This window comes from Paenibacillus sp. LHD-38 (genome assembly GCF_031157315.1).
Taxonomy (GTDB): domain Bacteria; phylum Bacillota; class Bacilli; order Paenibacillales; family Paenibacillaceae; genus Pristimantibacillus.
In genome coordinates this window covers 1-52,357 of sequence record NZ_JAVIFU010000047.1, presented here as the reverse complement: position 1 = coordinate 52,357, position 52,357 = coordinate 1, and the positions used below count along the sequence as shown (strand labels likewise).

Below are 52,357 nucleotides of genomic sequence, written 5' to 3'. Positions count from 1 at the left end.
TAACCAACGTCATATTACGTAAAAAATTTAATCGCAATACTGAAAGCTACCTCAGCGAGTTAGAGAAAAGATGGGATCTACTTAATTGTTAGTTGATTATGCTGTCGTAGAAAAAAAAGCGTGGGAAGAACTCGAACGGCTTGGTTTGATTTACACCGTGACCGGCAAAGGATGTTTTATAGCCGAACTCTCGGCCGACGAGATGCTTCAAAAACGCAATGAAATGATCTTGAAGCAGATGGTTATTGACACTTCGTATTACAAATCCTTTGGCCTCACGATTGAAGAAGTTTTTGAGCTTTTGAAGGAAGTTTATTGAAAATGTAGATATGAACAGAAAACCACGTCCATAGGACGTGGTTGATTTTGTTTTATTGAAGGAGCCTAGAGGGATACATCTCGTATTAACTCGCTTATCCATCATGGTATGTCCGAAACTTTGATCAAATGGCTGACGAAGATAACTCGACGAGGACTCTTAGCGGTAGATTCAGTCGCAATTTACCCAAAAAGATGGGGTAGTTCGTCTGCATATAAAATTACTACTGCAGTAGCTATCAAGAGATTTAATAAGGCCGGTATCACTTTTCCAATCGGATGTTTGACTCTGAAATGCGAGAAGCACGCCAATAGCATCATAATGCCTATCAATATTCCGGTCCATGCGGCAATCTCCGGATACCAGTAGCCGATAATAAGTCCTATGCATCCAACAATTTGAACGTAGCCCGTAATAACGCGGAACCATTGAGGAAGCTTAATCGAATCAAACAGTTCGACCTGATGCTTGGCTCCTGCAATCTTGCTTCCGCCAAAAAAGGCCATGGAGAAAAGCAGCCAACTTTGAAGAACGATGGTTAGTATATGCATTTGAACCCTCTTCCTTATTAATTTATTATTATCCGACACCGATCAGTGTCCTATTTCATAATATAACACCATTACGTGTCCTGTAAAGCAATTATTTTAATGTATTGGGTGGAAACCTTCTCAATTGGCCAATTTGAATTCTTAATAAGCGACATGCCAACCTGTTATAAAATTTGACGCTCCATCCTGCGGCCAGACCAAGCAATAATGCGGTCTGTTGGATTTTCACGACGAGCAGTACTCAAAGTATCATTCAGCATTCAAAAGCGAACCTTTTACACCTCCATAACAAAAAAATCCGCAACCATGATGGTTTCGGATTGTTCTTATGGAGCCTATGGGATATAGCTCGTACTAACTCGCTTATCCATCATGGGATGTCCGAATCTTTGATCAAATGGCTGTTGAAGCCTACTCGACGATGACCTTTAGCGGTAGATTCAGACACCGTGCTCCTACATTAGAAGCGCTCCTTTGAAGCATATTCGTCCACTCCGTCCGCGCGGACTGAACCCCGGGGTTCGCCTCCTTCGAGCTTCCACCAATAAAACAGAAAACCACGTCCAGAGGACGTGGTTGATTTTGTTTTTTTGGTGGAGCCTAGGGGGATCGAACCCCTGACCTCTTGCATGCCATGCAAGCGCTCTCCCAGCTGAGCTAAGGCCCCAAATGACGACAAGATTGATCTTAGCATACGGTCCTAAGATCTGTCAATCTTTATCTATCATACTGTTAAGCGGATGCTTGGAGAGCAGGTTGTTGAGCTCCTTCATGAACATATCGATATCTTTGAATTGGCGATACACGGATGCGAAGCGGACATAGGCTACCTCGTCTACCGGATACAGCTCATTCATCACGATGGAACCGATATCGCTGCTATCGACCTCGGCATGTGCCGTCGTGCGAAGCTCCTTCTCCACCTCGGATACGATAACCTCCAGTCGCTCTACGGGCACTGGACGCTTCTCGCAGGCCCGAATAAGACCGCGTAATATTTTGTCGCGGCTGAATTCCTCGCGGCTGCCGTCCTTCTTGATGACGATTAGAGGCGTTTCTTCAATCATTTCAAAGGTCGTGAAGCGGCGGCTGCACTTTTCACATTCACGGCGTCGGCGAATTGATTTGTTTTCGTTGGCCGGTCTAGAGTCTAATACTTTCGTACCGGCATAGTCGCAATATGGGCATTTCATGATGCGGTTAGCCTCCTTTCTTTGTCGAAAAGCCTTTGAAAATCAGCTCTTCAAAAATAATTTTAATTTCCATGTAATTCCTGTAATGAAGTTTTGATTTTTGCACATAATACTTTTACCAACCGCAAGGAGGTGAACATACATGAGCGCATCCCGCAGCAGTAACCAACTGGTAGTGCCACAAGCGACAGCTGCCCTTGATCAAATGAAATTTGAAGTTGCTCAAGAGCTAGGCATCGCGATTCCGCAAGACGGATACTACGGCAACATGGCTACAAAAGACGCAGGCTCCATCGGGGGATACATTACCCGTCGCCTAGTGCAAATTGCCGAGCAATCCCTTGCTGGTCAATACAAATAATGATTCATTAAAAGTTGTATGAATAACGGAAGCTTTGGCTGGGCCTGTCCATGAAGAGACAGGCCTCCAAGGCTTCATTGTATTTTCGCATTCGCAATTGCTTGTCCATCAGAAAGTCGGATATAAATCTTTATACTTATTATAATAGTAAATGACCCGCTGTACATAGTGTCTAGTCTCACCGAACGGTATTTCCTTGACCGATTCGATCGTTCCATCCCACACGCCGGTTTCCAGCCATTTCCGAACATTGCCTGGACCTGCATTGTACGCAGCTACGGCGGCAACCTTATTCTGATCAAACTGTTGGTTCAAAGATTGTAAATACCAGGAGCCAACCTCAATGCTAACATCTGCCCGGTGCCGAAGCGTATCCTCCGTTACATCCTTAAAGCCCGCTTTTTGAACGACCCAATCCGCCGTATCAGGCATAATTTGCATTAAGCCCAAAGCACCCTTCTTCGAATCCTGGCCTGTCCGATAATTGGTTTCGCTGCGAATAATCGCCGCAACCAAATGGGGCTCAACTCCGTAATTTGATGCGCTTGCCCGAATATCATCCTTAAACTTAACGGGGTACATCCAAGTGCCAAGCCAATCGGATTTAAGGAACAGAATCGTCATTAATCCGAGCAGCAGCAACAGCAATACTCTTTTCTTCAGCAGCACTCTCATGGCAAGCACTGACTTTTCCAAAATTCGTCCAGCTGCCGCTTCGTCTCCGCAAGCGAACCGCTGTTATCAATTACCCAATCCGCCTTACTGCGCTTTTGCTCGATATCCATTTGCAGCGAGACTCTTCGACTGGCTTCTTCCTCTGAAACTTGGTTTCTTTCCATTAATCGAACCTTCTGTATCTCCGCAGGCACGTATACGACCATTATGCCGTCGAAGAGATGCTCCTGCTTGGTCTCGTACAAAAGCGGGATGTCCGCTACGATTAACCGTTCGGGGAACTGCTCCGCATAGGTATGTATTTTTGCCTGCATACGCTCCCGAATAGCCGGATGCGTAATCGCTTCGAGCTTAGCCAGCGAGTCTTTGTCCCGAAATACAATTTCACCTAGTGCCTTCCGGTTAAGCGAACCATCCGCCTCAAGTACGGCTTGTCCGAACGTAGAGGCTATTGCCTCTAGTGCCGGTTCACCTGGAAGCACAACCTCTCTTGCGACTTGATCGGCATCGACCAGCAGCGCACCGCGTTCCACGAGCAAGCTCGCGATATTGCTTTTACCGCTGGCAATACCGCCGGTTAATCCGATTTTCATCCATTTCACCTCAAATTATAACAACTTCATGATTCCCATCATGATTAATAATATGCCTGGCAGTAAAGATAATGTTTGCATGCCTCTCCAAGAAGAGAAACGAAAACCAAAACGGATACCGCCGACTAAGAAAATCGCACTCGCAGCCGCGATCATTAAAGCCGTTAGCAGCGAAGGCAAACCGATCAACGCAGCACCGAGTCCTGCTCCGAAAGCATCGAGAGATAATGCAACGCCGAGCATAACCGCTTCCGATGCAGAGATGGTCCCCGATTTGTCGACATCCGCTGCTTGCGGCGTTCGCAAAATTTGAATGACCAGCCCTAGGCGTTTCAACTCCACCATAACGACAAGCGCTGCGCTTGCGATTTCTCCGGCATGCGTTCTCGCACTGCCATCAGCAGCTCCAACGACGCTCTCTCGGCCGGATGATTCGGCAGCCCCGTTTGCCTCATCATTGCGTTTTCCTCGCCTAAGCTGCAGAAGCGCCCAACCGCCGATCAGCATCAGCACGCATGCGCCAATGAGGCGCGCAACGAATTCGGATAGAAAGCCGGTCAGCCAGCCTCCTACCTGCATGGACAGATAAATAATCAGACCGGAGCAGCAAGCAATGATAAGAACCGACAGCAACGGGATGCGGATTCTCCGCAAGCCATAGGTAACACCAACACCAAATCCATCTAAACTAACGGCAAAAGCAAGAACTAACAGCGAAGCAACATGCGCGAACAATCGTTAAGTCCCTCCCCGCACGGCGGTTATCCGGCTCACGTTAACGCTGTGAGTAGACATCCGCCTATTGTTCGTAACACACCTATCATATGCGGGGAGTATTTGTCTGTGCATGTCGATTAAGAAATGCTATTGCTCCGTTCCTTTCACTGATCAGGATAATGGCTGGCATTTATTGCAAATATGCGTGCCCCTGCCTCCAACGACAAATTTAAAAATCGGTTTGGAGCAGGTCGGACAAGGCTCGTCCTTCTTGCCGTAAACGAGCAGCTGATGCTGAAACATCCCCATCTCGCCTTGCCCGTTTACATAAGATTTAATCGATGAACCGCCCGCCTCAACGGCATTCGCAAGCGTAGAACGAATGGCTTCGTAAAGCCGCTTCCACTCTGCCGGCTTTAATGTATTAGGCGTGCGTTCGGGATGAATGCGAGCTTGAAACAATGCTTCATCCACATAAATGTTACCCAAACCGACGATATGCTCTTGATTGAGCAGCAGCGGCTTGATCTTCGTCGCACGTTTCTCCAGCTTGCTGCGCAGCGCTTCAAGAGTAAAGGACGGCTCAAGCGGTTCTATGCCCAGCTTGTTAAGCGGGGGGAGCTCCAGCTCCTGCCCGGCTTGGAACAAATGCATCGTGCCGAACTGGCGCACATCTTTATAACGAAGATCCGTTCCATCCTCGAAATGAAAGATCACATGCGTATGCAGTTCGATAGGTTCATCCGACGCAAATACGCCATAACGTCCTTCCATTCGCAAATGCGACACTAAAACCAGACCATCCAATAGGATCCGCAAAAATTTGCCGCGACGTTCAACGGTTTGAATCGTGTGTCCAACCAAGGCATCCGCAAATTGCTCTGGCTCTGCGGGACGCTGTATAATACGCGGGAGTCTTACGGTTACAGATTTAATCCGTTTTCCCGCTACAAGTTCAATTAATGTTCGTCTTACGGTTTCTACCTCTGGCAATTCAGGCATTTCTCCTCACCTCAACAACCATTATACCCGAAACTGCGCGCCAATGGGCTACTTTGCTTCATACCAATTGTCACCGAAGCTCATGTCCGCCTTAAGCGGAACATCGAGCTCGAGCGCTCCAGCCATAACCTCCGGCACAAGCGTCTTCATAAGCTCAAGCTCATCCTCCGGCACCTCGAATACGAGCTCATCGTGCACCTGAAGCAGCATGCGGCTCTTCAGCTTGCGCTCGCGCAGCGTAGCATCCATATGCACCATCGCCAATTTAATAATATCGGCTGCTGTGCCTTGAATCGGCGTATTCATGGCTGTCCGCTCTGCAAAGGAGCGCAGGTTAAAGTTCGAGGCGTTGATGTCATTCAAGTAGCGTCTCCGCTCCAGCAGTGTCGCCACATAACCATCACGCTTTGCCTGCAGGACAATGTCGCTCATATATTGACGGACACCTTTAAACACTTCCTTATAATCCTCGATGAATTTGCCAGCCTCTTTACGTGTGATGCCAAGGTTTTGCGATAGACCGAAATCGCTGATTCCATATACGATACCAAAGTTGACCGCCTTAGCTGAGCGCCGCATATTGGGATCGACTTGATCAGCAGGTACGCCGAATACGTCCATCGCGGTCTTCGTATGAATATCCATGTCCTTAATAAAAGCTTCCTTCATGTTCGAATCGTCTGCGATATGCGCAAGCACCCGAAGTTCGATCTGCGAATAGTCGGCTGCTACAATGGACCAGCCGGGCTCAGACGGAACGAATGCCTTGCGGATTTGGCGTCCTTCTTCCAAGCGGATCGGAATATTCTGCAGGTTCGGGAACTGACTGCTTAGACGACCCGTAGCTGCAATCGTCTGGCGGTAATAAGTATGGATCTTGCCCGTTTCCTTGCGTACCTCCTTCAGCAGCCCTTCTACATAAGTGGACTGCAGCTTGGAGAGCTGGCGGTAATGCAGGATTAGCGGGATAATGTCATGATAAGGAGCGAGCTCCTCGAGCACCTCTGCATCCGTTGAATAGCCTGTTTTCGTCTTTTTCTTGGCGGGCAATCCAAGCTTCTCGAACAAAACCTCGCCAAGTTGCTTTGGAGAACCAATATTGAATTCCATGCCGGCGAGTTTGTACACATTGCTAATAATGGTCGTAAGCTGTCCCTCCAGATTACGGCCAAGCGCCTCCAACTCCTCGGATTTCACCTTAATGCCCTGAAACTCCATACCGGCGAGGATACGTGACAAAGGGTGCTCCATGTCAAAATAAAGCTTGCTCATCCCCGTATTGCTTAGCTCATCGGTTAACAGCGGCACCAGCTTCCGAACTGCTTCCGCCTTCATAGACAAATGCCGGTACAACGTATCCGAATCTGGCACTTTGAACTTCGCGCCCTTCCCGTATACAGCTTCATCCGGCGGCAGCATAGACAGCCCTTGCTTCTCGTTGATGCCGCTCAGCGTCTGGCTCGCTTCAGTTGGATCAAGCAGGTAGGCGGCGAGCTGAACGTCGAATGCTGAACCCTCGAAGCTAATTCCGCTCCACTTAAGCGCAAGCTCCACCTTGTGCAGATCAAAGCCGTACTTCGGCTTGTCCGCTTGCTCCAGCCACTCACGAAGCTTCGCGGCGAAAGGCTGCTTAAGCACATGGAAGGGAAGGGCAAAAACCTCCTCCTCCGTGGCAATCGCAAGGCCTACCAGCTCCGCGTGATGCGGATTTTCGCCTATGGCTTCGATATACAAGCCGTTTTTGTCCGATTTCCCGAGCAGCCCGACCAGCTTAGCCAGCATCTCCGCATCATTATCAGTCTCGATAATTCGAATATTCAGATCAGCTGCCGCCGCCTGCGCTTCCTCTTCCATATCCCCTGCTTCCGCACCTAGCTGCAGCCGTTCGATCAATGATTTGAATTCGAGCTTGCGGAATGCATCCGCTAGCTTCGAGCCGTCATAGCCCGCATAGCGAATCTCTTCCATGCTCTTTTCAAAAGGCACCTCACGGAATATGGTCGCCAGCTTCTTGCTCATCGCGGCATCATCTTTATGATTCTCAATGTTTTCCTTCAGCTTGCCTTTGAGCTTGTCCAAATTGTCCAAGACGCCTTCAACCGAGCCATGCTCGTGCAGCAGCTTAAGCGCCGTCTTCTCGCCGACGCCGGGCACGCCTGGGATATTGTCGGAGACATCGCCCATGAGACCCTTTAAATCGATAATTTGCATTGGCACAAGGCCATATTTCTCTTGAATAGCTTCGGGCGTGTACAGATCAACCTCGCTGACACCTTTGCGCGTAACCGCAATAGTCACCTTATCGGATGCAAGCTGGAGCATATCCTTGTCCCCGGTAACGACGAACGTCTCCACGCCCTGATCGTCTGCCGCTTTCGTAAGCGTTCCGATAATATCATCCGCTTCAAAGCCTGACAGTTCGAACTGGGAAATATTGAAAGCGTTCAGCAGCTCCTTAAGCACCGGGAATTGCTCTGACAGCTCAGGCGGCGTCTTTTGTCTTCCGCCTTTGTATTCCGCATAACCTTCATGTCGGAACGTTATTTTGCCGGCATCAAAGGCAACCAGCACATGTGTCGGCTTCTCTTGCTCAAGCAGCTTGAGCAGCATCGTCGTAAAACCGAATATCGCGTTCGTATGGTTGCCGGACGAATTCGTAAGCGGCGGGATTGCGAAAAACGCGCGGTAAATTATACTATTTCCATCAATGAGCATCCATTTTTCCATAAGGAATCAACACCTTCTTTATGTAGCATTCATACCTCCCAGTATACCACAAAATGGGCTTTTCCCAAGCATCGCTGCCATAGGAAAGCCCATTACGTTCTTTTAATGCTTAGGCAAATGGAAAGCTTCAGGCTTGCCTAAGAGATATCCTTGAGCATACTGGGCGCCCATCTCACGCACCTTCGAGAGCTCCTCTTCTAGCTCAATGCCTTCGGCGATAATCGAGATGTCCATTTTGGCGGCAAGCTGGATCAACGTATACAAAATATGCTCCTTCATCTCATCGAGATGGATGTTCTGGATGATGGAACGGTCCACCTTCAAATAATCAGGTCGCAGCTCAACTACGGATTGCAAGGAGGAGTACCCTGCTCCAACATCATCGATCGCGATCTGGTAGCCTTGGCTGCGATAATGCTCGAGCGTTTTTTTTACCGTGCCAAAATCCGCAATTGCGCTTCGTTCCGTAATCTCGAAGACGACATGATGCGGAGACAAGTGATGCTGCTCCAGCAGGCTTAGCGTTTGTCCCGGCGAAAAGCTTGGGTCTTCCATAATTTGCGCCATTACGTTTATAAACAGCTTCTGGTTTGGCAAAAGCGGGATACAGCCGTCGATTGCTTTCTCCCTTGCCAAGCGATCCAGCGAGTATGTCAATCCCTGCTGCTCGGCAAAGAGAAACAGCTCCATTGGCCCCCCGAACCAAGTCGTATCCTCCGTTCGCGTTAGCGCTTCGTAACCAAACACCTCTACCGAACGCTGCAGCGAAACGATTGGCTGGTACACGGGCTTGATAAGCCGTTCGCCGATCACGTGGTCGATTGCCCGCCGCTTTAAGCTGCGCACCATTGCGTCTGCCGATTGGCCGTGCAAAATCGCTTTTTTCATTACCTCGTACCAAACCAAGCCGTCTGCGGCAAGCGAATCATTTGAGGAAACGGCAACCCCTGCATGAAGCTTCCTATCCACGTTAAGCCGCTCCCCGCAGTCGAGCCCTTCAATAAAGCGCCGCTCCCAATCATGAGTATGCTTATGGGCAAGCTCAAGCAGCCACCCCTCAAGCAGCGGCTGGCGTCCTGCCGGCAATCGCAAATGAATGAATAAATCCTCCTTCATCCATTGTAAACCCTCATAAAGCAAGGAGCTGCCAAATGCAGCTTTTGCCTCGCGCTCCGCAAAAACGCGCCATTGCTCCTGCAGCGAGCAATCGCGGCTCCTCTGATCGCCAGTCGGAAGCTGCCACGACAAATATATAATGCCAAGATGGCCTGCGCTCTCGTTCTTCACGCCTTTTAGCCGCCATATCTCACTAAGTTGTCTCAATTTTACTTTCGTTCCTCTCCATGATGCATTCCTGATATTTGATCCATGACACATACGCTGCCTTTAAGTGCTTTCGCTTGCTTTTTCAGCTTAGCCGCCAGCCTTGGGATCTCCTCCGTCGTAAGCGGCACCTTCCCATCCCACAGCATGAGCGACAAGGAGAGCGTTACGCCCTCATGATCAATTAGGTTGCCATGCCGATCCTCGACAGTGGTGATCTCGGCACCCCCGTAGAAGGGTTTAATGCCATGTTCGAATTTTGTGATCAATGAATTGCATAAGCTTTCAGCAATAGAAGCCTTCGTCACCGCTATAAAATCATCCCCGCCGATATGACCGATAAAGTCAACGCTGCCGCCGAACTGATCAAGCTCTCTCCGTAGTAATTCTCCGAGGTAGCGAATCAAATTATCGCCCATGCCAAAGCCAAAGCAATCGTTATACCATTTAAAATAGTCGAGATCCGCATAGATGACGGCAAGCGGCTCGGCTTGGCCGATTCGCCGTCGCAGCTCGAGCTGGATTTCCTCGTTCCCCGGCAACCCCGTAAGCGGATTAGCCGTGCGCGCTGCCTCCGTTCGGAGCGTCGTTATGCACTCCAGAATGGATCTAATCGAAGCCGCACCCGCCATCTGCCCATCCTTCGTAATGAGAACTACATCGTAAAGCTGCGAAAAATCCCGCGCCATCGCCAGCTGCGATACATGCTCGACAGTCAGCTGTTCATCCACGATGAGCGGCTGATTGTTCATGATTCGCTCGACCGGCCTGTTCCAATAAAGCGGAAGCCCGAATTGGCCGGCCAGCATCTGATGCAGCTTCTCCTTCATTAGGATTCCGATCGGTTTTCCTTGGTCGACAATGACAGCGCCTTGCGCCTTTGCATTCGTATCAAACAAGTAAGCGACCTCCGATACTCTTGCCCTTGCAGGAAATATCGGAAACGGAACTGCGAGCGTGCCAATTCTTACGGATTTGCTGTGAACCCCCGATAAATCTTGGTTATGCGAGGACTCACTTGTTGCCGCGAACTGACCGAAGTTCACCTTGTCCAATCGGCTAACCGGGCTGGATTCCTTATGCTCCCTGCCAAGCGAGATATGATATGCGCTCTGCTCCATCGCATCCAGCAGCATCCTGTATACAACCGATTCCGAGGAACGGCCGGTAGCTGGAGGAAACGCGGCAGATATCCCCATGCTAACCTCAGCTTCGCATTCTGCCGCGTTTTCCTTCCCGCCAGCTGCCCAAGCTTTCCGTAACCTGCCGTGCAACCGCTCCAACGCTTGTTCAATGACCTTGACGATCGGATCATCCTCTTGCCGACGTTCAAACAAAAAGAAGTAGTCCCATTCAAGCCGCTGACGCCAAAAGAGTCTTTGCTCTCCGCTCTCCCAAAGATGCAATGCAGCTTCTGACAAGGCATGACCTAATCGGAAGCGAACATAGATAACACCGATGCCGCCCTCATCCCAGCGCTCTTTGATGCTGCGGAGCATATCTCGATTGAATAAACCAATCCCGACTCCATTCATGATATTCCCCTCGTTCGACTAGCTTCTATTTCTAGTCCTTTGACACTTACTTTAGCACTCAATTGTGAATGGAGATGCATAAAAGGATTAAATCCCGGTAAAATTCGACATTTTTTTCACTACCCATGTCCAGATAGGCTTAAATGGCAAAGGACGTTCGGAAGAAGCACATCACGCTGTGAGATTTAACAAAAAAACCGTCCAAGCGCTTTGGCTTCGACGGTCTTAAGTATCGTTTACCTCATTTTATACGTTCAAATCCGGTCTATTCCCTGTCACGAGATAAACGACGCTCTCGCCGATGTTCGTTGCGTGATCACCGAACCGCTCCAAGTAGCGTCCGACAAAGCTCAGCAATGACGATTGCGTGATGTTGCGGGGATTTTCCATCATAAGTGAATAGAGCTCACGGGTTATTTGTCCGTAAAGGGCATCAACCTGATCGTCGTCCTTCGCCATTTTGTACGCCAAATCCACGTTCTCCTGAATGAAGGATTGAATGGATTCATACGTCATCAATTGAACGATTTCTGCCATGCGCGGCAAATCGATCAACGGCTTAATCAGCTCCTGTCCTTCTAGGCGCAGGACAACCTTAGCGATATCAACAGCAAGATCGCCCATCCGCTCCAAATCGCTCGCAATTTTGAATGCGGACAAAATTCGGCGCAAATCCTTGGCTACCGGCTGCTGCGTAGCAATAAGCTTCGAGCCGATTTCCGTAATTTTCTCTTCCATTTGGTTCAGCGTCGGGTCCTTCTCGATGACCTTCTTGGCGCGGGCAACGTCAACGGACTTTAGCGCCTCCATCGATTCTACCAACGCATTCTCTACGAATGTACCCATGTCGATCAACAGGTTATGAAGATGCTCAAGTCCTTGGTCAAATTCTTTACGTGCAACCATCACAACGGCATTCCTCCTACAATATAAGTTACTACTATGGCTGACTCCTGCTTAACCGAAGCGACCGCTAATGTAATCCTCCGTACGTTGATCTGTGGGATTGGAGAACAGCTTCTCTGTATCCGAGTATTCCACGACTTCCCCATTTAAGAAAAACACGGTTTGGTTCGATACGCGGGCTGCCTGATGCATGTTATGAGTAACCATCACGATCGTATATTTATCCTTCAGTTCTTGGGCAAGCTCTTCAATCTTAAGCGTGGAAATCGGATCTAGGGCAGATGTGGCCTCATCCATGAGCAAAATATTGGGATTCACGGCAAGCGCGCGGGCAATGCACAAACGCTGCTGCTGTCCGCCGGAGAGTCCGAAGGCCGAGCGTTTCAAATGATCCTTTACTTCGTCCCAGAGCACAGCGGATTTCAAGCTCGTTTCTACGATCTCGTCAAGCTCCCGTTTGCTTGTAATCCCATGCAAGCGGGGACCGTATGCGACATTATCATAAATCGATTTCGGGAAAGGGTTCGGCTGCTGGAACACCATGCCTACCTTTTTGCGAAGCGTCTCTACGTCCACTTCATTGGAATAAATCTCGGTTCCGCCGATAGCGATACCGCCCTCGATACGAGTGCCAGGAATCATGTCATTCATGCGGTTCAGTGTACGAAGCAGCGTTGATTTGCCGCAGCCGGAAGGTCCAATGAAAGCCGTGATCGCTTTCTCTGGAATCGTCAGCGTTACATCCTTCAAAGCGTGGAAAGCGCCGTAAAACAAATTCAGCTTGTTAATATTAATAAGTGCTTCCATATCGTTTTCCTCCTAAAATGTATGCTCATGCCAGCAACGCTATTAAACGTTTTTCTGATATTTATTGCGAAGCAATATGGCCGAGAAATTCATCAACAGCAGCAGCGCTAGCAAAACGATAATACCGCTGGCCGCAAGCTCCTTGAACTCAAGCTGAGGCTTAGACAACCAGTTGTACACTTGAATCGGAATAACTGTAAACGAATCCATGAGACCGTCTGGCAAAAATGCGACATAAGTCAGCGCTCCGATCATAACGAGGGGCGCCGTCTCGCCGATTGCCCGCGACATGGCAAGAATAACGCCAGTCAGGACGCCTGGAAGCGCAGAGGGCATAACCGAACGGGATACGGTTTGCCATTTGGTCGCGCCGAGCGCAAATGAAGCATCGCGGCGCGACTTCGGAACGGCGCGGATCGCTTCCTGCGCCGAAACGATAATAATAGGCAGCACGAGCAGCGTCATCGTTAGCGCGCCGGCAATGAGACTGCGGTCAAGCGCGAGAAGACGGACGAACAGGGTCAAGCCCAGAATCCCGTACACGATGGACGGAACGCCCGCAAGCGTACTGATATTAAGCTGAATCATCCGGGTGATACGGCCCTTCTTCGCATATTCTTCGAGATAAATGGCCGCTCCCACTCCGAAAATAAACGAAATTGGCGCCATAATAAGCAGCATATAGATCGTACCGACAAGCGCGGATTTCATCCCCGAGCCATCGGCCTTGCGGGATGGAAAGTTCGTGAATAAATCAGGCTGAAGCCTCGAAATACCGTCGATCAAAATATCTATGATCAGGGCGCATAACGCGAGCACGCCGATGGAGGTAGCCACGACGAACAGCATATGAAGCATCCAGTCCGTTTTGCGCCGACCCGCGATTTGCTTGCGATTCGCATCTTGAAATATGTTCATCTTAGTACTCCTCTCTGAATTTTCTTGCGATATACTGGGCAAGAATATTGAGCAGGAACGTAATGACGAACAGCGTCATGCCGACCGCGAAGATCGATCCGTACTCAACCGTTCCGTGCGGCGTATCTCCAAGGCTGACCTGAACGATATAAGCGGTCATCGTCTGGATACTGTCAAGCGGATTAGCGGTCATATTAGGCGTAGAGCCCGCTGCCACTGTAACGATCATCGTTTCGCCGATCGCCCGTGAGAAAGCGAGAACCGCTGAAGCCACGATACCGGAGAAAGCGGCTGGCACAACGATTTTCAAAGCAACCTCGAATCTTGTAGCTCCAAGGGCATATGCGCCATCGCGCAGACTGCGCGGAACCGATGACATCGCATCCTCACTTAGCGAGCTAACCATCGGAATGATCATAATACCGACTACGATACCTGCGCTTAACGCGTTGAAAATGCCAGCGCTGTTGAATAGACTCTGGATAAGAGGCGTTACCAAGCTTAATGCGAAGTAACCGTATACGATTGTCGGTACACCTGCAAGCACTTCTAAAATGGGCTTAACGATTTTGCGAACCCGCTTCGGCGCATACTCCGATAAGTAAATGGCACTCGCAAGTCCTAGCGGAATAGCAACTAAACAGGCGATAAACGTAATCATAAGCGTGCCTGACAGGAGCGGCAGAACGCCGAAGCTTTTTGGCGCGATTAACGGTGACCATTTGGTCCCAAACAAGAAATCTAAAATCGGTATTTTCTGAAAAAACTGATAGGTTTCCGAGATGAGTGTGACGACAATACCTATCGTTGTTAGAACGGATACGGATGCGCATAGAAACAATAGGATTGGCATCACTTTATTCATGATGCTTACGCGTTTATTTTTGAAATCATAGATTTCTTTGTTTAATGTTTGAGCCTCACTGACCGTTTCCAGTCCTTGCCCTTGCCTTTGCATTGCGGCGTCCTCCTTCTTGCCTTTACAATTCGTTTACATATGTGCCGAGAAAAATGTGATGTCCCTCGAGACACCACATTTTTCACTCAGCCTGTTTGCTGTTTATTGGATTTTTGCTGCTTCTGTAGCGTATTGCTCATCTGGAAGCGCAACATAACCAACTTCGCCTGCATATGTTCCAATGTTGTTGATGTAGTATTTCACGAACTCATTTACTTCTGGACGCTCAAGCTCTTTATTGTTTACATAGATATAAAGCGGACGGGACAATGGAGCGTAGCTTCCGTCTTTAATCGTGTCATAAGTCGGCGTGATTGCGCCGCTGCCGCCGTCAATTGGCACAACTTTCAATTTGTCTTGGTTTTCTTCAAAGTATGCAAAGCCGAAGTAGCCGAGACCGTATTTGCTGCCGGATACGCCTTGAACGAGCGCGTTGTCATCTTCGGAGAAGCTGATTGCTTTATCGTTGCGAATGCCTGCTTTATCTAGAATTGCTTCGTTGAAATAGTCATATGTTCCGGAATCAGCGCCTGGCGAGAACATCACGATTGGTTCAGCTGGGAATGTATCACGAACATCTTTCCAAGTTGTAACCGTGCTTCCTGTTAGGAAAATTTTGTTCAACTCTTCAACCGTCAAGTGATCGATGAAATCATTGTCTTTGCTAACAACTACGGACAAACCGTCAAATGCTACCGAAAGCTCAGTGTACTCGATGCCTGCATCCTTACAAGCTGTTGCTTCTTCGTCTTTGATTGGACGGGAAGCGTCTGCGATTGCGATCTCGCCTGCGCAAAATTGCTTGAAGCCGCCGCCTGTGCCGGATACGCCGACTGGTACGCGTACATCTGCATGCTCTTTATTAAATTCTTCAGCGATTGCTTCTGTTAGAGGGAAAACTGTGCTTGAACCGTCAATTTTAATTTCGCCTGACAATTTAACCGCTTCTTCTGTTGGAGCGTTTGTTGCGTTATTCGAAGTGCCTGTATTTTCTGAACCTGTATTTCCACCGTTTGTATTATTTCCACATGCAGCCGCAAATGCGAGCAGCACCACCATCGACAACATCAAGATCCCCTTAAAGCCCTTTTTCTTCAACAACACTACCACTCCTCTTATTTTTCTCTTAGGGTCAGCCCCTGTGCCTCTTATAATACTAGCCGTTTGTAAACCTCGTATTCTGTTTTTGTAAACTCCATGTTAAAAATACGATTGCTGCAATTTTTCCATTTCGCCGGCTACATGAACGGATTGCTGATGCGCCTGCTCCGTCAATGATCCAATAAGCTGCGCACTGTTCCGGTTATCCGCCGCTGCCCGGAACAAACGATTAAATGCGTCTACCGCTTCATTGACATGGGCTTCGCTTGCAATGGTCTCCGTACGGCCGGTTTGCGCTAGAGTCGCCGTTTGTGAAATAGCTTCTACGATGGTTCTCGTCAAAGTTGTGATTTCATTCGCGAATTTCTTCGTTTGTCCCGCGAGCTTCATCACTTCGCCGGCTACTACCGCAAAGCCGAGCCCATGCTCGCCTGCACGCGCTGCTTCTATAGAAGCATTAAGCGCAAGCAAATTGCTTTGCTCCGCAAGCTCTTTGATTAACAAGGACACTTTGCTGATGGAACCCGCTTCCGACTGCAGCTCGTTCATGCGTTTTTCTTGCAGCTGCGAGTTTGCGGCAATCGCATCAAATGCTTTCGTGACCTTATCCAGCTCGTTTTTGCCGCTTAGGGTTAAATCGACCATCTCCACAGACAAGGACTCGCCCTGCGCTGTGGACTCGCGAACGCTGCTAACTGCCTGTTCAATCTCCTTCACTCGCTGCTCTGCGGAGCGAATCGTGCTCATTTGGGCAGCAACCGCTTCCTGCTGCAGCATGCTGGACAGCTTAAGCAAGTCGGATACGGTCAAAACGCCTGCCAATCTGTTGTTAGCCGTGACGATGACGCAATCATATAGGACGCTGTCATGACGGCTTAAGGCGCTGTCGATCAACTGCTGCGGCTCATCCTCATAGTCTACCAGCAAAGGCAATGCATCCATCAGCTTCGTAATCGGCTTATCATCATACAAGTCGGCGCTAAAGCGGTGTCCCAGCTTCAAGAAGAAACGATTTCGCATCATTAATCCGATGGGAGTCCCTTGTTCGTCAGTCACAATGATACATTCGCTTTCCGGGTGCTTTTTGAACACCGCAATCGTCTCCCGGCAGGTCCGCTCTGCTCCAATTGTCGGTGCTTGACGCAAAAAATGCCTCAAGGCTGCAGACTCGGACACGGCTGGCTTTGACTTTGCGGTAAGCTGTTGAACCGTTTGATCAATGACTTGTCCAGCAGCCGGCTTTCCTACTTTTGTTTGCTGCGGATCTTTTCCGTTAAGTGGTGCTTTCGGATCAATATTCTCATTTTTTTCGTTTACCGAGGGTATTAGTTTATCCAGAACAGTCGATGTCACTCCTCATCACCTTCCTTCTATTTCCTTATTCACCCACTATAGGTCGGAAGCATCAACAGGAATAAGCAGAAATGTTATCGGAATGTTAAATTCGACAATATTTTTTTATATTCGGTAAAATGATTCTTTTGGGAAACGCAAGCGTAAATGGCTGTCGCCGTCCTCTGTGGCAAAAGCAGTCGTTTCGCGGAGATATATAAGCACATTTATATGTGAAAACATATAAATTCTTATATATCAAAAAAAGCTGTGCGCAGCGTACAAGATCTTGTACGTTACACACAGCTTTTTATAATGGATAATGATTATTCGGAAGCCCTTTTCAAAATTCGGCAGCTGTAAGCGCCAAGATCGACGCTCTTCCCAGCCGCTTCCCCCGTTAACAAATCGGTATAGGCACGGCCATCAAGGGCAACCGAAGCCTCGTTCGCGCTAAAATTAGACACGAATACATAATCGCTTATGCCATCGGTACGCAGTTGTGCAGTTACACCCTGCGGCAGCTCCGTATTCAGCACGCGCTTGATGCCCTCTTGCTCGACAATCCGCGCCAGCAGATCGTTTGTAAAGGCTGCTTCATTGCGGGAAGCAATATAGTAAGCCTTGCCCGCCCCCAGACGGTTAACCGTCAATGCCGGACGTCCAGCGTAAAAGTCTTCGCCGTATACGGCAAGCGTTTCTGCTCCCTCCAGATGGATGAGGTCGCATAATTCGCGCGCCGTGTACTCGCCGCTCAGGCCAAGCGCGTTGCCGTCATTCAAAACGATACGGTTGGAATCATGATCATGCAGAGAATCGATTTCCTCGGACCAAATGCCTAGTGTCTTCCGCAGAGGTCCCGGGAAACCATTTAGGAAGCATAAGTCATTCTCATCAACGATGCCTGTCCAGTAGGTAGCAACGAAAGTACCGCCATTTTCGACGAAACGCTCGATCCGCTCGCCAACGCCTGGTCGAACCATATAGAGCATTGGAGCTACCAGCACTTTATAAGAATCGAATGGGCATTCCGAATCGATAATATCAACCGGTACCCCTAAGTCCCAGAAAGGACGGTAATGGCGCTTCGCCGTTTCTTCATAATGCAGACCTCCATTGCGAGGGCCCTGCGAATCCTTCACTGCCCAGCGGTTCTCCCAATCGTAAATGAGCGCAACCTCCGGCTTCACCGTCGTTCCGACAACCTCTGTCAGCTTCTCCAATGTCTCACCCAGCCCGGCAACATCACGGAATACGCGCGTGTGCTCGTGCCCAACATGGTCAACTACCGCTCCGTGAAGCTTTTCGCTTGAGCCTCTGCTCTTGCGCCACTGGAAATATTGAACGGTGTCCGAACCATGCGCGACGGCTTGAAGCGAGGACAGCATATGCATGCCTGGGCGCTTCACCTTGCTGACCGGCTGCCAGTTCGTCATGCTCGGCGTGCTCTCCATCAGCATGAACGGCTTACCTCCGCCCAAAGAACGGAATACATCATGGTTGAATCCGATCCAAGCCGCCTGCTCGCTGTCATCCCCGCCGTTGTCATGCCATGTCGGGTAAGCATCCCATGAAATCATGTCGAGAAGCTCTGTAAACTTCCAATAGTTAAGCGGCTCAAAATCAAGCATGAAATTTGTCGTAATCGGCAGCTCGCTGTTTGCAGCGCGCAGCGGTTCGATCTCGTTACGGCAGAAATCAACCGTTTGATCCGTTACGAATCTTCTCCAGTCCACATTTTGACCATGAACGGCCTTCTCGCCGCGTTCCGTCGGAGACTCAACTTGGCTCCAATCCGTATACGTATGGCTCCAGAATGTCGTCCACCAAGCATCGTTAAGCGCTTCGAGGGAACCGTATTTATTTTTTAGCCAGCCGCGGAATGCATCTTCGCAATACGAGCAGTGGCATTCGCCGCCGTATTCATTCGAAATATGCCAGCCAATGACAGCCGGGTGATCGGAATAACGCTCAGCCAGCTTCGTGTTCATAATGGTTACCTTCTCGCGGTAAACAGGCGAGCTAAAGCAGTGGTTATGGCGTGCGCCATGCAAATTGCGGATGCCGTTCGGTGCTACGCGCAGCACTTCCGGATATTTTTGAGACATCCATACCGGACGCGCACCGCTTGGGGTAGCGAGCAGCGCATAGATGCCGTTAGCAGCAAACTTATCAAGCAGCGTATCCAGCCAATCAAATGTAAATACGCCTTCCTCAGGTTCAATAGCCATCCAAGCAAAAATACCAACCGACATGACATTGCAGTGCGCAAGCTTCATGAGCCGGATGTCTTCTTCCAGCACCTCGGGGTATTTTTGCCATTGATCCGGATTATAATCTGCACCATGCAGCATTTGCGGAATTTTTGAACTAATCGGCGGAAATTTCAAACTCATCTCAGCGACCTCCAGTTTCATCTTGATTGCAGCCATTATTGGATATACTGTTTGGATATACTATAATGATATTCATATTATAACTCGTTCAAATGAGTAACAAAATAACAGTATATTCGCATCACTTTAAAAATATGAAACTGGAGGCGGCGATTATCGATACGATGGTTTTTCCGATTTTGACCGAGTCGGACACGACGCTCCCCGTCTATCTCACGAGTATCGGGCATTGGAGCAATCAAGAGCCGATCGACCGCCCGAACGGGTATCCTCATTTTCAATGGCTCCAGGTCATTGACGGCTCGGGCGAGCTGCATGTCGGCGATCAGAGGATGACGGTGCGGGCCGGCCAAGGGTTCTGCTTGTTTCCGAACGAGCAGCATCAATATTTTTCAATCCAAGAGCCGTGGGATGTGATTTGGATGAGCTTTCGCGGGGACTTATCCGACAAGCTGTTCAGGCAGGCCGGAATCACGCAATCCGGTGTCTATTCTACCGCTGATCATGATATGATTGTTACCCATATGAAAAACATTTACGCCATGACGCAATCCGGCCGTGCTTTTCTGGGGCTCGAATGCTCGAAGCAGGTTTACATGTTTTTGCTCGATTTGATGAAGGTTATTCTTGTGAGCTCGCATTCCGTGGAGCAGAACTACTTAAAGCTGCAGCCCGTCCTGCAATATATTGAAGCGCATTATAATGAGCTCATTACGATAAAGGATATGGCAGGCTGCATCGACGTAACGCCGCAGTATTTATGCCTGCTGTTCAAGAAAGCGCTAAAAATGCGGCCAATGGAATATGTCAACCGGGAACGCGTCAATCGGAGCAAGGAGCTTATGTTCCGTGAGAGTGAAATTAAGATGCATGAAATCGCCAGCCGCGTCGGCTTCGACTCCCCAAGCTACTTCAGCTCCGTCTTCAGGCGGCTTGAAGGACTAAGCCCCGAGCAATTCAAGAAAATACATGGCATGCGATAGCGCTTCGCTGCTTGGCGTGCGCGGAATGGATAGAACGCATTGCAAAAGCCTATTACTTTTAGAGCTATAAGCACACCCGTGCGCTTTTCCTGCGAATTTCCATGCTTCGAGACCCTTTAGGAGGTTTAATAATAATATGACCGATAAAAAACTTGTTTTCAATGAAATTGATCAATACGCAGAGGCGTTTCGCGACATATCGCGGTCCGTAGGCAGCCGGCCGGAGCTTGGCCATGAAGAGTTTTTTGCATCGGAGCTGTTATGTACGGAGTTATCCAAATACGGCTTCGAGGTGGAGCGCGGTATCCTGGACATCGAAACGTCTTTTATCGCCGTATTCGATACCCATAAACCAGGACCAACAGTAGGCTTCCTATGCGAATACGACGCGCTGCCGGTAATCGGGCATGCCTGCGGTCATCATCTGATTTGCTCCATGAGCGTCGCAGCGGCTGTCGGACTCAAAGCCGCGCTGCTAGCTGGCGGGCTTGGCGGTAAAATCCGCATTTACGGCACACCTGCCGAAGAAACTCGCGGTGCTAAAGTACCGATGGCGGCAGCAGGTTTATTCGATGACTGCGACTTTGCGCTAATGGCCCATCCGTACCATACCTTCGAGCAATCTGGCGAATCGCTGGCGCTGGATGCGATCCAATTTGAATACACCGGCCTATCAGCCCATGCAGCGGCAAGTCCCTATGAAGGCATAAACGCGCTCGACGCGGTGCTTCAGCTGTTTAACAGTATCAATGCGCTTCGTCAGCAGACACGCAGCGATGCGCGTATTCACGGCATTATCGACAACGGCGGCAAAGCGCCGAACATCATTCCAGACTATGCTTCAGCCAAATTTTACGTCCGCTCGGCTTCCCGCACTTACACGGATGAGCTAACCGCAAAGGTGCTGCGCTGCGCGGAAGGCGCTGCTCTGCAAACCGGATGCACGCTGACGACTAATCAATTTGAGTTCTCCTATGACGAGCTGCTCACTAATGAAGCGCTGTCCGAGCAGTTTAACGCAAATCTCATTGAAGCCGGCATCCGTCCGGAACAAATCGAGATCGGCAAGGATCACGGATCCTTGGATCTCGGCAACGTTTCGGTCCGCTGTCCGGCAATCCATCCCTTCGTCAAAGTTGTTCAAGATCGGCTGCTGCTTCATACGGAAGCGTTCCGCGATGCTGCCATGACCGATTATGCGCTTGACGGGATGTTATTCGGCGCCAAAATGCTTGCCGCTACCGCGTTCGACGTATTTGCTGATCCGGCTCTGCTTGCGCGGATTCGCTTGGAATTCGAGCAGCAAATGAGAAGCGGAAAGTAACTACACTTCGCTTGGACAAGGAGGCAGGCCAAATTGAATAGGAGCATTATAAACAGTCATGAAATCACTCAAATCTGCTTATTGGCCGGCAAAATCATTTTGCAAAACGGGGGCGAAACCTACCGTGTCGAGGACACGATGGTTCGCATTGCGGCAGCTTACGGCATTGAGAACTCGCATAGCTTCGTAACGCCGACAGGCATTATTTTTGCCATCGACGGTTCCTCCCAAATGACGAAGCTCATTCGGATATCCGAGCGGTCAACGAATTTGCTTAAAGTATCCCTTGTCAACGATATCTCTAGAAGAATAAGCACAGGAAAGCTTGCAGCAGGCGATGCGCATCGCCTGCTGCAAGAAATCGATACGAATGCCTTTGTGTATCCTACCTGGTTAAAAATTATTGCAGCGGCCATCGCCAGCGGATGCTTTCTCATCATGTTTCAAGGCAGCTGGCGCGACTTTCTGCCTGTCATGCTGATTGGCGGCATCGGTTTCGGGTTTCTGATGCAGCTGCACCTTATCGTGCCGATTAAGTTTTTCGCCGAGTTCATCTCTGCCTTGCTGATCGGCTCCTTGTCCGTGCTGTTTGTACATAAGGGCTTTGGTTTTGACTTAGATAAAATCATCATCGGTTCGGTTATGCCCTTGGTTCCCGGCCTGCATATTACCGCGGCAGTCCGCGACTTAATGGCCGGCCATCTCGTATCGGGCCTTTCAAAAGGGGCAGAGGCCTTTCTCACCGCATTCGCTATCGGAGCTGGCATAGCCGCCGTGCTTTCCTTTTACTAATTCGTTAATTCGCTATCTGGAGGTGCATCATCTTGATGATGCTTGAACAGCTCATAACAAGCTTCATAGCTACGGCAGCCTTCGGTCTCATCTTCAACGTGCCGAAGCGGACGCTGCTGCACTGCGGCGCTGTCGGCATGATTGGCTGGCTGATCTATGTGACTTGTATTCAGCTCGATTTAGACTCGATTCCGGCAACCCTGATTGCTGCCTTTATCGTGACGGTGATAAGCCAGCTGTTCTCCAAGCTTTACAAAACACCTATTATTGTATTTAGCGTGTCGGGAATTATCCCATTAGTTCCAGGTGGTCTCGCTTACGATGCGATGCGGAATGTTGTCGAAGACAATTATGACATCGCGGTACAGCTTGCCGTGAAGGCATTTATGATTTCGGGGGCTATCGCAATTGGACTTGTATTCTCGGAAGTCATCAATCAGATCATTCGCAAAACCGAACGTTAGAAAGCACTTGCTTAGATTAGCTGCGAGAGGAGAATTCATGATGCTTACCATCATAAAGCCTGACGGCCGGATCGATGACGAGAAGATATGGCGGAGAGTGAAGCTGTATCAGGGAATGAATGGAAGCTGTGTCGAGAGGATCTATGTCACGGCTGCCGAAGTTCTCGTGTTTAAGCCGCTGACAAATAATGATCAGCTGGGTAAGGAGATTTGGGTAAATGAACATATCCTACCTGCTCTTCCTCCAATATATCCGCGAATGATATCTCATTCCCTTCCTTATTCTCGCTATGGATGCTCAGGCTGATCGCTGAAGATATCCGTGCCAATAAAGGGATATGGCCTCTTCACCAATTAAAGCAGCAGCTTTCCGAAACGACTGAAAACCTCATGCAATGCGCGGAATATCTATGAGCAAGACCGCTTATTACGCTTGAATGGCATACCTGGCCCGCATAACCTCAGCCATAGACCGTATTTGCTCTTGGGATGGCATCGCCATCTTTGCCTCGGCGTCAATTATGCCCGCTTCCGTTTGCAGCGACCTGATAATCCGTTTTACGGATTCGACGAAAACTTCTCCCGCATCAGGGCCGAGTCCCGTCAACTGCTCCAAGCTGGCGGTGCTATCTGCATCGACGATGGGATAATCTTTCGAATCCGCACCGACTACTGCTTGATCATAGAATTTCCGCACAAAACGAGCCCTTTCCTGACCGGATCCCTCTGTAATAATGAAAGCTTGTACAATGAAAGCATGCGTTTGCCGACGCTGCGCAATGCCGCAAAACTTATACCCGTTGATACTCAAATCAAAATCGCCAGGGCAATACGCTCCTCGTATTTCTCCTTTGTCGACTTGACAGCCCGTTTCCTGCAAGGCATGGCGAATCAGCCCGTACATCCGTTCAAAATCATCATGGAAATGAAACGATTCCACCGATGGCTTCGGCATAATCAATGAAATATTGATCACTCCCAAATCAAGCGGAACCGCCGCGCCTCCAGAGTTGCGGACGGCAGTCGCCCACCCCGCTGATTGAAGTTCTTGTTCTGCACTAGCAGCTTCAGGCAATCGACTATCCCGCAAGCCCATCACAAAGCCGCGTGGATGGCGCCATATATGACAAATTGACGGTCCGCCTTTCCCCGTGCTCCGGCATAGCAGCTCATCCAGCGCAAAGGAATATAATACATCCGCTTCAGACAGCTCATCCCGACGATCCAGCACCAGAACATTTTCAAGCCCCAAATCCTTAAGTAATTCCTGTCCCATTAGTCTTCGTCCAGCCCTCTCCTGCTTTTCGTTCCCCATCATTGCTATGTAATCTATTCTAACGATAAATGCGCCTTCATGCATCTTCTCTGGCGTTAACAGACAAAATACATTTTATTATGTTTTCCCCTTATTGCTAATGACGAACGCTTTCAATACAATAAGGATATTGTCATGCAGCGCCAAGGGGGAAGCAATACAGTGGAAGCCATAAACGAAAAAGTCGCATACGAAAACCCATTGCTGTCGCTGCGGATTTTTCAGACGATGCGCGATCTTGATGGATTTACAAACTGGCATTATCATAAACAGCTTGAGCTGCTGCTCATTCTTGAAGGCGATCTGGACGTTTATATCGATGAGGAAAGCTTTCATCTGACGACGGGAGATGTCATGCTCATAGGAGCCTCCGAGCTGCACCGCGACCGCAGCCATAGCCTGCTCGATTACATCGTGCTCCAATTTGATTTGGAGCCGTTTTTTGACCAGAGCACGATTCCTTATATGCGTTATTTCTCGGAAACCCAAATGCCGCTAAGCAAAGCGAATTACATTTTCCAAGAAAACAGTAACGTCAAGCAGCAAACCGCTTCCTGCATCCAGCAAATGTTGAATGAAGCTACCCGCAAGGAAACCGGCTACGAGCTGGCGGTCAGCGTGCTCATTAAGCAAATATTGCTGCTGCTGCTTCGTCATGATACCCGGAAGGTGCTTATTGAACAGGATAATTTCGACCGTATCCGGCTTAAGCCGGTGCTGGATTACATCGAAAATCATCTAACTGATCGCATCCAGGTCGAAGAGGTTTGCAAAATCGCCAATATGAGCTACTACTATTTCGTCAAATATTTCAAAAAGACGATTGGTCTTTCTTTTACGGAATATGTGAATTATCGCAAGGTGAAGTGGGCTGAGCGGATATTATTGACAAAGGATTTGAGCATTTCAGAGGTTGGCGAACGGATTGGCATGCCGAATATGGCCCATTTTTATAAAATGTTTAAAAAATACAATGACTGCTCGCCGAAGCAATTCCAGCGTAAAATGCTCGTATGGAATCGGCAGTAGCCTCCGAAATCAGAAAAAGCTCGTCCACCCTACAATTTCGGGGTAACGAGCTTTTTTGGCATAACGAGCTTATAGCCCACGCCGCGGATTGATTCAATTTGAACCGATTGCTGACCCAGCTCCAGCTTCTTCCGCAAAGAACTCACATGAACATCTACCGTACGCTGACCGCCGATATAATCGAAGCCCCATACGACATTCATCAGATCATCCCGCGTAATAACCATGCCTGGGCGCTGTACAAGATAAAGTAAAACCTCAAATTCCTTTGGTCTAAGCGGAATTGTATCTCCGTTTAAAATAACCTCGTATTTCTCTGGATAAATCGATAAATCACCAGCCGTTATAACCTTTTCCGTCGTTTCAATCGGCTTGCTGTCATCGAGCTGTGTCCGGCGAAGCACTGCAGATACGCGCGCGAGGAGCTCAGCTACGCCAAATGGCTTCGTGATATAGTCGTCGGCGCCATGCTTCAGACCTTGTACAACCTCTTCCTCTGCATTCCGGGCGGTTAAAATAATGACCGGCGTTCTAACGCCGTTTTGGCGAAGACGGTTCAAAATTTCAAAGCCGTTCATGCCGGGAAGCATGATGTCTAGGATGACCAAATCGAAATTACGCTGCAAAGCGGTTTGCAAGCCTTCTCCGCCATGATCGATAACGGTCGTTTCATAGCCCTCTTGGGTCAAATTGTACGACAGAAGCCTTGCTAATGTCGGTTCATCTTCAATGACGAGCACTTTATGCGACATGTTACCTCCAACCTCGCGAATGGCGGCGCCAAAAAGCTAGCGCCGCATCCGCATATTTAAGACGTTTAATGCTAGTTTATCATGGTTTCATGAAGAATAGGTAAATCTTTTTTTCTATTGCAGGACTGGCAGCTCAATGGTGAACGTCGAGCCAACTCCTGCCGAGCTTGTAACCGAGATCGTTCCTTTATGCAGCTCGACGAGATGCTTTACAATTGACAAGCCAAGCCCCGTACCGCCTGAGCTGCGCGAACGCGCCTTGTCCACGCGGTAAAACCGTTCGAAAATACGCGGCAGATCCTTTTTCGGAATGCCGATTCCCGAATCAGTAATTTGGATACGAATGTAATCATCGCCGAGGCCTTCAATTTTTAAGGATACTCGGCCGCCTTCAGGCGTATAATTAATGCCGTTTGAGAGCAAATTCATAATGATTTGCCGCAGCCGATCCTCATCCGCTTCCACATATAAGCCTGGCTCGATATTCATGCTGAGCTCGATTCTTTTGCGGGCAGCCTCCGATTCCAAGAGCTTAATCGACTTCTCTGCAAAGGTATCTACTTCTACAGGAGAAAATACAAGCGGAACGCGGCGCGATTCGATTTTGGACAACTCCAAGATATCGCCGATCAGCCGGTTGAGCCGGTCACTCTCATCATATATGATTTGCAAAAAAGAACGCGCCGTTTCTTCATCATTAACCGCACCGCCAAGCAGCGTCTCCGCAAAACCCTTTACTGCGGTTATCGGAGTTTTCAGCTCATGGGAGACGTTCGCGACAAATTCGCTGCGCATACGCTCCAGTCGTCGGATAGCCGATACGTCCTGCAGTACAAGGAGCACGCCTGAGAAATCATTGCCATCCGGATGAATCGGAACCAGATTAAGCTCAAGCAGACGTTCTTCCGGAAAATAAAACGTAATTTCCTCTCGCAGATGCGCTCTGCTCTTCAGGCCCTCTTGTATCATTTGCGACAGTTCATATTGCTGCTTTGCTTCAGCAAAATGACGTCCGACAAGCTCGCGTGCGGAAAATCCAAGCACTTCCTCTGCGCGCCTGTTCATCAATACGATTTTCCCGTTGCGATCAATCATCACAATTCCGTTTATCATATTATCGAGAACGCTCTCGAGCTGATTCTCATTTTGCTGGATACGTGTCATTTGAACCTGCAGGCTGTCTGCCATTGCATTAATAGCATTACCCAGCTCCCCAATTTCATCCTGCTTCGTAACCTTTACCCTTGCCCGGTAATCCATATTTTTGATCCGCTTGGCAACCTTCGTAATTTGCTCGAGCGGCCGTGTCAAACTTAGCGCAAGACGATAACTGATTAAGGCGGCAATAAGGAATAGCACCAGCAATCCGGCGAAAAGAAGCGCCGTCAATTTACGTATGCTTTCTTCCACCTCCTCCAAACTCATCGCCAAACGAATGACATCCGGAGCTTGATTTGGCACGATCGTTACAGGGATCGCCACGTACATCATATTTTGCTTGATCGTTTCGCTTGCCCGAATCGCTCTTCCCGTTCCTGATTTGAGCGCTTCCTTTACTTCCACTCGATCAAGATGATTGTCCATTTCCTTCGGATCTCCGTCAGAGTCGCCAAGCACCACGCCGTCATTGCGAATAAAAGTAACCCGTGCGCCTGTATAATGCTTAAGCTCCTTCGCCTCATCCGTATAATAACCGTACAGTACTGGGAGCGCTCCTGACTTCCATTCCATTTTTGCTGAAATAATCTGCATCTCGCGAACCATGTTGTCTTCAAGCGCATTAATATGGTTATCTTTAAAAGTTTTGACCATGAATAGCCCTGCTGCAATGACCGATAATGCGATCATCGCGATCATAATGAGCGTCAGCCTGGTGCGAAAGCTGTTCATCCGGTTCACTCCCTACGTTTTTACAAGCACAGGCCGCTTTCGTCGTACATCCCCTGACCTAACATACAACGTTTATCGTACATGCGCCGCCGTACTTTCGCCAGTCTTGTTTTTGTTAAGTTTTTGTAAAACATAATGATGTACCGTAGCGAGCGGCTGCTGAATGAGAATCGATAATACGACGGGCACAGCAGCAAGCGGACTGAAATAACCGAGCGCAAGTACGATGCCGAGCGAAATGTTGCGCATCCCCGTCGCATACGACACCGTCACCTGCTGCTCGTAATTCCGCAGCCCGGCAGTACCGATATAACCAAAAGCATAACAAATGCCGACAAGCACGATTACAACCGGAACGAGCAGCGCCATATCCTGCTTCAGCTTGTCCAGATGCGGCGCGATTGCCGAGGCATTCAACGAGACAACGGCAACAAAACAAAACTTGGAGAGCGGTGACGTGTAGGGTGCCACCGCATTTTGAATACGGCCGCGGCTCATCTGATTTAGCGCGACGCCGATAATTGTAGGAAGCACGATAATGACGAGCAAATCCATAATGATAGGACCTGCCTTTACCTCTACGGCCGAGTCAAAGAAGAAATGAATGCCGGCAGGTACAACTAACGGGCTTAGCGCGGAATCCAGCACCACCATCGCCAGCATGAGCGGGACGCTGCCGCCGGACATCCCTACCCAAAGCACGGTCGAGACGCCAATCGGAATAATGGTAAATAGTACGAGTCCCACTACATAGGGAGAATTTGCTCCAAAAGCAAGCGTGCCAAGACCATAGGCAACCAGAGGTGAGAGCACATGGGCAATCAGGAAGGTTAGCGCCATGATCCCCGGGCGCTTCATCACCACTCGCAATTGGCTCAAGCCGCAGCCAATAGCCATCGTCAGCGTGACATACGCAAACAAATAGGGCACGGATTTAATGAAGGGTTGAAGCTGCGAAGCAAATATAAAACCAAGTACTAAGGAGCCTGGGATAATAATAAACATCCACTTCTCAAAATATCGATTAAAGGCTAAACCGAATTCACGCATCATCATTCCCTCATTTACCTCATCTAGTCGTTTCTATACATAAGCTTTATAATAACATAGACAATCCTGCACATGAACGGAATCTCTTGAACTTCGATTAGCTAAGGAGCCGATTTATGAAAAACGGAAAATTCACCAACACGATTATTCGCATGCAATACGTGCCGAGATGGAGTGAGCACGCTCCGCGTTTTGAAGACAATGCTTCTGCTCACAGCTTTAGATGCGCCGCTTTGTCCATTATGATAGGCATTATCGAGGAAAAGGTATTCAACGAGCCGATCGACAAGCTTAAGCTTCTCGGCAGATGCCTCTGGGGAGATCTTAAAAATACGGGTACCGGCTCAATTAAGCATGTCACCAAAAAGGAATCGCTCGTCATGAATCATATTCAGGATTTTGAGATGGAGCTGAGTAAGGAAATTGTTTCCTATCTATCAAAATCGCTGCAAGCACAGGCATTCGATTATATCGTCAATGCACAGGATAATACGCATATCGGCCGTTTGGTCGATGCTATCGATACGTTTGATGCTTACCTCTTTTGTCACCGGGAATCGCGCCATGATACAAATCCCTTCTTTCATGCCAAGCATAAGGAGCTGGAGCTAGCATTGCAAGCTACAGAGCTGCGCTCCATTCTCTGGCTTCTGGAGGAGTACAATAAGCAAGCCGGCTTATTTGAATTTATCCAGTACATCGTAAGTCTTGATACCGTAAAAAGATGGAACGGCAGCTATAACCTCGTGCCCGACAATGATGCGACGCATTCCTTCCGCGTTGCTTCGCTTGCTTTGTTTAACGGACTGCTCGAAATCGAGCGCTTTGGCAATAAAAGCATCGATCTTTATACGCTTTTAGCGAAGGCTACGCTCCATGACTTGCCCTTATCTATATAAAACTGTACTTAAATAATTTGTACAAATAATTGGTGATGAAAGAGCCCGAATGACTTATTATTGTTGCATATATCAACAACCCTAGCAAAAACGATACTGCACATTAAGCAATTGTTCATAGTTATAGGAATAATACGGATCATACTTGAACCGTTTTTTATTTTTTGCACAGTATTGTGTACGGTAGAATTCAGATTAGTCACCGTTTTTATGGAAGGAGTACCGAAGTGAAGTGTGAGAGTTTTCTAACCTTGCCAAACAAATAATCGTCCCAAAGCACAACACATAGATTACATAACACTGATAATGGGGGACTATGTATTACCTCATCGTCGTTACTTATTTTAGGACTAAGAAGTTTCAGGGCAAAATGCCAAAGTCAGGCTATCGCTTAGTGAAGAGGGATAAGGGATAATACTGAAGCCATCGAGAAATACGGAAATGATATGGATCGGCTACATTAAGATGAACAGAAAAAATAAGGGCTAGTAGAATAAAAAGATCAGATAAGTAGCGGATCTACTATGTCCAAAAAAGACGTACATTTACGACCGAATTCAAAAAGCAGATGGTTCAGTTATATGAGAACGGAAAATCGAGAGCGAGTCTTGTTCGTAAATATGATCTGACTGCATCTGCATTGGATTGTTGATTCACACAAAATCAGAGAACAGGATCTTTTCAAGAAAAAGATAATCTTACAGCAGAGGAAAACGATCTCTTAGCCATACTTAAAGAAATCCAACAACTGTGGATGGAGAATTACATTTTATAGCAAGCCGAGCTGATCCTGGGACGAAAGAAAATGTGATTTGAAATAACGCACACAAGTACTCGGTATCAGCAATGTGCAAAGTCCTGCAACTATTACGCAGCATCTATTATTACAAGCCAGAACCTCCAGAGAATGAAGAAGTGCAGAAACTGGAGAATGTGGTTGAGGAAATTTTCATAGCCAATCGAAACAACTATGGAACGCGTAAAATCAAGGTAGAACTGAGAAATAAATCGTTGAAGGCTTCACGTCCTAAGATCGGCCAAATCAAAAACAAACATGGCCTAGTTTTCGAATTACGTAGTAGCGCAATATAAACCGTTTAACAGCGATTCTAACGAGTCTAATGCCAAGAATGAACTACACGCATGTTTGCTCAGGATGAGCCATTCGCCGTTGTCGTGAGTGATCTGAGGTATGTATGAGTAGTTAGTAAATGGCACAACGTATGCTTATTTGTTGATCTTTTCAATCGTGAAATGATTGGCTTTAGCAGCGGCCCCATGGAAGACAGTAGCGTTGGTTTAAAAGGCTATTGCAAGTTTCTCTGTGCGACTTGATTGGCTCAATTATAGTACATACTTGGAAGGTATTTACTATAAAAAACGAACACTCAATTCATAAATTGAGTGTTCGTCAGTCGACTAATCTTTTTAATTAGAGTCAGGAATCAATATCGAATGTAAATCTGTCGCAAGTGACTTTGATCCGCTAACACCTTTAATATATCTCAATGGTCCACTGGATGACCAGTCAACAACGGAAAGTCTCTGGATACGTTTAATAACATTCTGAAGATCAACCTTTTTACGTGTTTCGTGAATATATTTAAGTAAGAGACTTTTACCTGCCATCGATAAAGCATCCAAGCAAACGATGTGTGTTAGCCTGTATTCATTGTAATCATTCCATTCCTCAAAGAGACTTTCCCTTATGCCATTGTAATAAGTAATAGCTATGTTGAATTTATCTTCTTTAGCGAAAGGAGTAATTTTAGGATCTGAAAAGAGATGTTGTAGAGTACGATATAAGTTTTGAAGTGTTACATGCCTACCTTTTGTTCGTTTACCAATTATACTGCCAATTTGATAAAATGGACTTTCTTTACGAACCATTAGTTCTGTAGCTACCCAACTGAGATCATCGGAGTCTCTTCGTAGATATTTGTTCAGCGAAGATCCGATTCCTTTAGCCTTTGTATTAATTGTATCAAATAATTTTATCTCTTCATCTTCATCAAGATAGTGAAATGCTAAAAAGGGAACTGAAAGGTCAGTATTAGTTTCACTAAGGTATTGATCCAGTCCCTTCATTCGGTGTTGTCCATCCATTAAGGATGCTTTACCCTTGCATAATAAACGTCCGAAATTTGGACGTTGTCGATCATATGGGGCGAATTCCCAATTCGATGCAGCATTTAATAAGATTGGTGTAAATAATGCTTCATCCCCAAGAGATAAATATTGGGCAAAATCATTAGAGCGTTTAATATTTACAGGTCTTTGATATCCTTTTCCACTAGGTAAGTCAAATGGTTTAATATACATAAGTTGCCTGCCAATATGAACGGAAACAGCGCTTTGATAAACCATTTTCCCTCGTAATTTTCCTGTAAGAACATTTTCAATAACAATTTGATTAACCAATTTATCCATGATGTCTTTCCTCCCTAAGAGTGTTTTAACTCAATAATTCAATAATAGTTCTTAAAACATCTATTTTCAAACGGAAATATATGCTATAAATACGTTTAAGTTTTTTTGCATCTTGCCTACTCTTTAAGAGAGGTGATTATTATGCAAAACTTGATGACTGTAGTCGGTAAACGTATTCGTATTCTTCGAAAAAATAGAGGCTTAACACAGGTACAACTTGGGGAGTTGGTGGAAATCCCTCAATCGTATATAGGGGCGATCGAAAGAGGAGAAAAGAATGTTTCAATTGAAACATTAGAAAGAATAGTAATTGCGTTAGAAATTAGTCCCGAAGAGCTTTTCATTTCTATAAAAAACGATCACAACTTATTTAAGGAGAGACTGCTCGACAAAGTTCAACTTAAACTTCAAGAAAGAGACAGCGATGAAGTTGAAATTATCCATAATTTAATTGTAGATGTATTAAAAGCATTTGATCGCAAAAAATAAGTTGTTGTAGTTGATGCGTACAATTGCAAGCCTTTATAAAAGTGTAAAAGGGTGGATTAGAAATTACTGTTGTAGTTATAGGAGATGAGAAGTTGAGCCTTGAAAACACATTACTTACATATCAAAAAATGATGGAATTACAGTTAGAAGACATACGAGAAAAATACAATCACAAAGGTAATAAAAGAAGTAATGTCGAAAATATTATCCGTGATTTTTTAAAGGAATATCTTCCTCCCTCCAATCGAATCGGGCAGGGAGAGATAGTTGACACTGATGGAAAAGTATCAAATCAAACCGATATTATAATTACGAACGAATATCATCCATTCATAAATGAAAATTTACATGCTCCCGCAAGATTTTTTATTGAGGGAGTTTCTTGTGTTGGAGAAGTAAAAAGTATTCTCAATAGTGCAGACTTAATTGAAATACTCAAAAATTGCAAAAAGTTTAAAGAACTAAAAATTACGTTTGACGGTGGAACTGAAATAAGAATGCCGCAGAATTCAGATGTGGACAGATATGTAAAAAGAAGACCTTATTTTCTCTTTGCTTTTGAATCGCAGTTGACGTTAGAAACCATAAAAAATAAGATTGATGAATACAACCAAGAAAACAATATAAGGTATACAGAACAAATTGATGGCATTTTCTTATTAGACCGTGGCTATATAATTAATGTTGCTGATGGAGAAGGTAGCATAGTTTATAGAAATGAAGATGGTTCGATAATGGAAGGTTTTGTACCTGTATCTAAGGATATTAATGAAAAAATCTTAGTGGGATTCTTATCCTGGATACATATAGTTACCCCGCGAATAATGATGTATCAGTCTTTTTTAACGAAGTACTTATAACATTAATGCAAGCAACGATAAATGGCGACCAATATGGTCGCCATTTATCGTTGTAATATTCAGTATCATAGTTTCACTACGTATTTGTACATTAGAACAGAGAATTTTAGAAAAACGCTGAAGTTGTTCAATATTCTACCAATTTACCGATCAAATCCGTTTATTGGACATTCTTCGTTATTCCATGACGCTCTACTACCTGTGTTAACTCGGTAATTATTATCGATGAAATATCTAATGTCGATGTATCTAAACTTTCCAACCACTTAAGACATTCTGAAACATCTAATCCGTCCGCTACAATGAATTCAGATAGCGCGATAGAAGATGTCCGTGAAAGTCCCAAGCTCATTAACGATATTTGTGTCGCTTGGGATGCACCGAATTCAAGCCAAATATTCATTTTTGGAATCTCTTCAATCAAATCTTGTCTATTATTTTCTTCGAAATATACCTTTAATACATCTGTATAACAAGAAGAAAATTTAACGAACTTAAATCTCGCAAATTCTTCAATATGCTGCATCGAATCGCGAATAACTCTTGGCAATGATCTATTACGAGTACGCCAATATGCCCAGTTCTTCCCGATAATAAAAGACAAACTTTTGCCTCGCATCCAATACAAAACGAGGATGGCATGATAATAATCCAACAGAGCAGTATCACCCGATAAATAAGTCCCTATTCGGTTGATCACTCGCACGTAATTGTCTAGTGCATCTACATTTTCGGGAAATGCAGGAATTAACGTCTCTGGATCGCCTTCGAATCTTCTGAAATATTCCAAAAGATCCTGCTGTGCGAGTGGACTAATACCAGCATTTTGAAAGATAATTTCATCTGGTAATTCGATTTTGTCAACAACGCCCTTAAATAATTCGTCTATTCTATCTGAAAAACCTGATTCCATTTGCAATAAGCCTTTATGCCCCTCAACCGTTCCGTAGCGCAAATAATCGCTGAAGAAGTATACAAATGTATGCTCCAAATCGAGGTTATTGCGTGCAATGTCTCTAGGTGTTCCTAATTCAATGAATTCGATTAAATCACTAGCCTTGTTCACAATAATACTATCAAGCGTTGGTCGTATCGGAAACTTAATTTTTTCTCTTGGCGGTTCCACTGTCCAAAGAATCGGATCAATACATATCACATTTCCTTGGAATTCCTTACCTTGCCTCCCAGCCCTACCTGCGAGGTTCCAAAAATCAATTTCTCCCATTGGTGTTCTATTGCCCTTTTTAGGTTTCCGAACGAAAATCGACTTAGCTGGGAGGTTCACACCTTCGATTAATGTCGAGGTACAAACAAGGAATTTAATTATACCCGCTTTAAAGAGCCGTTCGATTTCATTCTTCACCAATAATGGCATATTACCATAGTGAAACGCTACGCCTCTTCCTAATACGGTTGCTAATGTGTAGTTTGGGTGAATTGCTTTTTTCACGAGTTCAATTAGGTCTGTAAGCTGAATCAGGTCAGACATTGTATCTCCAAACCCGATATTGTTAGATGTTGCTTGCAGATCATATAGAAGAAGTGCGGTTTTTTCTGCTTCAGCTGGACCATTGACATAAACCAAATTACCACCTGATTTATCAGAAAGTGCATGTACTACAAATGGCAACCTTTTGCCTTCGCTTGTAGGTCGAAATGGCAACTCAAAGGTGCCTAGCGATAGAGTAGCACTCCCCAGACATAAGTCCATGTTCCACTTTGTTCGTGAGGCTTCTGATGCCCAAATCAAATTTTGATTTACAGCAATATGTTCGGATAAGATTGGTCGTTTTTCCGCTTTTGTCGGAGCTTGTCCCAACAGAATTTCTGGATTGGATGTCATTGGGCTTGAGAATATGACTTTAACATTCTCAGAACGACGAACGGTCTCATCAATGACTTGTTGCAGTAAAACGCCCCGAGCACCATCACCGATTTTTTGAGCTTCATCTACGACCAGCAAATTAACGATAAGACTTGGTTCTTCATTTAACAACCATAAATACCGTTCTTGAGTTAGAACAAAAATAAAGGATAGTCCCGTATTTTCCTTCCGAACTAAGGGAACCGAAGTAATGAATACATTTTCGATCTCATGTTCTAAAATCGATTGCGCGACATCATTCTCAACCTGCTGTATAAGTGATCGTGTGGGTACAATATAGACAACGATTTTTTTCATTTCATTTTTAAGAAAATCATTTAAAATTTCCAATAGAATAAAAGACTTTCCCGAAGAAGTCGGTGCAGACACGCTCAACCAATCGGTTTCTCTTGAACCATTATATACATCAGCTTGGAACCGATTAACAGAAATTAAACTTTCCATGTCTTTTCCAATAACTGAATACTGAATGCCTCTGTTTATACGCTCTAGCTGGAACATGGTTGGAAACTTATCGGCATAATCATTAGAAAGATATCCTCTTTCAATAGCCAACTTAAGGGACGGCGAGTTTGTTAGCCTGTCCAACACAACGGCCGCTCCCGCCTTTTGTTCTTCGCTTGTGGTTTCTGATGACAAGCAGACATGGGCAATACGGAAAGCAGTGTCGAGGCATACGCTTTCTTCCGAAAGTGCAAATGCGCTCGCACATGTTATGAGATAATTCCAGTCATGCTCTTCTGTTTTGTTACTAGTAATTAAATTAATAAATTGGTTTGATACGGATTCAATTACTACGGGAAGGTACTTTCGCTGAAAACCTTCGATCTTAATCAGTTTAGATGCAAAACTTGTGTTATCCATTTTTTACTTCTCCTAAGAAAAACTCTCTATATTCACTTACAGAAGGAAAGGGAACTAAAAAAATCTCCATATGAAAGTTATGCAACGGAGCTCTATCTTTTAATTTTGTCCCAATTTGTGATTGCCAGTTAGAGATGGCTGCTGCAATTTCTATCGAAACTTGTTCATGACTCTTGCTGTTAGCTTCAATCGGGTAAGTGGTATCATTAAATCCGATCAAACAAACCGCCCTATATTGTAATTTGTTGAACATAGGATCATCAGGATTTAAGAAGCGTAACAGAGCTTCCTCCAACTCTGGATCACCAAGATCAATGAAACTATTGATCAATTGTAGATCTCGCATTTGACTGCCATCAGAACCCCCGTCGTCGCATAAAAACGGTCTGATACTATCCAAGCATGACGTAACTGCGCTGGTAATAGACTCGTACAGTTTAGCTTCCCCCCAATATAGAGCAAGCTTATTATTTGTTTTATCGAACGTCATATGTATAGCATCCGATCCATTGTAATGAAGTTGAGAACTCGTTTTTAATGACATTTTACAAAGGATTTGTGGTAATCCAAGTTGACTTTGGGCAAGCATATATAACAGCATTTCGCCTCCTTCACCTGTTTTTTTCAAGGTTGTAAAGAGACTCTTTGCTTTTGCCTGTAATTCGTAGAATTTTGCGGGTGAGTTATGCTTTATCATATACTCATATGCTTTAGCTATCTCGCTTCTTGGTATCGCATACTCTGTTACCCTTGATGCCACTGCTTTAGCTAAATCCTTTACTCGTGGTCTGTCGTTACCATCGTGAGAAATAATGTAGCAATATACTTTTGCTTTTGTATCAACCACATCAATTTCTGCGTCAATTTTAGTGAGATAAGCTTGGAGTTCTTCCCCATTGCCTCGTAGAAGAGAATCCAGTTTTTCTTCCATTTTGTCTAACAATTCTTTGCTTTCTGCCGACAATTACCTAACCCCCGAGCGTATGCTTTCACATTTTAACCCGCAGCTCTGAAGATAATAAAGAAAGTCCCAGGTTTCCCCCAGGACTTTTTACCGATGCTTTCGGATTTGAAAATAGCATATCATTTAACCTAAATTTTGTATATATTTTTATAAATTATTGTAGCTACAATCACTTTCGCTAACGTTAACCGTTAGCGTAATGATTCGTACTTCTATCTATGATACGGTTCACCGTGGAATAGCTTACAACATGATAACTTGTCTTACTGAATTCGTATTTCAAATAATCATGAATCAGTTTTGAAACATTTCAAAAATAAAATTCGAATTAAAGACACTATATTTTTACATGAAAGTTTCGACTTTCATTGAGCATAGTTTTTGACATTGTAAAGGTGACGGAAGCGGGGATGTATAGAATGGTGTACAAGCCCATAAGCCGTTAGAATGGATTCTAGGCTGTCTGGTGGCGTTTGGAAGGGAGGGGAGTGGTTTATATCATTTAAATAGTTCTTGGGGTGAGAATTGCCGTATGCACATCCGTCGCTCGACTATGGATTGATTTTGGACGATACGTATTTCCGCTATTGCCAATATTTTCTTTATGTATTATATTGATTTTATCCTACTAAGAAAGCGAGTGATTATGGTGAGAACAATTCAATTCGTTGGCGAAACAGTTATTTTAGAGGTGCGGAAGGGATAATCATTTAAGCTTATCTCCTTCCGTGCAAAAAACCAAAACCACGGAGGGTTAATATTATATGTCTTTTAGTTATTACGGCGAACTTTGCACAGAGGTTTATGACCTGACCAAGCAAATCGGGCAGTCCTTTAGTGGTGATATTGAATACTATCAAGAGAGACTTAAACATTGCAACGGACGAGTTCTAGAAGCAATGGTCGGTTCTGGACGTGTCATCATTCCACTTCTTAAATCGGGTCTTATTGTCGATGGAGTAGACTACTCTTCTGAGATGTTGGATTCATGCCGACAACGTTGTGAAATTCATGGCTTAAAAACCAAGTTGTATCAAGCTGACTTAAAGGAACTTGCATTGCCCAGCAAATATGAAGCAATCATTATTCCTGGCGGTTCATTTTTGTTAATAGAACAACGGTCTGAAGCGAAAGAAGTCTTAAAACGACTTTACGATCATCTTGAAATAGGTGGGCGTCTTATGCTAGACCTACATTTACCTAGCAATAATTACAACAGTTCTGATAATGGACACTGGGGCGGTTCATCGACATTCCACTTACCGAATGGTGACATTATCACTATGGAAGGAAAGTGTGTCGAAGCTGATTTATTCTTTAACCAATACAGAGTAGACTATATAAAGTATGAAAAGTGGCGTAACGGAAAACTAATCCAAACTGAATTACAACGTTTTGCAAAGCGGTGGTACGGAGTGGAAGAATTTAAGTTCATTCTAGAAAGTATCGGTTTTACCGATGTAACTGTATCTGCTGATTTTGAGTTTGGGAAGATACCCACCGATGGAAAGCAACAATTCGTTTATGAAGCTACAAGATCATAATTAAGTAACATACCAACGCTAAAGAAGCCACTCCATTGTTTGGAGTGGCTTTGTCTTATATAATGATGTATATTTTGTGGTCAAACTTTACTTTGTGCTTAGATACATTGCGGAGATCCGTATCGTAAATTAAAAAGGAAGTTTGCGTTAAACTGCCAGTTAGTTGAGAAGCAGCCCTAATACAGTTGAACTAACGTACACGTTAATTCAATACTCAGTCTGCAAATATTTCATGGATATTTCCTTCGGGATCAGCAAAGAATGCTGTTGTTTGCCCCCAAGGCATACTCGTTGGTTCTTTAAAAGCAGTCGCTCCCTTTGCGATTAACTCGTCATAAGTCCTTTTAACTTCTTCAGGTGATGCGCAAGGGAAAGCCAGTTCAAAAGATTGTCCTTTGGTAACCTCTTTGAAAGAACTATTCCCTCCTGTAATATCAGCCATAATTTGTCGAGAACAAATAGCAAAGCGTGCTCCATCGTTTTCGAACTCAACATAATTTGGAGATTCGCTTTTGATTTTGAAACCAAGCACATCAGAGTATAATTCGGTCATCTTTGGCACGTCGGTCGTAAGGATCGTAATCAATGAAATCTGTGCTTTCATTTTTTGATCACCCCTAATCAGTATTTAGATTTAATCATGTCGTGATGATGCAATGCTCTCAAAGCATCCATTGTCCAGATGCTTTTCCATACCAACTCCCCTTCTGCATTCTGAGTATTCCAGTTGAGAACGAAATTGCCCTCATCAGATTGGGTTATGATTTCATTTTCCAAGCTTCGAATGACGTGTTCCTTTATCGTTTCGTAGAGTGGATCTTTAGGGGAATGAGCGAAAAAGAACGGTTTTGCGCTGTATATTGTCGCCCATTTCGCTTGATCTGTCTCGATAATCTCAAAAATATCAGATTTGAGCCAGCCTAAGATTTCTGACTTGAATGGTTCAGTGATTCGCACGGCCAAACGAAGGATGCAGAGCGCTTCCAAAAAAGAAAATTGGTCATATGGCTTTTTAGGTTCTCTAATCGATAACAATGCGACTTCAGTAACTGATTCCAGGAAATCGTTTGGAACCAATTCCCGATATTCGTGGAGGTACCCGACCATTTCGGCGCCAGGGTTGTTATTCCATTCACTGGACGTTTCGTTATGCCTCTGATGCCAGCAATTCAGAGAACGGTCATTAGAACTGATAATGTATTTAATCCCTCTCTGGACGATTTCATAATCAGTTTTCGCCCCTACCTCACTTAAATATTGAAACGCCATACTGGTATCCATGGCGTTTGTATGTTGGGGGTGACCCTCACCCATATTTCTAAATCCGCCATCTTCGCCCTGGTAACAGACCATGATGTTAAGAAGACCTTGAGGAGAACTCCTCTCGAAATGAAACCGAAATAACTCTTGCTCCAAATCCCTTCCATAGTTCATTAAATAATTTTTCGCAAGTTCAAAATTAACATTAGACAGTTTCAGCGTAAGATCACTCCCACGAGTAAATTTTCCTTATTTTAACTTATACAAAAGATGGAAAAATCCTTTGCAATGAATCTATTCTGCCCGTTAGCTTAACAAAGAAAGAGAGCAACTGCCGCAGCAAACTCTCCTTGTTTGTTCAACTATCGTTACCCGTTAGCGTATTGCAGCGCCCCTTCGTTAGTCCACTTTAATTTTAAATGCAAAGTTGGCGCTTCCGATCGGCTTCCACCAAGCGTTCAAGTTGTACACGTAGACTCCCTTTTCGGACGGCACGACAAACACTTTCAATTGTTTCAGGTTTTCCTCCGAGACCACGTTTCCTTCGGTGTCGAGCCTTTGAAGCACCAAAGTTCCAGGTACGACGTCGAAAGCGACTGATATTTCCGCTCCTGAAATGACCGCGGTCGGCTCTTGGTTCTTCATGAGATCAAGGGCTCCCGCCGTGTCGTAAATCGCGTCGGTCACGCGCGAACCCAGTACCGTCGGGATTTCTTTTCCGCCGACCGTTACTTTCGGCGTCGGAATTTCGCGTTCCGCAGTGATCCTGTCCTCACCACCGTTTTTAAAGAAGGCAAACGCGCCGACGATGACGACCGTGACCGCCAAAACTATGAAAAACCACTTTTTCATTTCTTTATCCTCCTGCTGACTCACACTTATTTACTGCCGTATAAATAGACGTGTTATGAGAGGAAAAGTTATATCGACGAGTGATTTAATTTCTGGAACTAAACTGCCGTTAGCTTAATAAAGAAACGGAGCAGCTGCCGTAGCAAACTATTCCTTGTTTGTTCAACTATCGTGTCCCGTTAGCGTAACCGTTCATTTAAATCGCGGGCGGCCAATTTTTGTAGACCGTACTAAGACAGAAAAACGGCGATTCATGGTCGCCGTTTTTGCTACGTACTATTTCCGTGCATCATGCCCAATGATTTTTTTAGTATCAGCATCAATATATATCCCAATCGATCCTAGCAACAGATCTTGGGTGGTTTCAAAAATGACTTTGTATACGTGCTTAGAATTGATACCACTAATTTTAAGAGGGATTTGTTCTAGGGTCGATTCCTCCACCAAGGCATGTTGCCAATCTGTTATGACTGTTTTGCGAGCCACTTCAGAGACGCTATCCCAAGCAATTTGACGCATCTCGTCTTCATTTACAGAAAAGCCACTTTGGGCATCGACCGCCTGTGTTGAACTATTATTTTCATTGTTTTGGCTCATGCCGCATCCAGAGAGTAAGGCAGCGGTTAATGAAGTGATTACAATGACATGTTTTATCCAGTAAAAGTTTTTCATGATGGCCTCCTAAATAAGTAAAATCATTATTTCTGGTTTAGTTCATTCCACAATTTCTTAAAAACTTGTCCATCCATTTTGAAATAAACTTCACTTCCTAACCCATAGTGAACGTACCCATTTTGCATAACGATCACGCGCACCCTGGAACCATCTTTCAGGCTAAGAGCCAACTCTCTCAGGCCACCGTTTTTGTAAGTAGCATCTAACTCCCCTTCGATATCTTTCCTTAAAAACGGCGTGGCATGGTTCAGCGCTTTTACGAAAGCGTTTATGACACGTTCGTTATCGATAATGTGGTAGTTATCGATGTTATTATTCCAATCCTTCATATTTTTGTACTCGGAACTGACGATGTTACCTGCTAGTTTAAGCTTACCGAAAACATCGGCCCCATCTTTAATCGTGATACCGTTAAGGTGTTCATAAAAACGGGCATTCACCTTTCCGCCGTTTTCCGTGTAGGTCATTATTCGAAAATCTTCATCATAACCCTTTACCTTAAAAACATTTAGACCGCTAGTTGTGGAAGCCAACTCCACCTCATATTTGTCCTGCTTGCTAAATTCATCAATGACGCCTTTTGTAGTGCCCAGTTTTCGTCCCAGCAATTGTTTCGCTTGACTGCTCTCCATTGAAGTATCTGATTGTACATATACTTTCCCGTCATGCACGATCAGGCTAAACATGTACTTCATATTCGAATTATCGGAAAGCACAATTTCAGACACTTGAATGACACTGCGTGAGGGCGACACTTGCAAATAGTTGTCGCTAAAATTTTGGTATGCTGCATACCCGCCCATGACGATTACCATGCTAGCAGCGATGACTGCGACTTTAGACCAATGGTGCGTTGTCTTTGTTTTCATTTCTTGTTTTGCTTTTTGAATTCCGCGTTTGCTTCGCTCATGAAGTTCAGGCGGAATTTCAATGTTTTCTAGTTCCGTCTTAATTTTATTATTCATAAGCATCATCTCCTTCCAACTTTTTACGCATCTTTTTTAAAGCGCGATACAAAACGGTTTTTGCAGATCCCAGCGCTATTCCAAGCGTCTCCGCGACTTCTTTAATTGTGAAGTCATGATAAAAGCGCAGTAGAATCACGTTTTTCTCATCCTCGTCTAGCTGGTCGATTAGATCATGCAGCGTCATAGAAAGCGGTATGTCTTCGTCACCCAAGCTTTCAAAACTGCTTATTTCGTGTTCGTCCACAAGCATTATTACGTTCTTTCTTTTACGAAGGATATCGATTGAACAACTTATCGCTATTCTGATCAGCCAAGTTTTAAAATACTTTGGCTCTTTTAAGGTTGATATCAACTTGAATGAGCGGTAGGCGGTTTCCTGAACCGCATCGAGCGCGTCGTCTTTGTTTTTCAGGTATACATAAGCGGTTCGGTATAAAACCGCTTCGTACTGCTCGAATATCTCTGTAAATGCAGTTTCATTCCCCTTCTGGGCCTTTTTAACTAATTCTATGATGTTGAACCACCTCCGCCCTTTCATTACATTAGACGTAACGAGCTTGTAATTTGGCTTTCGAACACATAAGAATTTTGTAGAAATGATTCCGTGATCAAAAGAAAGAAGAACACAAGTATCAGTGTTCTCCTTTGCAGTAATGTGTATGACGTCATTGCCACTTAACATGGATCTGGCGAGCAGGATCATATGCTTCTTAAACAAACGACCACTGTCAATCACTACGGAAGTACCGTCTTGTACCCACCGAAAGATTCCACCTGATGTCCTACATGTCCCTGGTACAAAAGAGCATTAAATAAATTCAAACTTAGCTCTCATATTAACTGTTCCACCACGTTATTCTGCCCGTTCGTATAGCTTAATACAAAGAGCAGGCTACCGTAGCGCCTGCTCAACAATGTGCGTTATTCAACTATCGTTTCCCGTTAGCGGAATGAACTAACCTATACATTTTCTTTTTCTCCATACGATAATCATTGTTAAAAGGACCAAGAAACTGATAACAGACAGTGTTACTATCCATGATTGTTCATCGGACAGATCTGATACATTCGTTGTAACTTGAATCGGTCCAAGTTTGGATGCCTTGACAAACTTATCATTTACCTTAACTGCTATTACATCTTGAGTGTCTACCCCTTTAATTTCAAACAACAAGCTTCCCACAAGTTTTTCATTTGACTCTCCGTTCTTCTTTGGCATCGGAGTTCTTTGGCGCTTAATCTTTCCAATCTCATTGCCAATATCTTTGTTATCGACTTCCTCGGTGGAAAGTCCATATAGGAGATTATTCCAAGCAACGGTACTTGGGTAGGTACTGGCTAATGTTCCTTCTATATTTGATAAAAACCCCGTTAAAACAATGACAATGAACAAGAGGAATTTGAGATGCTTCATGTAGCAATACCTCCCATTTGTTGATTAAATCTGCCCTTTTACTTAATAAACAATAAGGAGTAGCTGCCGCGACAAACTGCTCCTAATGTTGCACTTAACTTATAAATAGTGTTATCACCGATACTATAAAGATTAATAGTCCTATAATTAGTCCTCCGTGCCCGTAATCACTATCTGTACCAATTCCGAGTAAAAACGCTATCAATGAATCTATAATCGATACAATAATAAGAATAATTGATTCTGTTGTAAAACTAATTACGTACATGTGTACCGCAACAATTCCTAAAAACAATGAAACGATATCTTTTCTGCTTGAAACAGTTTTGTCCATCTTCTCATCCCCCATATTCTTAGAAGAACTCGGATTATCAAAACCAATTTCCAGATGAACCAATTCAAATATTTGACGTTTTTATTGAAGTAATAGTTGCGCTAACCTGCCCGTTAGCGGAACAATTACATCTTCTTTGGTTCTTCCTTCGTGTTTTCCAGTTTAACAGACAGAAACCCTGACATATTCCCACCGTTTTTAGTGCTGATGGCAACCCAGTGAGTGCCCGTTGCCCAAGGTTGCGTTACATTTACAGCCTTTTGAGCACCAGGAGCTACCTCGAAGAACATTTTTTCCGTTCCCGTAATTGTGCTTTGAGTAACTCGGACCCTCAGGGTTTCAGATGATGTATTATGAACCCAAACTTTTACCCATCCGAAATGGGCTGGAATATTGAAATCTTTCGTAAAGTTAGGTCCAGAAATTGGAAAATTCACAACCTCGTTATCACCCGCGATAAGTGCAGCGGACTCACCTAAAGGAAGTAACTCAGGACCATCTTGAATAACATTTTTTTGGGTAACTTTACTCTCTTCTTTTTCTATATTAGCGCAACCTGTGACAACAGTAATAAATGCTAGGAGTAAAACAACTATTCGAAATTTCATTTCATATTCCCCTTTTTCTTAGATGTTACATAGGCGTTAGACGTTCTGTTTGTTCTAATTGTTGCGGTTTACCTGTTTGGAAAATAGAGGGAACTCTCCTAGCTGTTAAGCCACCCTGTCCTTTAGCTTAATAAAAACAAGGAGCAGCTACCGTAGTAACTGCTCCTTGCTCTGTTCAACTAACGTGTCCCGTTAGCTCAATGAATGTTATTTTTTGAACCGCAATTTAGCTCTCATTATTACAATTGAAATTACTATTGCGCACGTAAATCCAATTAGGATTAACAGTAAATATTTATAATTCTGCTCGGGTTCTATTAGATGGTTTAGGTCTCTAATATCTTTGCCTGCATCAGTAATTAATTTATTGCCACTACAAAGACTGGTTGATTCTATTCCTTTCAAATTCTCTGTATAGACTAAATATTTGTCTCCTTTTTCAAATTCTGTTCCACACATCCCAGAGAAACCACTATACACATAACCATCTGGAAGGTTGCCCTTCCAGACCTTATCAACACTAAAAATATTTCCGCCTTCTTTATCTTTAGTGACCAAAGTGCCTGTGAATACGACGCTAGATTGCTCGAATCTTTGTTGAACGCTGGCTTCACCGCAACTACATGCGAACACCTTGTTCGGGCTAAGTACACAAACACTAACCAAGATACATATAAACAAAACAATGGGTAGCATTCTTTTCATTTAACTGACACCCCACAATTCGTCGGTATAATCATTGATATAGACGGATAATGGAAAATATAGTTGCGTTAACCTGCCCGTTAGTTGAATAAAGGCAGTCGATCGCAATGCCAGCTGCCTTTTTGTCTTTTATTGAGCTATCGTTCCCCGTTAGCTCAACAAGTTATTTTAGTTCTCCCGTCTACATTGTATACGGCTTTCTTTACCAGAAATACCTTTTTGAATTGTAACTTTATTTATTTCAACACCATTTTCTGGAGTATCAGTTAACGTAATATGAATTCTATCATAAGGAACGTCACCATGATGTGCACCATAATTTAATGCACTTGCATGAACGATATGTCTTCTTGTATCGCCATTTATTCTTTCAATTTTATCTATTTTTGGACACATGATAAAGTCTGAGTAAGTTTTGTCGAGGTAGGAAAAATATCTGGTATATAAAGTTTCTTCAAGCAACTCTTCTTTGGGAGCTCCAACACTTTCATATTTCCACCCAACTAAGAGCCAATCATATAGTTCTAGTGATTTTAATCGAACTTTTATATTATTTTGGGTATATATAACCTCACCATCTGCTATTGTGCATGTCTTTTTTTGGTTTTCAAAAATACAAGTATAGGCAGGTTCAATAACTACAATATCCCCGTTTTTCATTCTTATTTTCAATTTGGAGATGGGGGCTTTATTTAACTCTAACTCAGTTGGTCCTTCAGAAGGATTTGAGGTGTTTATCCATTTAACAACCTTACTGATGATTACTTCTTCATATCCGTCACTTTCCTTAAATAAACGAGAACCCCCATATATACGGTTTGCTTGAATAGATGAAACATCCTCTATTTTTAAGTTCGGTTGAATACTTGCGTTTGCTAATTGTATCGAGGAAAATAGTCCAGCAAACACCATGTATATTATGACTAACTTTTTCACAATTTTACGCCACCTCTGGAAATAGTATTGAGGTATTATCTCCTTTAAATAAAACTAAATTCCAAAATGACAAAAAAGTTCGCCATTTGACAGCCTCTGGTGTTCAACTAATCTGCCCGTTAGCTTAATGAATTAGTGATGAAAAGTGTTTGGGACTGGAAAAGAAAAAAGGGCTGCCGAACTAATGATTTCGGTAGCCCTCTTCTTATTGAACTATCGTGTCCCGTTAGCTCAATCACATTTTGTCATTCTTTATTTTCAGGCTTTTCTACGATGAACTCGATCTCCGCCTTCAAATGAAGGCTTTCGTTTACTTGGGTTTCATCCGATTCGTATATCGGTTCGAAACTAGCCAAGCCAGACACGAGATAATTCCCCCAAGGCAATGTGCCTGTTTTGGATGCCTTGTGTACCGCTTTGATAAAGTCGACGTATTCTTTTGGATCTTGCGATCCGTACCCGCCGCTGCCTTCGTATCGGCTTTTCAGCGGTACTCCTTTTTTCAAAGTCGTCACGATACGAGGCTCGGACATCTTATAGTCGATCTCGAAGTTCCTCGTTTTTTCTTTCATCGGAAAAGAGAACGGAGAAGCGGCGTGGGCGATTTTGATTTCTGGCTCGTCTCCCACATATTCCAACTCAGCGTAGACTTCCACTTTTTCACCTTCGGCGTATACCGACTTTTCGGACGCGAGGCGATAGACGAAACCACCTTCGGCGACTTCCGCCTTCGAAACAGTCAATGGCTCTTTTACGACGTTTTGTTCATCAGTCATTGATATCTTCTGGTTACCTTCAGCATCAGTATCAGCGCAACTTGAAATCAAAATCATCAAGACTGCGATAAACGAAAATACAACCGCCTTTTTTAGCCATCTCATAAAATGCCCCCCGTTAGATCGTCTTGAACTATCTTCATATCATGACGTTACAACGCTTTAAAAGGTTCCATTACGTTAACCTGCCCGTTAGCTTAATAAAATGAGCAGGCAATCGTAGTGCCTGCTCATCCATATGTAAATTCAACTATCGTTCCCAGTTAGTTCAACAAACCTTCGCAGGTGTAGCAAGCTACTCTTCTTCAGTGACTTCTGGATAAAACCGTTGTAAAACCTCATTCACACTCGTTTCCTTAGATACATCAAACTGCCTGGAATAAATCTCGGTTTTATCTTTAATTTTATCGTCAAAAAGATGAAAACAATCTAATGGTCGGACATAAACCCACTCTACTAATTGACCATAAGGATTGATATGGTTGGTTTCTGAATCTTTGGCTTCACGTTCTGCCTTTTTATACGCTACTTCAAATGAATCAGCATATATAAGATATAACCTCTCTTCGAAAGTTTTCGATTCAACATAAGCGTCATCGATTGTTAAGGGTTGTGGCTCACCAGAGATTTTAGCTTCGAACAAAAGTTTCACAGAATACCATTTTTCACACTCATGATCTACGTGTTTCATCACCTTGTTCCCCCCATTAGACATTAATCAACTCTCCTGCCCCTTACTAAATGGGGAGCATTTGCCGCGTTGGTCTGCTCCCTGATCTGATTGAACTATCGTTCCCCATTAGGTTAACAACTTCTTCAAATCAATTCTTGTATAAGTTTTTTCATAAGCCGCCCCCTCATCGTTATAGAAAATAGCGGATTTTATGTATGGCTCGCTAATGGCGCTGTAACCGAGCTTTGTAATAAGCTTTATCATCTTTGGATTCTCTATGGGGTCAACACTAACGAACAAATTAGAATATCCCATATCACTTGCAATTTTCTCACGATATCTTATTAAATCCGAACCTACGCCAATTCCCCGATATGTTTCCTTTACGTAGAGGTCACTTAGTTTGGGGCTCAAACAGCCTTTTAATTTAAGAACACCAAAACCTAAAATTGTATTATCCTTTTCAGCAACTACCAGACATACTTCTTTATCTTCATTTTGTTTAAAATACCTAACGAATAAATCTTTATTATTTCTAATTTTGCATAAACCATCTAAGTCACTTTTCTTGGCCATTCTTATTGTGTATTCCATTTCCGCCTCCTAATGCACGAAGTAATTAATTAATTCACGCTTAATTAGATTGTCAGACTCTTCAAATTATTAAGCAATCGTGTCCCGTTAGCTTAATGCCATTCCAGGAGAATTTCTTTATCCGTACGTTCAAAAAACATGAGCAGTCGTGGATTTTCCATCATATCAGGAACCTCATCACGTTGAGGCGGTCTATCTTCAACAAAAATTTTAATGAAATCCTCCTCATTAATAACTTCCTTCAACACCACTTCATAGAAACCAGTTGGCTTTTCCCCACTAGAAATCAATAAGTAAGTTTTGTCTCCGTAGTCAAACCGCTCGACCCCACTTTTGTTCCTCGTGTTAGCCATCGTTTCGTTAAACCATATGCCCTGTGGCGCTTTTTCTTTAATCCAAAAGTTAAATTGCACGTTATTGACAATTTGAAATGGAATATCCGATTCAACATCGACATCTTCGTTAGGATTGTCTTGAGATGAACAACCCATCAAGACAATATGAACGAATACAAGTACAAGAAATATTTTCTTCAAAGTCTTCCCCCCAGCTGTATAGATGACGATAACTAGAAGAAATTTGTTGCGCTATTCTGCCCGTTAGCGTAATGAAGCAGCCGATCATTGTGGTCGGCTGCTTCCGTGTTTTTATTGAACTAACGTTACCTGTTAGCGCAGTAAGCTAGTTAGTTTTTATTTTCTCGATTATAATGCTTACAATTTCGGATATTGTTAATGTTCCATCGACAATAATGTCACTATTTGGTTTTATCGTTTTTAACATCTCAAGATACCCCCGTCTTCCATGAAGAATATAATTTTTCATTTCCGTCATGATATTCTCAACAGGATTATCCTTAAAATCTCTAATAATTCGACGAGCCATCGCAAGATCCAAAGGAGTGTCAATAAAAACAGCAATATCAATGAAGTTTTTTGTATCAGAGTGTTTATAGGCAAAAGGAAAATCTATGACAACATAATCTAAAGGCTCGGTAAGCAACGATTTCAAATCTCTAATAAGAGGAGCCAAGTTCCACTCGTTATAATTGGCACCGTTGTCAACCCAGTTGATAATGTCATCATGTCCATCGAAATCATAGACGTCAAAAAAAAGTGATTTGGAATTTTGTAACGTTTCGTTAAGTTGAGTTGCTATTGTCGTTTTTCCTCCACCAGAAACGGCTGCAATGGCAATAACAAATGGTTGCTTTCCGTTTTTCATAAAATCTCCTTCCACTGGCTTTATTAAGCTATCCTGCCCGTTAGCTTAATACAATGAGCAGGCCACCGCAGCGCCTGCTCATCCATGTGTGTTATTCAACTATCGTTCCTCGTTAGTTCAATCACCCCCTCTATTTCTCTCCAATTATTAGGTCTATCTGACGAATAAAATCTTCCGCCAGTTCTAGCTGTCTAGTTGCAAATTCCAAGTCTCCGTGACCTGCAAGGGCAAAATCCAAATTACCTATTGTAGACATTAGTATACGTGCGGTTATAGCAAATCCAAAGGCTTTTAGATCAGTGTCATTGTTGATATGGTCCAATATGCATCTAAAGGTTGGCTCCTGAATTCCTCCGAATAATGCAAGATTACCAACAAATGAAGCTAGGTCCCAGTATGCGGGCATCAATGATACATCCTCAAAGTCCGACCAGACCCAACCTTCAGGACTTGGTAATAAGTTTCCTCTATGGGCATCTCCATGACACGGTATTAGTAAACTTGATTCGAGCCGTATCTGTTCATCTACCCTTAGAAACACATTTAATAGTGCTTGTATACTCTGATCGGAGTGTTTGCTCAATCTAACAGCCGATTGACATGTCCGCTCCCAAACACCAAGCACAGGAAGCTCGTCAACGAAGTCTTTCATTGCTCTTGAAAGTCCGTTTATCAGTTCAATGGCTTCACTGGGTGAAGGTGATTCTAATTGTATTGGAGGAACATATTTCCAAAACGTCATCCATGTACCGCCAACATCGTACGGTCCTGCATTAGTCAGGTCAGTAGGTAATAACGTTGGGACTTTCTTGGATTGGAGGTGACGCGCAACCCGTAACTCTCGATCAAGTATCTTGTATGCGTTCTCTGCATCTTCTTTTGAAATGACAGTGGCTATTCGGGCCACAATCGGATGGGGAGCCAAGTGAATGATTAGGTTCCCACCATTACTAAGCTCAATAGGTGTAATGTCAGTTAATCCAGCTTTCTCTGCTATTAATAACACTTGTGAAATAAGTTTACCTTTCTCCGACACTACAACAGCTCCTTAATTAAGATATAAAAATATCTTAGCACCATAGCTGTATTCCTCATAGGTACAAAACCTTTAATAATCAACTATCCTGCCCGTTAGCTTAATAAAATGAACAGGCCACCGCGCGCCTGCTCATCGTTGGTGCTATTCAACTAACGTGTCCCGTTAGTTCCACGAATTTCATCTTTTTTCAGCTACTACAAAAACATAATCTCCTAAATCACTACTGTATCTGTCGAGGAGTTCTTGTATTCTCCCGTTTTCAATATCGGATTTTAGTCTACTACAACCGACCTGTATTTCATCTAAAGACCCCAAGTTTGCGAAACTAGAAATGCCCGCACGAACATTTGGATTTAGATAAATGCTTGGTTCGTATTTACCGCTGTAAAGAAAAAAGTCCTTCAAGTTTGGCTGTATTAAGAATGTTTCAAGTCCCACGATCTTAAACCCGACGCTTTTTAAATTATCGACTACTTGCTGAACTTTTGGCATCTGATTGCACGAATCTGTCATTATTTTTGGAAAGTATTCTTTTAACCAATAACCCGCCATTTGCTCGGGGGAAGAAGTAAAAATTACGAACCTTCCCTTGCCAATGACCCTGTACACTTGCTGGAATGCTTTATGTAAATTTTCAAAATGGTGTATAGCTAAAATGCATGTCGCCCCTGAGAATTCTTCTTCTTGGTACGGTAGATTATTTATATCCGCTTTATCCCAAGTCACTTGATTTGATTTTTCACGTGCGTTTTTCAGCATTTCCTCTGAAATGTCTGTACCCGTCATTTTCAAACCCAGTTGAGATAAGGCAATGGTATAATTCCCAGTCCCACAAGCTACATCAAGAACTCGTGAATTATCAAAAACCTGGAGATGGTCTATTAATCGTTGTGTTATTTGCGGGTCTGCTTTACGAGACGTATCGTACTCCACCCCAATAATGTCGTATAACTCCATAAGAATATACACCTTCTCCCTTTGATTATTGGTACCATATCCAATTTATCACGAATTGGGACACTGTAGAGTTTTCTTACACTAAACTACCAGTTAGCGTAGCGAAGGGCTGCCATGTGGCCAATGTCATTTAGTTAAGGCGCAGGTCCAAATATCAAGAAAAAGAGCAGGTTATCGAAAAAGATAGCCCGCTCTTTATTTGTACGAAAAAGAGAAATAAGACTTGACAAGTAGGTATAAATGTGTGGCGAAGCCCCTTGAAAAACGAGGAGGTTACGCCAATGAATGAGTACGCAAATTCGCTAAAACAAACGCTGACATCCCTCATACGAGAAATGTCAGCCGCACCAGCACCTTATGTCAAAAACCCTGAAAAAGATTTTACCCGAAAGAA

54 protein-coding genes and 1 tRNA gene are annotated in these 52,357 nt (G+C 44.6%); 14 read left to right on the top strand and 41 right to left on the bottom strand.

Annotated elements, in window-relative coordinates:
- Positions 1 to 85: 85 nt before the first annotated feature.
- Positions 86 to 319 (top strand): GntR family transcriptional regulator, encoded by a 234-nt coding sequence (locus RCO25_RS27910; protein WP_308999350.1) that lies wholly within the window; start codon positions 86 to 88, stop codon positions 317 to 319.
- Positions 320 to 501: 182 nt separating this feature from the next.
- Here the strand turns inward: RCO25_RS27910 and RCO25_RS27905 are convergent, their stop codons facing one another.
- From RCO25_RS27905 to nrdR, 3 genes are all read right to left on the bottom strand, one after another.
- Positions 502 to 870, bottom strand: coding sequence for a DoxX family protein (locus RCO25_RS27905; RefSeq protein WP_308999349.1), 369 nt, complete (start codon positions 868 to 870; stop codon positions 502 to 504).
- 591 nt (positions 871 to 1,461) lie between these two features.
- Positions 1,462 to 1,537: transfer RNA gene (locus tag RCO25_RS27900), tRNA-Ala, on the bottom strand.
- 43 nt (positions 1,538 to 1,580) lie between these two features.
- Entirely contained in the window at positions 1,581 to 2,063 is a 483-nt protein-coding gene (gene nrdR / locus RCO25_RS27895; protein ID WP_308999348.1) for a transcriptional regulator NrdR, read from the bottom strand.
- Positions 2,064 to 2,205: 142 nt separating this feature from the next.
- On the opposite strand from nrdR, the gene RCO25_RS27890 reads away from it, so the two are divergent.
- On the top strand, positions 2,206 to 2,424 hold the full coding sequence (locus RCO25_RS27890; RefSeq protein ID WP_169085206.1) for an alpha/beta-type small acid-soluble spore protein: 219 nt from the start codon (positions 2,206 to 2,208) through the stop codon (positions 2,422 to 2,424).
- A 108-nt stretch (positions 2,425 to 2,532) separates the two neighbouring features.
- On the opposite strand, the gene RCO25_RS27885 is transcribed toward RCO25_RS27890, so the two are convergent.
- From RCO25_RS27885 to RCO25_RS27820, 14 genes are all read right to left on the bottom strand, one after another.
- A complete protein-coding gene (locus RCO25_RS27885) occupies positions 2,533 to 3,099 on the bottom strand; it encodes a lytic transglycosylase domain-containing protein (protein WP_308999355.1) in 567 nt (188 codons plus the stop codon).
- On the bottom strand, positions 3,096 to 3,692 hold the full coding sequence (coaE, locus tag RCO25_RS27880) for a dephospho-CoA kinase (RefSeq protein WP_308999347.1): 597 nt from the start codon (positions 3,690 to 3,692) through the stop codon (positions 3,096 to 3,098). Before coaE ends, RCO25_RS27885 begins: the two co-directional genes overlap by 4 nt.
- A gap of 15 nt (positions 3,693 to 3,707) precedes the next feature.
- Positions 3,708 to 4,427 carry an MntP/YtaF family protein gene (locus RCO25_RS27875; RefSeq protein ID WP_308999346.1) on the bottom strand — a complete coding sequence of 240 codons (720 nt, stop codon included), beginning with the start codon at positions 4,425 to 4,427 and terminating at the stop codon, positions 3,708 to 3,710.
- Positions 4,428 to 4,580: 153 nt separating this feature from the next.
- Positions 4,581 to 5,411 (bottom strand): DNA-formamidopyrimidine glycosylase, encoded by an 831-nt coding sequence (gene mutM, locus RCO25_RS27870; RefSeq protein ID WP_308999345.1) that lies wholly within the window; start codon positions 5,409 to 5,411, stop codon positions 4,581 to 4,583.
- A gap of 48 nt (positions 5,412 to 5,459) precedes the next feature.
- Entirely contained in the window at positions 5,460 to 8,138 is a 2,679-nt protein-coding gene (polA, locus tag RCO25_RS27865) for a DNA polymerase I (RefSeq protein WP_308999344.1), read from the bottom strand.
- A 102-nt stretch (positions 8,139 to 8,240) separates the two neighbouring features.
- Complete coding sequence (locus tag RCO25_RS27860; RefSeq protein WP_308999343.1) at positions 8,241 to 9,461, bottom strand: EAL domain-containing protein; 1,221 nt, start codon at positions 9,459 to 9,461, stop codon at positions 8,241 to 8,243.
- A 2-nt stretch (positions 9,462 to 9,463) separates the two neighbouring features.
- Entirely contained in the window at positions 9,464 to 10,996 is a 1,533-nt protein-coding gene (locus tag RCO25_RS27855) for a GGDEF domain-containing protein (RefSeq protein WP_308999342.1), read from the bottom strand.
- Positions 10,997 to 11,242: 246 nt separating this feature from the next.
- On the bottom strand, positions 11,243 to 11,902 hold the full coding sequence (gene phoU, locus RCO25_RS27850) for a phosphate signaling complex protein PhoU (RefSeq protein WP_308999354.1): 660 nt from the start codon (positions 11,900 to 11,902) through the stop codon (positions 11,243 to 11,245).
- 51 nt (positions 11,903 to 11,953) lie between these two features.
- Entirely contained in the window at positions 11,954 to 12,709 is a 756-nt protein-coding gene (gene pstB, locus RCO25_RS27845; protein WP_308999341.1) for a phosphate ABC transporter ATP-binding protein PstB, read from the bottom strand.
- 42 nt (positions 12,710 to 12,751) lie between these two features.
- A complete protein-coding gene (gene pstA, locus RCO25_RS27840; RefSeq protein ID WP_308999340.1) occupies positions 12,752 to 13,627 on the bottom strand; it encodes a phosphate ABC transporter permease PstA in 876 nt (291 codons plus the stop codon).
- A 1-nt stretch (position 13,628) separates the two neighbouring features.
- Entirely contained in the window at positions 13,629 to 14,492 is an 864-nt protein-coding gene (pstC, locus tag RCO25_RS27835; protein ID WP_308999353.1) for a phosphate ABC transporter permease subunit PstC, read from the bottom strand.
- Between the two features lie 195 nt (positions 14,493 to 14,687).
- A complete protein-coding gene (locus RCO25_RS27830) occupies positions 14,688 to 15,686 on the bottom strand; it encodes a PstS family phosphate ABC transporter substrate-binding protein (protein WP_308999339.1) in 999 nt (332 codons plus the stop codon).
- A gap of 99 nt (positions 15,687 to 15,785) precedes the next feature.
- Complete coding sequence (locus RCO25_RS27825) at positions 15,786 to 17,039, bottom strand: methyl-accepting chemotaxis protein (RefSeq protein ID WP_308999338.1); 1,254 nt, start codon at positions 17,037 to 17,039, stop codon at positions 15,786 to 15,788.
- Between the two features lie 305 nt (positions 17,040 to 17,344).
- Positions 17,345 to 19,414 (bottom strand): beta-galactosidase, encoded by a 2,070-nt coding sequence (locus tag RCO25_RS27820; protein ID WP_308999337.1) that lies wholly within the window; start codon positions 19,412 to 19,414, stop codon positions 17,345 to 17,347.
- Between the two features lie 134 nt (positions 19,415 to 19,548).
- On the opposite strand from RCO25_RS27820, the gene RCO25_RS27815 reads away from it, so the two are divergent.
- From RCO25_RS27815 to RCO25_RS27795, 5 genes are all read left to right on the top strand, one after another.
- The gene (locus tag RCO25_RS27815; RefSeq protein WP_308999336.1) at positions 19,549 to 20,397 is read left to right on the top strand and encodes a helix-turn-helix transcriptional regulator; all 849 of its coding nucleotides are present in this window, start codon (positions 19,549 to 19,551) and stop codon (positions 20,395 to 20,397) included.
- Positions 20,398 to 20,533: 136 nt separating this feature from the next.
- A complete protein-coding gene (locus tag RCO25_RS27810) occupies positions 20,534 to 21,721 on the top strand; it encodes a M20 family metallopeptidase (protein ID WP_308999335.1) in 1,188 nt (395 codons plus the stop codon).
- A gap of 33 nt (positions 21,722 to 21,754) precedes the next feature.
- The gene (locus RCO25_RS27805; RefSeq protein ID WP_308999334.1) at positions 21,755 to 22,513 is read left to right on the top strand and encodes a threonine/serine exporter family protein; all 759 of its coding nucleotides are present in this window, start codon (positions 21,755 to 21,757) and stop codon (positions 22,511 to 22,513) included.
- Between the two features lie 35 nt (positions 22,514 to 22,548).
- Positions 22,549 to 22,977, top strand: a complete 429-nt coding sequence (locus tag RCO25_RS27800; RefSeq protein WP_308999352.1) for a threonine/serine exporter family protein — start codon at positions 22,549 to 22,551, stop codon at positions 22,975 to 22,977.
- A 37-nt stretch (positions 22,978 to 23,014) separates the two neighbouring features.
- Positions 23,015 to 23,284, top strand: coding sequence for a hypothetical protein (locus tag RCO25_RS27795; RefSeq protein ID WP_308999333.1), 270 nt, complete (start codon positions 23,015 to 23,017; stop codon positions 23,282 to 23,284).
- A 120-nt stretch (positions 23,285 to 23,404) separates the two neighbouring features.
- Here RCO25_RS27795 and RCO25_RS27790 read toward each other — a convergent pair whose 3' ends face one another.
- Complete coding sequence (locus RCO25_RS27790) at positions 23,405 to 24,253, bottom strand: lipoate--protein ligase family protein (protein WP_308999332.1); 849 nt, start codon at positions 24,251 to 24,253, stop codon at positions 23,405 to 23,407.
- Positions 24,254 to 24,454: 201 nt separating this feature from the next.
- On the opposite strand from RCO25_RS27790, the gene RCO25_RS27785 reads away from it, so the two are divergent.
- A complete protein-coding gene (locus tag RCO25_RS27785) occupies positions 24,455 to 25,321 on the top strand; it encodes an AraC family transcriptional regulator (protein ID WP_308999331.1) in 867 nt (288 codons plus the stop codon).
- A 29-nt stretch (positions 25,322 to 25,350) separates the two neighbouring features.
- Here RCO25_RS27785 and RCO25_RS27780 read toward each other — a convergent pair whose 3' ends face one another.
- The 3 genes from RCO25_RS27780 to RCO25_RS27770 all read right to left on the bottom strand — a co-directional run bounded on the left by RCO25_RS27780 (position 25,351) and on the right by RCO25_RS27770 (position 29,019).
- A complete protein-coding gene (locus tag RCO25_RS27780; RefSeq protein WP_308999330.1) occupies positions 25,351 to 26,073 on the bottom strand; it encodes a response regulator transcription factor in 723 nt (240 codons plus the stop codon).
- A 114-nt stretch (positions 26,074 to 26,187) separates the two neighbouring features.
- The gene (gene pnpS / locus RCO25_RS27775; RefSeq protein WP_308999329.1) at positions 26,188 to 27,963 is read right to left on the bottom strand and encodes a two-component system histidine kinase PnpS; all 1,776 of its coding nucleotides are present in this window, start codon (positions 27,961 to 27,963) and stop codon (positions 26,188 to 26,190) included.
- 72 nt (positions 27,964 to 28,035) lie between these two features.
- Positions 28,036 to 29,019, bottom strand: a complete 984-nt coding sequence (locus RCO25_RS27770) for a bile acid:sodium symporter family protein (protein WP_308999328.1) — start codon at positions 29,017 to 29,019, stop codon at positions 28,036 to 28,038.
- A 110-nt stretch (positions 29,020 to 29,129) separates the two neighbouring features.
- On the opposite strand from RCO25_RS27770, the gene RCO25_RS27765 reads away from it, so the two are divergent.
- The 3 genes from RCO25_RS27765 (at position 29,130) to RCO25_RS34945 (ending at position 31,004) form a co-directional block, all read left to right on the top strand.
- On the top strand, positions 29,130 to 29,912 hold the full coding sequence (locus RCO25_RS27765) for a YfbR-like 5'-deoxynucleotidase (protein ID WP_308999327.1): 783 nt from the start codon (positions 29,130 to 29,132) through the stop codon (positions 29,910 to 29,912).
- A gap of 517 nt (positions 29,913 to 30,429) precedes the next feature.
- The gene (locus RCO25_RS27760) at positions 30,430 to 30,564 is read left to right on the top strand and encodes a transposase (protein ID WP_308999351.1); all 135 of its coding nucleotides are present in this window, start codon (positions 30,430 to 30,432) and stop codon (positions 30,562 to 30,564) included.
- Between the two features lie 194 nt (positions 30,565 to 30,758).
- Positions 30,759 to 31,004: an IS3 family transposase gene (locus tag RCO25_RS34945; protein ID WP_374992178.1), complete on the top strand. Its 246-nt coding sequence runs from the start codon at positions 30,759 to 30,761 to the stop codon at positions 31,002 to 31,004.
- 336 nt (positions 31,005 to 31,340) lie between these two features.
- Here the strand turns inward: RCO25_RS34945 and RCO25_RS27755 are convergent, their stop codons facing one another.
- Positions 31,341 to 32,342: a DGQHR domain-containing protein gene (locus RCO25_RS27755; RefSeq protein WP_308999326.1), complete on the bottom strand. Its 1,002-nt coding sequence runs from the start codon at positions 32,340 to 32,342 to the stop codon at positions 31,341 to 31,343.
- 141 nt (positions 32,343 to 32,483) lie between these two features.
- On the opposite strand from RCO25_RS27755, the gene RCO25_RS27750 reads away from it, so the two are divergent.
- Positions 32,484 to 32,831, top strand: coding sequence for a helix-turn-helix domain-containing protein (locus RCO25_RS27750; RefSeq protein ID WP_308999325.1), 348 nt, complete (start codon positions 32,484 to 32,486; stop codon positions 32,829 to 32,831).
- Positions 32,832 to 32,923: 92 nt separating this feature from the next.
- On the top strand, positions 32,924 to 33,691 hold the full coding sequence (locus tag RCO25_RS27745) for a DUF6602 domain-containing protein (protein ID WP_308999324.1): 768 nt from the start codon (positions 32,924 to 32,926) through the stop codon (positions 33,689 to 33,691).
- Between the two features lie 160 nt (positions 33,692 to 33,851).
- On the opposite strand, the gene RCO25_RS27740 is transcribed toward RCO25_RS27745, so the two are convergent.
- Positions 33,852 to 36,440, bottom strand: a complete 2,589-nt coding sequence (locus tag RCO25_RS27740; protein ID WP_308999323.1) for a DEAD/DEAH box helicase — start codon at positions 36,438 to 36,440, stop codon at positions 33,852 to 33,854.
- Positions 36,433 to 37,404, bottom strand: a complete 972-nt coding sequence (locus tag RCO25_RS27735) for a HamA C-terminal domain-containing protein (protein WP_308999322.1) — start codon at positions 37,402 to 37,404, stop codon at positions 36,433 to 36,435. The genes RCO25_RS27740 and RCO25_RS27735 overlap by 8 nt, the downstream gene beginning before the upstream one ends.
- A 764-nt stretch (positions 37,405 to 38,168) precedes the next feature.
- Between RCO25_RS27735 and RCO25_RS27730 the strand changes: the two genes are divergently transcribed.
- Positions 38,169 to 38,948 (top strand): class I SAM-dependent methyltransferase, encoded by a 780-nt coding sequence (locus tag RCO25_RS27730; protein ID WP_308999321.1) that lies wholly within the window; start codon positions 38,169 to 38,171, stop codon positions 38,946 to 38,948.
- Between the two features lie 214 nt (positions 38,949 to 39,162).
- Here RCO25_RS27730 and RCO25_RS27725 read toward each other — a convergent pair whose 3' ends face one another.
- The 17 genes from RCO25_RS27725 to RCO25_RS27645 all read right to left on the bottom strand — a co-directional run bounded on the left by RCO25_RS27725 (position 39,163) and on the right by RCO25_RS27645 (position 51,963).
- Positions 39,163 to 39,552, bottom strand: coding sequence for a VOC family protein (locus RCO25_RS27725; protein ID WP_308999320.1), 390 nt, complete (start codon positions 39,550 to 39,552; stop codon positions 39,163 to 39,165).
- Positions 39,553 to 39,569: 17 nt separating this feature from the next.
- Entirely contained in the window at positions 39,570 to 40,364 is a 795-nt protein-coding gene (locus tag RCO25_RS27720) for a hypothetical protein (protein ID WP_308999319.1), read from the bottom strand.
- A 243-nt stretch (positions 40,365 to 40,607) separates the two neighbouring features.
- Complete coding sequence (locus RCO25_RS27715) at positions 40,608 to 41,060, bottom strand: hypothetical protein (RefSeq protein ID WP_308999318.1); 453 nt, start codon at positions 41,058 to 41,060, stop codon at positions 40,608 to 40,610.
- Between the two features lie 276 nt (positions 41,061 to 41,336).
- Positions 41,337 to 41,732, bottom strand: a complete 396-nt coding sequence (locus RCO25_RS27710) for a hypothetical protein (RefSeq protein WP_308999317.1) — start codon at positions 41,730 to 41,732, stop codon at positions 41,337 to 41,339.
- A gap of 26 nt (positions 41,733 to 41,758) precedes the next feature.
- The gene (locus RCO25_RS27705; RefSeq protein ID WP_308999316.1) at positions 41,759 to 42,700 is read right to left on the bottom strand and encodes a hypothetical protein; all 942 of its coding nucleotides are present in this window, start codon (positions 42,698 to 42,700) and stop codon (positions 41,759 to 41,761) included.
- Entirely contained in the window at positions 42,693 to 43,439 is a 747-nt protein-coding gene (locus tag RCO25_RS27700; RefSeq protein WP_308999315.1) for a sigma-70 family RNA polymerase sigma factor, read from the bottom strand. The genes RCO25_RS27705 and RCO25_RS27700 overlap by 8 nt, the downstream gene beginning before the upstream one ends.
- Positions 43,440 to 43,658: 219 nt before the next feature.
- Entirely contained in the window at positions 43,659 to 44,117 is a 459-nt protein-coding gene (locus tag RCO25_RS27695; RefSeq protein ID WP_308999314.1) for a hypothetical protein, read from the bottom strand.
- A gap of 459 nt (positions 44,118 to 44,576) precedes the next feature.
- Complete coding sequence (locus RCO25_RS27690) at positions 44,577 to 45,059, bottom strand: hypothetical protein (protein WP_308999313.1); 483 nt, start codon at positions 45,057 to 45,059, stop codon at positions 44,577 to 44,579.
- A 207-nt stretch (positions 45,060 to 45,266) separates the two neighbouring features.
- Positions 45,267 to 45,764 (bottom strand): hypothetical protein, encoded by a 498-nt coding sequence (locus tag RCO25_RS27685; protein ID WP_308999312.1) that lies wholly within the window; start codon positions 45,762 to 45,764, stop codon positions 45,267 to 45,269.
- Positions 45,765 to 45,932: 168 nt separating this feature from the next.
- The gene (locus tag RCO25_RS27680) at positions 45,933 to 46,700 is read right to left on the bottom strand and encodes a hypothetical protein (protein WP_308999311.1); all 768 of its coding nucleotides are present in this window, start codon (positions 46,698 to 46,700) and stop codon (positions 45,933 to 45,935) included.
- A gap of 245 nt (positions 46,701 to 46,945) precedes the next feature.
- Positions 46,946 to 47,581, bottom strand: coding sequence for a hypothetical protein (locus RCO25_RS27675; RefSeq protein ID WP_308999310.1), 636 nt, complete (start codon positions 47,579 to 47,581; stop codon positions 46,946 to 46,948).
- Between the two features lie 190 nt (positions 47,582 to 47,771).
- Positions 47,772 to 48,167, bottom strand: coding sequence for a DUF4288 domain-containing protein (locus RCO25_RS27670; protein WP_308999309.1), 396 nt, complete (start codon positions 48,165 to 48,167; stop codon positions 47,772 to 47,774).
- Positions 48,168 to 48,275: 108 nt separating this feature from the next.
- Positions 48,276 to 48,743 (bottom strand): GNAT family N-acetyltransferase, encoded by a 468-nt coding sequence (locus tag RCO25_RS27665; protein WP_308999308.1) that lies wholly within the window; start codon positions 48,741 to 48,743, stop codon positions 48,276 to 48,278.
- Between the two features lie 92 nt (positions 48,744 to 48,835).
- Positions 48,836 to 49,279, bottom strand: a complete 444-nt coding sequence (locus RCO25_RS27660) for a protease complex subunit PrcB family protein (protein ID WP_308999307.1) — start codon at positions 49,277 to 49,279, stop codon at positions 48,836 to 48,838.
- A 145-nt stretch (positions 49,280 to 49,424) separates the two neighbouring features.
- Entirely contained in the window at positions 49,425 to 49,967 is a 543-nt protein-coding gene (locus RCO25_RS27655; RefSeq protein WP_308999306.1) for a nucleoside/nucleotide kinase family protein, read from the bottom strand.
- Positions 49,968 to 50,097: 130 nt separating this feature from the next.
- On the bottom strand, positions 50,098 to 51,003 hold the full coding sequence (locus tag RCO25_RS27650) for an aminoglycoside phosphotransferase family protein (protein ID WP_308999305.1): 906 nt from the start codon (positions 51,001 to 51,003) through the stop codon (positions 50,098 to 50,100).
- Between the two features lie 180 nt (positions 51,004 to 51,183).
- Complete coding sequence (locus tag RCO25_RS27645) at positions 51,184 to 51,963, bottom strand: class I SAM-dependent methyltransferase (RefSeq protein ID WP_308999304.1); 780 nt, start codon at positions 51,961 to 51,963, stop codon at positions 51,184 to 51,186.
- Between the last annotated feature and the right edge of the window lie 394 nt (positions 51,964 to 52,357).

Coding starts and splice junctions, on each gene's coding strand:
- RCO25_RS27905 (WP_308999349.1), bottom strand. CDS start 870: ATGCATATACTAACCATCGTTCTTCAAAGTTGGCTGCTTTTCTCCATG.
- nrdR (WP_308999348.1), bottom strand. CDS start 2,063: ATGAAATGCCCATATTGCGACTATGCCGGTACGAAAGTATTAGACTCT.
- RCO25_RS27890 (WP_169085206.1), top strand. CDS start 2,206: ATGAGCGCATCCCGCAGCAGTAACCAACTGGTAGTGCCACAAGCGACA.
- RCO25_RS27885 (WP_308999355.1), bottom strand. CDS start 3,099: ATGAGAGTGCTGCTGAAGAAAAGAGTATTGCTGTTGCTGCTGCTCGGA.
- coaE (WP_308999347.1), bottom strand. CDS start 3,692: ATGAAAATCGGATTAACCGGCGGTATTGCCAGCGGTAAAAGCAATATC.
- mutM (WP_308999345.1), bottom strand. CDS start 5,411: ATGCCTGAATTGCCAGAGGTAGAAACCGTAAGACGAACATTAATTGAA.
- polA (WP_308999344.1), bottom strand. CDS start 8,138: ATGGAAAAATGGATGCTCATTGATGGAAATAGTATAATTTACCGCGCG.
- RCO25_RS27855 (WP_308999342.1), bottom strand. CDS start 10,996: ATGAATGGAGTCGGGATTGGTTTATTCAATCGAGATATGCTCCGCAGC.
- phoU (WP_308999354.1), bottom strand. CDS start 11,902: ATGGTTGCACGTAAAGAATTTGACCAAGGACTTGAGCATCTTCATAAC.
- pstB (WP_308999341.1), bottom strand. CDS start 12,709: ATGGAAGCACTTATTAATATTAACAAGCTGAATTTGTTTTACGGCGCT.
- pstA (WP_308999340.1), bottom strand. CDS start 13,627: ATGAACATATTTCAAGATGCGAATCGCAAGCAAATCGCGGGTCGGCGC.
- pstC (WP_308999353.1), bottom strand. CDS start 14,492: ATGAATAAAGTGATGCCAATCCTATTGTTTCTATGCGCATCCGTATCC.
- RCO25_RS27820 (WP_308999337.1), bottom strand. CDS start 19,414: ATGAGTTTGAAATTTCCGCCGATTAGTTCAAAAATTCCGCAAATGCTG.
- RCO25_RS27815 (WP_308999336.1), top strand. CDS start 19,549: ATGAAACTGGAGGCGGCGATTATCGATACGATGGTTTTTCCGATTTTG.
- RCO25_RS27810 (WP_308999335.1), top strand. CDS start 20,534: ATGACCGATAAAAAACTTGTTTTCAATGAAATTGATCAATACGCAGAG.
- RCO25_RS27800 (WP_308999352.1), top strand. CDS start 22,549: ATGATGCTTGAACAGCTCATAACAAGCTTCATAGCTACGGCAGCCTTC.
- RCO25_RS27795 (WP_308999333.1), top strand. CDS start 23,015: ATGATGCTTACCATCATAAAGCCTGACGGCCGGATCGATGACGAGAAG.
- RCO25_RS27790 (WP_308999332.1), bottom strand. CDS start 24,253: ATGGGACAGGAATTACTTAAGGATTTGGGGCTTGAAAATGTTCTGGTG.
- RCO25_RS27780 (WP_308999330.1), bottom strand. CDS start 26,073: ATGTCGCATAAAGTGCTCGTCATTGAAGATGAACCGACATTAGCAAGG.
- pnpS (WP_308999329.1), bottom strand. CDS start 27,963: ATGAACAGCTTTCGCACCAGGCTGACGCTCATTATGATCGCGATGATC.
- RCO25_RS27770 (WP_308999328.1), bottom strand. CDS start 29,019: ATGATGATGCGTGAATTCGGTTTAGCCTTTAATCGATATTTTGAGAAG.
- RCO25_RS27765 (WP_308999327.1), top strand. CDS start 29,130: ATGAAAAACGGAAAATTCACCAACACGATTATTCGCATGCAATACGTG.
- RCO25_RS34945 (WP_374992178.1), top strand. CDS start 30,759: ATGTGCAAAGTCCTGCAACTATTACGCAGCATCTATTATTACAAGCCA.
- RCO25_RS27755 (WP_308999326.1), bottom strand. CDS start 32,342: ATGGATAAATTGGTTAATCAAATTGTTATTGAAAATGTTCTTACAGGA.
- RCO25_RS27750 (WP_308999325.1), top strand. CDS start 32,484: ATGCAAAACTTGATGACTGTAGTCGGTAAACGTATTCGTATTCTTCGA.
- RCO25_RS27740 (WP_308999323.1), bottom strand. CDS start 36,440: ATGGATAACACAAGTTTTGCATCTAAACTGATTAAGATCGAAGGTTTT.
- RCO25_RS27730 (WP_308999321.1), top strand. CDS start 38,169: ATGTCTTTTAGTTATTACGGCGAACTTTGCACAGAGGTTTATGACCTG.
- RCO25_RS27725 (WP_308999320.1), bottom strand. CDS start 39,552: ATGAAAGCACAGATTTCATTGATTACGATCCTTACGACCGACGTGCCA.
- RCO25_RS27715 (WP_308999318.1), bottom strand. CDS start 41,060: ATGAAAAAGTGGTTTTTCATAGTTTTGGCGGTCACGGTCGTCATCGTC.
- RCO25_RS27710 (WP_308999317.1), bottom strand. CDS start 41,732: ATGAAAAACTTTTACTGGATAAAACATGTCATTGTAATCACTTCATTA.
- RCO25_RS27705 (WP_308999316.1), bottom strand. CDS start 42,700: ATGAATAATAAAATTAAGACGGAACTAGAAAACATTGAAATTCCGCCT.
- RCO25_RS27695 (WP_308999314.1), bottom strand. CDS start 44,117: ATGAAGCATCTCAAATTCCTCTTGTTCATTGTCATTGTTTTAACGGGG.
- RCO25_RS27690 (WP_308999313.1), bottom strand. CDS start 45,059: ATGAAATTTCGAATAGTTGTTTTACTCCTAGCATTTATTACTGTTGTC.
- RCO25_RS27685 (WP_308999312.1), bottom strand. CDS start 45,764: ATGAAAAGAATGCTACCCATTGTTTTGTTTATATGTATCTTGGTTAGT.
- RCO25_RS27675 (WP_308999310.1), bottom strand. CDS start 47,581: ATGAGATGGCTAAAAAAGGCGGTTGTATTTTCGTTTATCGCAGTCTTG.
- RCO25_RS27670 (WP_308999309.1), bottom strand. CDS start 48,167: ATGAAACACGTAGATCATGAGTGTGAAAAATGGTATTCTGTGAAACTT.
- RCO25_RS27665 (WP_308999308.1), bottom strand. CDS start 48,743: ATGGAATACACAATAAGAATGGCCAAGAAAAGTGACTTAGATGGTTTA.
- RCO25_RS27655 (WP_308999306.1), bottom strand. CDS start 49,967: ATGAAAAACGGAAAGCAACCATTTGTTATTGCCATTGCAGCCGTTTCT.
- RCO25_RS27645 (WP_308999304.1), bottom strand. CDS start 51,963: ATGGAGTTATACGACATTATTGGGGTGGAGTACGATACGTCTCGTAAA.